Raw genomic sequence first — 55,902 nt, 5'->3', positions numbered from 1 at the left:
CCATCCCCGGGTGGAAGGTCGAGACCATCGGCGACGACATCGCCTGGATGCGGTTCGGTGAGGACGGCCGGCTCTACGCCATCAACCCCGAGTACGGGCTGTTCGGCGTCGCCCCGGGCACCGGCTGGGACACCAACCCCAACGCGATGCGCACCATCGACAACGGCAACTCGGTGTTCACCAACGTCGCCCTCACCGACGACGGCGACGTCTGGTGGGAGGGCATGACCGAGGAGCCGCCGGCGCACCTCACCAGCTGGAAGAAGCAGGACTGGACGCCGGACTCCGACGAGCCCTCGTCGCACCCGAACTCGCGGTTCTGCACCCCGATCACCCAGTGCCCGATCCTGGCGCCGGAGTACACCGACCCGAAGGGCGTGCCGATCTCGGCGATCCTCTTCGGCGGCCGCCGCAAGACGACGATCCCGCTGGTCACCGAGGCCCGCGACTGGAACCACGGCGTGTTCATGGGCGCCACGCTGTCCTCGGAGACGACGGCGGCGGCCACCGGCGCGGTCGGCGTCGTCCGCCGCGACCCCTTCGCGATGCTGCCGTTCATCGGCTACAACGCGGGCGACTACTTCGGCCACTGGGTCGAGACCGGCAAGATGCACGACTCGACCAAGCTGCCGCGGATCTTCTACGTGAACTGGTTCCGCCGCGACGAGGACGGCGGCTTCCTGTGGCCGGGCTTCGGCGAGAACAGCCGGGTGCTCAAGTGGGTCGTCGAGCGCCTCGAGGGCACCGCCGCGGCCGAGGAGACCGCGGTGGGCCACGTCCCGACGGCGGACTCGCTCGACGTCTCGGGCCTGGACATGACCGAGGACCAGGTCCGCAAGGCGCTCGCCGTCGACCGGGACGAGTGGCGCGAGGAGATCCCGCAGATCACCGAGTGGTTCGAGAAGTTCGGGGACAAGCTGCCCAGCACCATGTGGGACGAGCTGGAGATCCTCAAGAGCCGGCTGGCGTGAGAAGGACCCTCCTGCCCCCCACCCCTCGCTGACGCTCGGGGCGGGACCCTGCAGGAGGGCCGCCCGCGCGGGTCCAGGGCCCCGCACCGGACAGCGTCGTCCGGGGCGGGGCCCGCTGCCGTCCCGGCACGGAACGGAGCGGTTCAACTGCTGAGCGCGCGGACGTCGGTTAGCGTGGCGGACGAACCCGCGTCCCCCTGACGACAGGTCCCACCCCGGTGCCCAATCCGTACCTGCACGTGCTGCGCACGCCGCACGCGCTGCCCATGGTGCTCGCCGCCTTCATCGGCCGGCTGCCGCTGTCGATGGTCGGTCTGGGCTGCGTGCTGCTCGTGGCCTCCGAGACCGGGTCCTACGGCCTGGGCGGTGCCGTCGCGGCCGCCGGCGCGGTCACCACCGCGATCGCCGGGCCGCTGCTCGGCCGGTGGGCCGACACCCACGGCCAGCGCCGGACGCTGCTCCCGGTGGTCGTCGTGTTCGCCGCCGCCGGCGCGCTGTTCCTGGCCGCGGTCAAGGAGGACTGGCCGCGCTGGACCTTCTTCGTCACCGCCGGTCTCGCCGGGGCGTGCATCCCGCCGGTCGCCTCGATGATCCGGGTGCGCTGGACGCACCTGCTGCGCGGCACCACGCGGTTGCCGGCCGCGCTGGCGATGGAGTCCGTCGTCGACGAGTTCGTCTTCATCGTCGGGCCGGTGCTGGTCACCTTCCTCTCCACCACGGGACACGCCACCTCCGGTGTGGTGACCGCCTTCGTGCTGGCCGTCGTCGGCGCCCTGCTGTTCGCCGCGCAGGGCCGCACCGAGCCGCCGCCGCACGGGCACGAGGCCCGCCGGGGCCCCGCCGCGATCCGCACGCCGGGGCTCAAGGTGCTCTTCGTCGTGGGCGCCGCGGTCGGCTCGATCCTGGGCACGCTGGAGATCGCCCTGGTCGCCTTCGCTGACGAGGTCGACGCCATGGCGCTGTCCGGCGTGCTCATCGCCGGCCTGGCCGTCGGCTCGATGGCCAGCGGCATCGGCTGGGGCGCCGTGCACTGGCGGCACCCGCTGCGGCACCGGCTGCTCGTGGTGCTCGGGGCGCTGACCGTGCTCACCGTGCCGCTGTCGCTCGTCGGCAACGTGTGGGTGATGATCCCGCTGGTCGTCGTCGCCGGCGTGGCCGTGTCGCCGTCGCTGATCAGCTCGTTCACCCTCGCCGAGCTGATCGTGCCGCGGTCGGCGGTGACCGAGGCCTTCACCTGGATCGGCACCGCGCTGGGGCTCGGTGTCGCGGTCGGCACCTCGGTCGCGGGCAAGATCGTCGACACCTACGGCGCCAACGCGTCGTTCCTCGTCGCCACGGTGTCCGCGGGGCTGGCCGCCGTCGTCGTCCTGGTGTTCCAGCGGCTGCTGCACGTGCCGGCCGAGCACGCCGCCGAGCCCGCGATGGCCCGCTGACCCGGCCCCGCCCCGCGGCCGGCGGCGGCCGCGTCCTCGGCGTCGCCCCCGAGCGGCTGGACCGCTGGGTCGACGGCGTCGTCGCCCGCCACGGCGCGCTGGAGACCACCGTCGACGACGACGGCACGCTGCGGCTCACCTGCGCCGACGGCACCACCGTCGCGCTCCGGGCCCCCTTCGGCTGGACGCCGTCGGCCCCGCTGCTCACCACGTTCACCGCCGCCGCCCGGCAGCCCCGCCCCGTCGCCGTGCTGCTCGTGCGCCGCGGGCGCTGGGCGGTCGGCGTCTTCACCGGCAGCGACCTCGTCGTCTCCAAGGTCGACACCCGCCTCGTGCAGGGCCGCAGCGCCGCCGGCGGCTGGTCGCAGCAGCGCTTCGCCCGCCGCCGGGCGAACCAGGCCGACGCGGTCGTCTCGGCCGCCGCCGACACCGCCGCCCGGGTGCTGCTGCCGCACGCGGCGCAGGTGGTGGCCGTCGTCACCGGCGGCGACCGCGGGATGGTCGACGACGTGCTCGCCGACCCCCGGCTGGCCCCGCTCGCCGCGCTGCGCCGGGACCCGGCCCTGGAGGTCGGCGAGCCGACCAGGGAGGTCCTGCTGGGCACCCCGGCGCAGTTCCGGGCCGTGCAGGTGCACGTCGTCGAGCCCGGCGACCGCTCCTAGCGCGCGAGGGGGGTCGGGGGCGTAACGTCCACCGGCCGTGTCCGCGATCCCGACCGACACGACCGCCACCGCCGCGACCGACCCCGTCCTCGCCGCCGAGCGCGCCCACCTGGCCCGCGCCGGGGACTGCCTGACCGAGATGCGCACCGCCGCCTCCGCCGTCGTCGACGCCGGGGTCGACGCGTGGGCCTCCGAGCGCCTCGGCGCCGCCCGCGCCGAGCGGCTGCGCTCGCTGGCCGCCGATCCCGGCGTCCCGCCGTTCTTCGGCCGGACCGACACCGGGGAGGAGACCTTCCACATCGGCCGCCGGCACGTGCGCGACGCCGCGGGCCGGCCGGTGGTCATCGACTGGCGCGCGCCGATGAGCCGGCCCTTCTACCGCGCCAGCGCCGCCGACCCCCAGGGCCTGGTCCGCCGCCGACGGTTCGGCTTCTCCGGCGGCGAGCTGACCAGCTACGAGGACGAGCTGCTCGGCGCCGGCGAGGGGGGCGACGGGACGCTGCTGCGCGACGACACGGGGAGCCGGGTCCTGCTCCAGGAGATCGAGCGCCCGCGCAGCGGCCCGATGCGCGACATCGTGGCCACCATCCAGCCCGAGCAGGACGAGATCGTGCGCGCGCCGCTGGCCGAGTCGGTGTGCGTGCAGGGCGCCCCGGGCACCGGCAAGACCGCCGTCGGCCTGCACCGCGCGGCCTACCTGCTCTACACGCACGGCGGTCAGCTGGCCCGCACCGGCGTGCTCGTCGTCGGGCCCAACCGGGCCTTCCTGCGCTACATCGAGCAGGTGCTGCCCACCCTCGGCGAGGTCGACGTCGAGCAGACGACGGTCGCCGGGCTCACCGGCCGGGTGCCGGTGCGGGCGCAGGACCGCCCGGAGGTCGCCGTCCTCAAGGGCGACGCCCGCATGGCCGCGGTGCTCGAGCGGGCGCTGTGGGGGGCGATCGCCAAGCCCGCCGACGACGTGCTCGTCCCGCTGGCCGGCCGCCGCTACCGGGTGCCGGTGGAGCGGCTCAAGCGGTACGTCGACGACCTGCGCCGCCGCGGCCGGGTGCCCGACGACCAGCAGCGCCTGCACCACGCCGCCGGGCGGGAGCGCCTCGCGCTGCTGCTGGCCGAGGACGCGCGGCGGCAGCAGGAGGAGGCCGGCGGCAGCCCGACCGACGCCGAGACCCGCCGGGCCGCGCGCAGCCCCGAGGTGCGCGCGTTCTGCGACGCCGTCTGGCCGGCCCGGGACGCCGCCGGGCTGGTCGCGGCGCTGCTCACCGACCCCGCCGTCCTCGCCCGGGCCGCGCGCGGGCTGCTCACCGACGACGAGCAGGCGCTGCTGCTGCGCCCGGCCACCCGTTCGCCGCGCACCGCCCCGTGGACCGAGGCCGACGCCGTCCTCGTCGACGAGGCCGCCGGGCTCATCGAGCGCACCTCCGGCTACGGCCACGTCGTCGTCGACGAGGCGCAGGACCTCTCGCCCATGCAGTGCCGCGCGGTGGCCCGGCGGCTGGCCGCCGGGTCGCTCACCGTGCTGGGCGACCTGGCGCAGGCCACCAGCCCGTGGTCGCCGTCGGACTGGGCGCCCACCCTGGCCGGGCTGGGCCGCCCGGAGACGTCGGTCCGGCCGCTCACCCGCGGCTACCGGGTGCCCGCCGAGGTGCTCGACTACGCCAACCGGCTCCTGCCCGCCATCGCGCCCGGCCTCCCCGCGGCCACCGCCGTGCGCCGCGAGCCCGGGGCGCTGGAGGTGCGGCCGGTCGCCGACCTCGCCGGCCCGCTGGCCGACGTCGTCACCGCGCTGGCCGCCGGGCCCGGGTCGGTGGGCGTCGTCTGCGCCGACGCCGCGGTGCCCGGGGTGGCGCGGGCGCTGCGGGACGCCGGGCTGCCCGCCGCGGTGCTCGCCGACGACGGCACCGCCGCCGAGCGGGTCGCCGTCGTGCCCGCGACGCTGGCCAAGGGCCTGGAGTTCGACGCGGTCGTGGTCGCCGACCCCGCAGCGATCGCCGCCGCCGAGCCGCGCGGGCTCAACCGGCTCTACGTGGTGCTCACCCGGGCGGTGAGCACCCTCGTCGTCCTGCACCGCGACGACCTGCCGGCGCAGCTGGCGGGGTGACCGGCGTTCCCCGTACGGCGCGGGTGGTTGTGGTCGCCGACGATCTCCGTTTGCATGGGCGCGGCCGAGGAGGGGGGCGCATGGACCGGCAGGACAGCCGGGGGTACGCGCTGCTGCGCCTGGTCGCGACGATCGTGGTCGCCGGGGCGCTGGTGGCGGGGCTGCTCATCCCCTGGATCGGTGGACCCGCCGTCGCCGCCCAGCAGGGCACCGGCCTGCTCGGCGACCTGCCCACCGAGTTCACGTCCGACCCGCCCGCGGGCAACACCGTGCTGCTGGCCGCCAACGGTGAGCCCATCACCTACTTCTACGACGAGAACCGCGACCCGGTGGAGCCCGGCGAGATCGCCGAGGTCATGCAGCAGGCGATGGTCGCCATCGAGGACGCCCGCTTCTACGCCCACCGTGGGCTCGACGTGCAGGGCACGCTGCGGGCCCTGGCCACCAACCTCGCGGCCGGCGGCGTGCAGGAGGGCGGCTCGACGCTCACCCAGCAGCTGGTCAAGCAGACGCTGCTGCAGACCGCCGACACCCCGGAGGAGCGGCAGGCCGCGACCGAGCAGACCCTGGGCCGCAAGCTGCGCGAGGCCCGCCTGGCGCTGGCCCTCGAGGACGTCTACGGCAAGGACGAGATCCTCACCCGCTACCTGAACATCGTCTACTTCGGCTCCAACGCCTACGGCGTGCAGCCCGCCGCACGCACCTTCTTCGGCGTGGACGCCGCCGCGCTCACCCTCCCGCAGGCCGCGCTGCTCGCCGGCCTGGTGCAGAGCCCCACCTCCGACGACCCGTTCACCGACCCCGACGCGGCCCTCGCGCGGCGCAACGAGGTGCTGTCGCGGATGGCCGAGCAGGGGTACGTCACCGCCGACGAGGCCGCCGCCGCGTCCGCCGAGCCGCTGGGGCTGGCGCCGGCCCCCGCGCCGCCGCGCGGCTGCGCGCAGGCCACCGTCGGCCCCTACGTCTGCGACTTCGTGCAGCGCCACCTGACCCAGGAGCTCGGGCTCACCCAGGAGCAGCTCGACAACGGCGGCTACGTCGTCCGGACGACGCTGGACGCCGAGCTGCAGCGCTCCGGCGACGCCGCGGTGCTGGAGACGCTGGCCGTCGACGACTCGCTGGCCGGCATGTTCACCGCCGTGGAGCCGGGCACCGGCCACCTGCTGGCGATGAGCGTCAACCGGGTCTTCGGCTACGACCGGTCCGACCCCCGGCAGGAGTCGTTCAACCTCAACACCTGGCCCAGCCAGGGATCGGGCTCGACGTACAAGGTGTTCGTCGCCGCGGCGGCGCTGGCCCGCGGCTACTCCTCCTACTACACGCTCACCGCGCCCGAGCCCTACGTGTCGCGCGTGTACTCCGGCCCCTGCCAGGGCCGCGACACCGACGGCCGGTACTGCGTGCGCAACGCCGGGTCGGGCTACCGGTCGACGCTGGACCTGACGACGGCGCTCTACCAGTCGTCCAACACCTACTTCCTCGCGCTGGAGGACGCCCTCGGCAGCGTGGAGGAGCCGGTGCGGATGGCCGAGGCGGCGGGGCTGTTCCAGTTCAGCCCGCCCGGGCTGGCGGAGGAGATCATCGAGGAGAACCGCGGCTCGTTCACCTTCGGCGCGGAGGCCACCAGCCCGCTGGCGCTGGCCAGCGCCTACTCGACCTTCGCCGCCGGCGGCACCCGGTGCGACGTCGTCCCGGTGACCGCCGTGCTCGACCAGCACGGCGAGCCCGCGGTGGGGGCCGACGGCGAGCCGCTGCCGGTGGGTGACCGGTGCACGCCCGAGGCGATCCCGCCCGGTGTCGCGCACACGATGAACCAGATGCTCCGCAAGGACGTCGAACCGGGGAACCCGGGCCAGACAGGGGCGCGCGCCTACGTCCGCGGCCACCAGATCGCCGGCAAGACCGGCACCTCGCAGGACAACTACTCGGTGGCCTTCGTCGGCTACACCCCCGAGATCACCGCCAGCGTCATGGTGCTCAACCCCAAGGAGAACGAGGACGTCGGCGGGTTCGGCGGCGGCAAGGGCGCCACCATCTGGCGCGACGCGATGGCGCCCGTCCTCGAGGCCCGGGGGAGCGGGGAGTTCCCGCCGGCCGACGAGACGGTGCAGAACGGCAACACCCGCCCGGTGCCCGGCTGCTCCGGCGTCCGCGGCTGCACCGCGGCGCTCACCGACGCCGGGTTCGTCCCGCAGGTGGTGCGCGTCGACGGCGACGAGCCCGAGGGCACGCTGCTGGGCACCAGCCCGCCGCGCGGCAGCCGCGCGGTCCCCGGCCAGGAGGTCCGCATCCTGGTCAGCAACGGCAGCGACTACGTGGAGCCCGCGCCGGAGCCCGAGCCGGAGCCCGCGCCCGCCCCCGAACCGGACCCGCCCGCCCCGGCACCGGCGCCCGGGCCCCCGACGGGTCCCCCGGCACCGGAGGCGCCCCCGGAGCCCGAGCCGGGCCCCCCGCCGGCGCCCGAGCCGCCCCCGGCGCCCGCGGAGCCCGCCCCCGACCCGGGAGGGCCGCCGACGTTCCCGCCCGAGGGGTTCGGCGGGCCCGGCGGCCCCGGCTGAGGGCGGCCCAGCCGTTCGTCGAGGGCCTGGGTGAGCAGCCACCCGCCGAGCAGCACCAGGTGCAGCAGGAACATCCACAGGGCGACGGCGACCACCGCGCCGACGGCCACCAGGCCGCCGAAGGGCGCCCCCAGGTCCAGCGGCAGGGACAGGAACAGCACGAACCCCTGCAGGAAGCCCGACAGGCAGGCCGCGGTGAACAGCGCCCCGGTGACCAGGGCGCCACGGCGGTGCCGGCCCGCCGCCACCACGCCGAACCCCCAGAGCAGCGGCACGGTGAGCACGAACAGCACCGAGTAGTACCCGACGGCGAACCGGCCGAGCCCCGCGGCGATGCCGTCCTCCCGCAGGAGGTCGGCCATCACCGAGGCGGCCAGCAGCAGCGGGTAGAGCAGCGCGGGGGTGAACAGGACGAGCGGCAGCGCGAGCAGCCGCCCGCGCCAGGCGGTGAGGGTCTCCTCCCGCTGGCTGAACCGCAGCAGCGCCCGGCGCAGGCCCTCGCCGTAGAGCGACATCGGCAGCAGGGCCAGCAGGAACCCCAGCAGGTCCACCCGCACGCCCACGGCCACCAGCCGCTCCACCACCTCCGGCGCCCCGAGCTGGGCCGGCAGGAGCTCGGTGAGCCGCCCGGTCAGCGCGCGCACCTCCTCGGGTGAGGTGACCAGCGCGGTCAGCCGGACGGCGACCAGCAGCAGCGGGACCACCGCGATCCCGGCGTAGAAGGTCAGGCCCGCGGCGATCAGCGCCAGGTCGCGGCCACGGAGCTGGCGCCGGGTGCTGCCCAGCAGCACCCGCGCCTCGGCGCCGAGCCGCGCCGCCGTCCACGTCCGCCCAGGGCTCACCGGCTCACGCACCCCTCCGGGAGGTCCCGTGCCCGCCGCCGGTCCGGACGCGGTGCTCAGCCGCCGGGGTTCGCGTCGTCGGTCGTCGGCGCGTCGTTGCCCGGGTTCTCGCCGGTCTCCTGGCAGCTGGCGTCGTTCTCGTTGCTGGCGTTCTCCCCGGCCGAGTCGCAGTTCGTCGGCCCCCGGGAGAAGTCGGTGTTGTCGCCGCAGGCGACCACGGACCCGAGCAGGGCGAGCACGACGAGCGGCCGGGCGAGGCGCATCCGGGTGGAGGAGGACATGCCCCGACTCCTGCTCGGCCCGGACCCGTCCCAAACGGGGCCGCGGCGGCGGGCCTGTGCCGGCCGTCACCGGGTGTCGACAGATGGATCACGCGGAGGGGATTGTCACGCCCGGGTATCGATGCCTACTCTCTGTGTGTCCAACGGGGCGCTCCGTCACTGACCTGGGTGACACCCCGTGGACGCCGTCGAGCCGGTGCCCCCTCCGGGTCACCGGGCCGGGGACCCATCGCAGTCCTCGGGGTGTAGCGCGCGTGCGCGCCGGGCGACTCCACGCCCGAACCCGTCAGCTAACCCGGTAGGCGGCCTGGGAGAAGGAGAGTCGCCGACCGTGGCGTTCCCCCGCACGTGTGTCTCCGGCCTGCCCGCGACCGGCCGGTCGCGCCACCGCGCCGCCCTCGCCCTCGCCGGCGTCCTCGGCCTGGGCCTGGGACTGGCCGCCACGCCGGCCGCGGCCGAGGAGCCCACCAGTGCGGCCGCGGCCGCCGAGCTGGTCGCCGCCCGCGGGCACGACCTCGAGGTCGTCACCGAGCGCTTCAACGAGGCGCGCGAGGCGCTGGCCGCCCAGCAGGCCGCCGCCGAGGGGGCCGCCGCGACCCTCGCCCAGGCGCAGGCCGCCGTCGACACCGCGCGCCGGCAGGTCGTCGGCATCGCCCGCTCCGCCTACACCGGCGACAGCATGGGCTCGCTGCAGGCGCTGATGACCAGCGCCGACGCCGACGAGTTCGTCAACCGGGTCACCCTGCTGCAGGGTGTCGCCGGCTACCAGGGCGAGCTGCTCGGCCAGGCCGCCGCCGCCACCGAGACCGCCACTGCCGCGCAGACGCAGGCCGCCGAGGCCGCCGCCGAGGCGCAGCGCCTCTACGACGACGTCGCCGCCCAGCAGGCCGACCTCGAGGACCAGATCGCCGACTACCAGGCCGACTACGCCCGGCTGAGCGCCGAGGAGCGGCGGGCCGCGCTCGAGGCCGCCGCGGCCGCGCACGCCGCCGAGGACGCCCGCGCCAGCCGCGACGAGGAGCGCACCGACCCCGCCGAGAGCAGCGCGCCGTCGTCGTCCTCGTCCTCGGCGGCCGCCCCCGCCGAGCCCGCCACCGCCGTCCCGGCGGGCGACAGCGGCGCCGCCTCGACCGTCGTGGCCACCGCCATGGCCCAGCGCGGCAAGCCCTACGTCTGGGCCGCCGCCGGCCCCGGCTCCTACGACTGCTCCGGCCTCACCCAGTACGCCTACCGGGCGGCCGGCATCAGCCTCCCGCACTCCAGCAGCATGCAGTCGAAGATGGGCACCGCGGTCTCCCGCTCCCAGCTGCAGCCCGGTGACCTGGTCTTCTTCTACAGCCCGGTGAGCCACGTGGGCATCTACATCGGCAACGGCCAGATGGTGCACGCGCCGACGTCGGGGGACGTGGTCAAGGTCGCCACCGTCGACTCGATGGGCGGCTACGTCGGCGCCCGCCGCCTCGTCTAGCGGGCCGGGCTCCCGGCCCCCGGCGGCCGGACCGCCTGCAGCAGCCCCCAGACGAAGGCCGCGGTGGCGCCCGAGGGCAGCCGGACCTGCCACCGGGTCGGCACCCCCGGGTCGACGTCGACCGCGCCCGGCAGGCCGCTGACGTCGGCGACCACGTGCTCCCAGGCCCGCAGCCGGCCCGGCGCGGCCCGCGGCACCGGGGAGCCCGGCGCCCGCACCAGGTGCTCGTGCAGCACCGCGCCGCCGGCGGCGGTGACCACCTCGAAGCGCAGGTGCGGCCACAGCGGCAGCGGCCAGTGCCGCACCTCCAGCTCCAGGTCGCCGTGGCGGTGCGCCCGCACCGTCTCGGCGGGGCCGAGGACGGCGGTGCGCAGGGCCAGCTCCCGCGGCGCGCGGGGGGAGTGGTGCAGCGCCTGCCACCGGGTGTGCGCGGCGTGCGCCGCGGCCCGGTCGGCGCCCAGCCGGGGGAGCGCCGCGGCGACGAGGTCGGGCCGCAGGTCGGCCATGCGGCGGAGCAGCACCAGGCAGAACTCGCGCCGGGCCAGTCCTCGCACGGCTGCGACCCTGCCACGCAGGTCACACCGCGCGCCGGGACACCCGTGGCCGGCCCGGCGTTGCACCGGGGAGAGCCGCCCGACCCCGGAGGACCCGCTCCCGATGAACCCGCGCACCGTCGTCCTCGCCTTCCGCGCCGTCGCCGTCGCCGAGGCCCTGTCCTGGGTCGGCCTGCTGGCCGGCATGTACGTCAAGTACGTGCCGCAGACCTCGGAGGCGGGCGTGCAGTTCTTCGGGCCGGTGCACGGGGCGGTGTTCGTCGCCTACGTCCTGGTCGCGCTGGTGGCCGCCCGGGTGCTCGGCTGGTCCCGGTGGACGACGCTGCTCGCGCTGGCCGCCTCGATCCCGCCGCTGGCCACGGTGGTCCTCGAGCGCTGGGCCGGGCGCACCGGCCGGCTGCGGGTGCCGGCGCGCGCCTGACCTACCGTTCCCGGCATGGCCGAGCCCGTGCTGCCCGCGACCGCCCGCACCCTGCTCGCCCGCACCGCCCGCGCGCAGCGGGACGGCCGCGCGCCCGGCCTGGTGGCAGGGGTGGTCCGCGACGGCGGGCTGGCCTGGTCGGCCGGCCGCGGCGACGTGGCCGAGCCGCACACCGACGTCCAGCACCGGCTCGGGTCGATCAGCAAGACGGTCACCGCCGTCGCGGTGATGCGGCTGCGCGACGAGGGCCGGCTGGGGCTCGACGACCCGCTGGACCGGCACGTGCCCGGCACGCCGTTCGGCGACCGCAGCGTCGGGCAGCTGCTCTCGCACCTGGCCGGCGCGGCCGCCGAGAGCCCCGGCGGCTGGTGGGAGCGCGTCCCGGGCGGCTCGCTGGCCGACCTCGGGCTGACCGGCGAGCACGTCGTCCTCGGGGAGGCCCGGCGGTTCCACTACTCCAACCTCGGCTTCGGCCTGCTCGGCGAGCTGGTGGCCCGGCTGCGCGGCCGGTCGTGGGAGGACGCCGTCACCGCCGAGGTGCTCGCGCCGCTGGGCATGACGCGGACGACGCCGCGCCCCTCCGGCCGTGCCGCCCGGGGGTACGCGGTGCACCCGTGGGCCGACGTCGTGCTGCCCGAGCCCGAGCACGACGCCGGCGTGATGGCCGCCGCCGGGCAGCTGTGGGCGACGCTGGCCGACCTCGCCCGCTTCGCCGTGTTCCTGCTCGGCGACACCGGCGACGTGCTGTCCCCGGCGACGCTCGAGGAGATGGCGGTGCCCGCCGGCGTCGACCCGTCCTCGCCGGCGTGGTCGGCGTACGGCCTGGGCCTGCAGGTGCTGCGGGTCGACGGGCGCACGCTGACCGGCCACGGCGGCTCGATGCCCGGCTTCCTCGCCGGGGTGTTCGTCGACCGCGAGGAGGGCACCGGCGGCGTCTCGCTGGCCAACACCACCAGCGGCCTGGAGGTGCTCGTCCCGGGCCTGCTGGCCGACCTGCGCGCCGCCGAGCCGCGCGTGGTCGAGGCCTGGCGGCCCTCGCCGTCACCGGTGCCGCCGGCGCAGCTGGGGATCTGGTACTGGGGACCGGCGCCGGTGGCGCTGCGCGCGCTGCCCGACGGGCTGCTCCACCTGGGGCCGCTGCCCGGGCGGCCGGGGCGCGCGAGCCGGTTCTGCCGGCGCGGCGACGGCACCTGGGTGGGCCTGGACGGCTACTACGCGGGCGAGCCGCTGCGGATCGCCCCCGACCACCTCGACGTGGGCACCTTCGTCTTCACGCGCACCCCTTACGACCCCGCCGCCCCCGTCCCCGGCGGCGTCGACGAGGCCGGCTGGGGTCTCCCGCCCGCCTGATCGCGGTGGGCACCGATGAGTCCGACACCCGGCCCGGGTCTCCTCCGGACCGACGCACTCTTGGAGGACACGTGGCACAGCGCACCATGCAGCCGGAGCAGGTCCAGGCCGCCGTACGGGCCGAGCGGCTGGCCGTGGCGGAGTTCGCGGAGGGGCTGGACGACGCCGGCTGGTCGGCGCGGTCGCTCTGCGCGGCGTGGACCGTCCGCGACGTGGTCGCCCACCTGACGGTCACCACCCGCGCCACCCTGTCGTCCGTCGTCCGCGACGCGGTGCGGGCCCGGGGCAGCTTCGACCGGATGACGGTGGACGTGGCGCACCGCCGTTCCGCCGCGTTCTCCCCGGCCGAGCTCGTGCGGCAGCTGCGTGAGAGCGCGGAGTCCGCGCGCCGGATGCCGCTCAGCGGTCCGATGGACCCGCTCATGGACGTCGTCGTGCACGCCCAGGACATCGCGCGCCCGCTCGGGCGGCGTCACCGGACGCCGCCCGACGTCGCCCTGCCGGTCCTCCACTACCTCGCGGAGAACCGGCTCATGGGCGGACCCCGGCGGGTGGCGGGGCTGCAGCTCGTCGCCACCGACGCCGACTGGTCGACGGGAGAGGGGCCCCAGGTCCGGGGACCGCTGTCGGACCTGGTCCTGGCCGTCGCGGGCCGGCCTGCCGGACTGGCCGGGCTGACGGGACCGGGTGTCGCCCGCCTGGCCGGGCGGCTCGCCGCCGCCTGAGCGGGCACTTCCGCGGATGTGCACCGGGCACCTCCGCGGAAGTGCCCCGGGTCACAGCCGGTCGAAGGCGTCCATCGTGGTCTTGACGACGGCGCCGTAGGCCAGGTGCGGCACGACGTCGCTGGCCCAGTCGGTGGCCGACCAGGTGCGCGGGTCGGTGATCCCGAGCGCGGTCATCGGGCCGTTGGCGGCCACCAGCACCCCGAGCGTGGTGAGCAGCGTGCCCACCAGCGGCTGCGAGCGGAAGCCGGAGGCGCGGGCCAGCCCGATCAGCACCCCGACCCCCACGCCGGCGACCAGGCCGGTGATCGGCCCGAGGCCCTGCACCCGGTTCTGCCGGTGCTCCTCGTCGCCGGGGATGGGCACGTGCGCCTTCTGGGCCAGCGCCTCCACCGTCTGCTCCGGCGTCGAACTGGTGCCCCGGCCGCGGACGACCATGTCGAGGTAGGTGACGGCGTTGAGCGCCGTGGTCCCGGCCGCCCCGGCCGCGGCCCCGCGCAGTGCCCAGCCCGTCGTGCTGATGCCGCGACGGCCCTTGCCGAAGGTCCCCACGGGGGTGCGTCTCGCCATGCCGTCCGCGGTACCCGCCGCGCTCACCAGGACAAACGGGCGCATCCTGGGGGAGTGGACGACGCCGGCCCGGCCCTGGAGCGCGCGATCGCCGCGCTGCTCGACGCCCGTGCGGCGGGCGCGACGATCTGCCCGTCGGAGGCGGCCCGCGCGGTCGACCCGGACGGCTGGCGCGCGCTGATGCCGGAGGCGCGCGCCGCGGCCGGCCGGCTGGCCGCGGCGGGCGCGGTCGAGGTCACCCAGCGCGGCGCGGTCGTCGACGTCGCCGCCGCCCGCGGCCCGGTGCGGGTGCGCCGGGTCAGCCGCTGACCGGCGGGACCGGCCGGGCGAGGAAGGCGGCCAGCAGCCGGGCGGTGCGGTTGACGGTCCCGGTGTGCAGCACCTCGTAGCCGTGCGTGCTCAGCGTGGGCAGCGACAGCAGGGCCGCCCGCGCCGCCTGCCCCGAGGCCATCGCCTGGGAGGCGTCGGAGTCGAAGGACCGCCACACCGCCGTCTGCGGGTCCAGGCCGAGCTCGCCGCCGAGGTCGACCAGCGCGTCGGCCAGCGCCCGGTCGTAGACGACCGCGTCGTCGGCGTAGGCGACCACCGGCCCGCCGTCCACGGTGACCTGGTACTCGGCCTCGGCCGGGCCGACGTCGAGCGCGACGGTGAGGTCGCCGGGCAGCGTCCGGCTGGCGTAGGCCGCCCCGATGCCGCCCATCTCCTCGCTCGTCGTCGCCACGAGGTACACGTCGCCGGGCGGACGGCCGCCGTCCTCGCGCAGCAGCCGCGCCGCCAGCACCAGGGTGGTGAGCGCGGCCCGGTCGTCGAGGAAGTAGGAGCCGACGAAGTCGCCGAAGCGGGTCAGGCCCCGCTTGTCGGCGTGCACGCACACCCGCGTGCCGGGGTGCACCCCGGCCGCGGCCAGGTCGTCGGCCGTGCACCCGGTGAAGACGTAGACGTGCGTCCAGTCCATCGCCTGGTCGCCGGCGTCGGGCTTGGTCTGCCAGATGCGCGCGCTCTCCGGCGTGGTGTGCTCCGAGCCCAGGGTGAGCACGCCGGTGAGCGTCCGGTGCCGGCCGAGGACGGCGACCGGCCCGAGCCCGAAGTTGCCGGGGTACATCACGCCGAGGGAGTCGACCCGCAGCGTGCCGTCGGGCTCGACCCGCTTGACGATCATCGACAGCTCGTCGAGGTGGGCGGCCACCCGGACGGCCGGGGCGGACCGGTCCGTCCCGTGCACGAGGGCGACGAGGTTGCCGGCCGGGTCGACGTGCACCTCGTCGGCCAGCGGCTCGAGCTCGCGGCGGACGACGTCGCGCACGGCGCCCTCCTCGCCGCAGGGGCCGTAGGTGCGCAGCAGCTCGTCGAGCAGGTCGGGGGCGGGTGTGGGCACGGCGCCACCCCTACCCGGCGCAGGAGGCCCTAGTCGGCGGCCCGGTCCCCGCCCGCCGCGCGCTCGAGCAGCGGGCCCATCCGGTGGTCGACGTAGCGGCGCAGCGCCAGCGCGGTGTCGGTGCGCTGCACGCCGGGCAGCGCGAGCACCTGCTCGGTCAGCCGCCACAGGTCGTCGGCGTCGACGGCGACGACCCGCACCAGCAGGTCGGCCGCGCCCGACAGCGCGGTCACCTCGAGCACCTCGGGTAGCGCGGCCAGCGCGGCGGCGACCTCCTCCAGGCCGCGCTGCACCACCTGCACGGTGACGTACGCCGAGAGCCGGTAGCCCAGCGCCTCGGGGCGCACCCGGGAGTCGAAGGGCGCCAGCAGGCCGCCGGCCTCCAGCCGCGCCAGCCGGGCCTGCACGGTGTTGCGGGCCAGTCCCAGCTGCTGCGACAGCGCCATCACGGTGGCGCGCGGGTCGGCGCCGAGGGCCTGCAGGAGGCGCGCGTCGGTGGCGTCCAGGCGGTCCGGAGGCGCGGGCACGGCGTCAGTCTGACACCCCGGCGCAATCCCCCGACGACAATCTGCGCACGTCGGGCGACGGGGCTTGCGCACCCCGACCGGGTGGTGGTGTGCTCGCTCACACGCGGGCCGTGCCACGATGTGTGAGTGGCGCCACACCCCGGCGCCGCAGGACGTCCCACCCCGCGAGCCCCGACCGGTGACCCCGGCGGCCCGCGGACGACGGCGAGGAGGAGCACGTGAGCGTGTCCAGCGCGACCACCGAGGTGGTCGACCCCGTACCGGGGGCCGCAGCGCCCCACCTCCCGGAGCAGCCCGACCTCGTGCAGCTGCTGACGCCGGAGGGCGAGCGGGTCGAGCACCCCGACTACTCGATCGACGTCTCGGCCGAGGAACTGCGCGACCTCTACCGGGACCTGGTGCTGGTCCGCCGGTGGGACGTCGAGGCGACCGCGTTGCAGCGGCAGGGCGAGCTGGGCATCTGGGCCTCGCTGCTGGGCCAGGAGGCCGCCCAGATCGGCGCCGGCCGCGCGCTGCAGGACGGCGACGTCGCCTTCCCCACCTACCGCGAGCACGGCGTGGCCTGGACCCGCGGCGTCGACCCGCTGCACGTCATCAGCCTGTTCCGCGGCGTCGACAACGGCGGCTGGGACCCGGTCGCGACGGCCTTCAACCTCTACACCGTCGTCATCGGCGCCCAGTGCCTGCACGCCACCGGCTACGCCATGGGCCTGCAGCGCGACGGCGCGGAGCACGCCGCGCTGGCCTTCCTCGGCGACGGCGCCACCAGCCAGGGCGAGGTCAACGAGGCGATGATCTGGGCGGCCAGCTTCTCCGCCCCCGTCGTGTTCTTCTGCCAGAACAACCAGTACGCGATCAGCGTGCCGCTCGAGCGCCAGACCCGGGTGCCGCTCTACCAGCGGGCGGCCGGCTTCGGCTTCCCCGGCGTCCGCGTCGACGGCAACGACGTCCTCGCCGTCCTGGCCGTCACCCGCGCGGCGCTCGCCGCCGCCCGCGAGGGCCAGGGGCCGACGTTCATCGAGGCGTTCACCTACCGGATGGGCGCGCACACGACCTCCGACGACCCCACGCGCTACCGGCTGGCCAGCGAGCTGGAGGAGTGGAAGCTGCGCGACCCGATCGCCCGGGTCAAGGCCCACCTGTCGCGCAGCGGCGTCGCCGACGCCGCCTTCTTCGACTCGGTCGAGGCCGAGGCCGACGAGCTGGCCAAGCGGATCCGCACGGGCACCGTGGAGATGCCCGACCCGCCGGGCACGGCGATGTTCGACCAGGTCTACGCCGAGCAGACGCCGCCCCTGGCCGCGCAGCAGGCGCAGTTCGAGGCCTACCAGGCCTCCTTCGAGGGGAGCGAGCACTGATGGCCGAGACGCTCACCATCGGCAAGGCCCTCAACCTGGGCCTGCGCCGCGCCATGGAGGACGACGCGAAGGTCGTGCTCATGGGCGAGGACATCGGCCGGCTCGGCGGGGTCTTCCGGATCACCGACGGCCTGCAGAAGGACTTCGGCGAGGACCGCGTCGTCGACACCCCGCTGGCCGAGGCCGGCATCCTCGGCACCGCCGTCGGCCTGGCCATGCGCGGCTACCGGCCGGTGTGCGAGATCCAGTTCGACGGGTTCGTCTTCCCCGCCTACAACCAGATCGTCACCCAGGTGGCCAAGATCCACGCCCGCTCCCGGGGCCGGCTGGCGATGCCGATCGTCATCCGCATCCCCTTCGGCGGCGGCATCGGCGCGGTCGAGCACCACAGCGAGAGCCCCGAGGCCTACTTCGCGCACACGCCGGGCCTGAAGGTGGTCGCGGTCAGCAACCCGATCGACGCCTACTGGGGCATCCAGCAGGCCATCGCCTCCCCCGACCCGATCGTCTTCCTCGAGCCCAAGCGGCGGTACTGGGAGAAGGCCGAGGTCGACACCGGCGCCACGCCCGGTCCGCTGTTCGCCTCGCGGGTGGTCCGCGGCGGGGACGACGTCACGGTGCTCGCCTACGGCCCGATGGTGAAGACGGCGCTGCAGGCCGCCGAGGCCGCCGCCGAGGAGGGCCGCTCGCTGGAGGTGGTCGACCTGCGCACGATCAGCCCGCTCGACCTCGACCTGGTGTTCGACTCCGTCCGGCGCACCGGGCGCTGCGTCGTCGTCCACGAGGCGCCGGTGACCCTGGGCCTGGGCGCGGAGATCGCCGCCCGGGTGACCGAGACGTGCTTCCACTCCCTGGAGGCGCCGGTGCTGCGGGTGGGCGGCTACGACACGCCCTACCCGCCGTCGAAGCTCGAGGAGGAGTACCTCCCCGACCTCGACCGGGTGCTCGACGCCGTCGACCGCGCGATGGGGTTCTGAGGCGATGACGCTGCGCCAGTTCAAGCTGCCCGACGTGGGCGAGGGCCTCACCGACGGCGAGATCCTGCAGTGGCTCGTCGCGGTGGGCGACACGGTCACGGTCAACCAGCCGCTGTGCGAGGTGGAGACCGCCAAGGCCGCCGTCGAGCTGCCTTCGCCCTACGCAGGCACGGTGACCGAGCTGCTGTTCGAGGCGGGCACGACCGTCGACGTCGGCACGCCGATCATCACCATCGACGACGGCGCCGACGCACCGGCTCCCGCCCCGGTCCCGGCACCGGCGGCGGCCGGCGCCGGGACCGACGGGTCCGAGGAGCCCGCTGCCGGGCTGATCGGCGGCGCGGCGCCCGGGGGCCGGACGGCGGTGCTCGTCGGCTACGGGCCGCGCACCACCGAGGCCCGCCGCCGCCCGCGCCGCGGGGGCCCGCCGCCCGCGCGGCCGGCGGCGACGCCCGGTGCCGACTACGGCTCCGGGGGCCACGACCGGCCGCCGCTGCTGGCCACCGCCCCCGACATGACCGTCAAGCCGGTGCGCCACGGCGGCCTGGAGGTCGGGCGGCAGGCCGAGGCGCACGCCGCGGCCGAGGAGGCCGCCACCGCGCTCGGGGCCGCCCCGGGCCGCGGCCGGCTGCGCCCGCTGGCCAAGCCGCCGGTGCGCAAGCTGGCCAAGGACCTCGGCGTCGACCTCGCCGCGCTGACCGGCAGCGGCGCCGGCGGGGTCATCACCCGCGAGGACGTCACCGCCGCGGCGGCCGGGCCCGCGCCCGTCGCCGCCCCGGCTGCCGCTGCACCCGCGCCGGTCGCGGCGGCCGCCGCGGGCGAGCGCATCCCGGTCAAGGGCGTGCGCAAGGCGACGGCGGCGGCGATGGTGGCCAGCGCCTTCACCGCGCCGCACGTCACGGAGTTCCTGACCGTCGACGTCACCCGGATGATGAAGCTCCGGCAGCGGATCGCCGCCCGCCCGGAGTTCGCCGGGGTCAAGGTCAGCCCGCTGCTGTTCGTGGCCAAGGCGCTGCTGCTGGCCGCGCGCCGACACCCGATGGTCAACAGCTCGTGGGACGAGGCCGCGCAGGAGATCGTCGTCCACGGGCAGGTCAACCTGGGCATCGCCGCGGCCACCCCGCGCGGGCTGGTCGTCCCGAACGTGAAGGACGCCGGCCGGCTCTCGCTGCCCGAGCTCGCGACCGCGCTGGCCGAGCTGACCGAGACGGCGCGGGCCGGGCGGACGGCGCCGGGCGACATGGCCGGCGGCACCATCACCATCACCAACGTCGGGGTGTTCGGCGTCGACACCGGGACGCCGATCCTCAACCCCGGCGAGTCGGCGATCCTGGCCTTCGGCGCGGTGCGCGAGATGCCGTGGGTGCACAAGGGGAAGGTGCGGGTGCGGCAGGTCACCCAGCTGGCCCTGTCGTTCGACCACCGCATCGTCGACGGCGAGCTGGGCTCCCGGTTCCTCGCCGACGTCGGCGCGCTGCTGTCCGACCCCGGGACGGCGCTGGCCTTCTGAGTCCCCCGGCGACCACGGCGCCCGACTCCCGGTCCGCTCAGGACGGGGTCACGGCGCCGTGGTCGCCGGCGGGGTCCAGCGCAGCGCCGTCGTGCCGGCCTCGACCAGGAGCCCGGCCGGCACACGCCGCAGGACGGCGTCGCGCGCCGCCTGCCGCCAGCCGCCGCCCAGGTGCGCGCCGAGGCGCGCCGTCTGCAGCGACCGGCGGGCGATCCGCCGGCACCGCGGCCGGCGGGCCCGGTCGAAGGCGGCCAGCGCCCCGGCGAGGGGGGCGCCGGCGGCGACCGGCCCGGCGACCAGGCGCCCCACGCAGACGCCGTCCTCCAGCGAGGTGTTGGCACCCTGGCCCATCGTCGGCAGCATGGCGTGGGCGGCGTCCCCGATGACGACCGTCCGCCCGCGGACGTAGCCGGGCAGCCCGCCGGGCAGGTGGTGGACGTCGTGCCGCATGAGCCGGTCCGGTCGCGTGGCCGCCAGCACGGAGCGCACGTGGGGGGACCAACCGGAGAAGTGCTCGACGGCCGCGGCCAGCTCGTCGTCGAAGCGCACCCCGGCGGGGGAGTGGACGTAGCCGTACCAGTAGACCTCCGTGTCGCTGATCGGCACCGTGCCGAACTCCGCACCCGGCCCCCAGAGCGCCAGGAACCCCTCGCCGGTCCCCCCGGGCCGCTCGACGACGGCACGCCAGCTGGTCCCGCCGCCGTAGGCCACCCGGGCGCCGGGGAACAGCTGCGCCCGCACGGTGCTGCGGATGCCGTCGGCGGCGACCAGGAGGTCCGCCGTCCGGGTGTGCTCGCCCCCGTCGTCGCGCCAGGTGACGGCGGCCGGCTCCCCGCCGGGTTCTCCGGGGCGCACGCGCAGGACCGGGGCGCCGGTGACCAGGTCGGCGTCCGCCGCGGCGGCCAGGAGCGCGCCGTGCAGCCGCTGCCGGTGCACGCCCCAGGCGCGGTTGGCCGATCCCGGGTCGCCCCGCGGGTCGGGCAGCCGGAGCAGCCAGCGGCCGTGCCGGTCCTGGGTACCCGCGGCGAACGTCTCGTGCCCGAGGCCGCGGACCCGGTCGCCGATGCCGAGGGCGTCCAGCGCGGCCATGCCGTTGCGGGTGACGGCGAGGCCCGCACCGACCTCACCGAACTCCGGGGCCCGTTCCAGGACGGTCACCTGCCAGCCGGCCCGCACCAGCGAGGCCGCCGCGGCCAGGCCGGCGATCCCGCCGCCGACCACCGTCGCCGTGCGCTCCCCGGTCATCCGTCCTCCGCTCCCGACGCGCGGCCGCGAGGTCCTCCGACAGCCGGAGTCTGCTCCTCCGCCGCCGTCCGTGGCGGTGCCGACGGTGCGCCGGCCTGCACGGATCGGACGTGTCCCCGCGCGGGGGCGGGGGTAGGGCGACCGGGTCCGCACCGAGAACCCCGAGCCAGAGGAGCGTGTCCCGTGGCCAGCGTGCAGGAGTCCGTCGACGTCGACGTCCCGATCCGGGTCGCCTACGACCAGTGGACCCAGTTCGAGTCCTTCCCCCAGTTCATGGGTGGTGTCGAGCGGATCACCCAGCTCGACGACACGCGCACCCACTGGGTCACCAACATCGACGGCGTCAAGCGCGAGTTCGACGCCGAGATCACCGAGCAGCACCCCGAGGAGCGGGTGGCCTGGACCAGCACCAGCGGCGACGCCAAGCACGCCGGTGTGGTCACCTTCCACCGCCTCGACGACACCAAGACCCGCGTGATGATCCAGATCGACTGGGAGCCCACCGGGATCGTGGAGAAGGCCGGCGCCGCGCTCGGCTTCGACGACCGCCAGGTCAAGGCCGACGCCAAGCGGTTCAAGGAGTTCATCGAGAGCCGCGGCACCGAGACCGGCGCCTGGCGCGGCGACGTCTCCCGCCCCGACCAGCCCTGAGCCGGGTCCGCAGCAGCAGGACCGCACACGGACGACGGCGCCCGTCCCCTCGAGCGAGGGGACGGGCGCCGTCGTTGGTGGTGGCCCTCCTGCAGGGTCCCGCTGCGAGCCTGCGAGCGGCGGGGGGCAGGAGGGTCCTTCTCCTACTCGGCGTCCAGGTCCTGCGCGACCAGGCCGGCGATCTGGTCGACGACGGACTGGTCGTCGCTGGTGACGGTCACCTCGGTGCCCTTCTGGGCGCCGAGGGTCATGATCATCAGCGGCGACCCGGCGTCGACCGGCGCGCCGCCGGGGGTGGCCAGGGTGACCGGGACGCCGGCCTTGCCCACCGCCTCGGCGATGAGCGCGGCCGGGCGGGCGTGCAGGCCGACCCGGGAGCCGACGGTGACGGTCTGGCTGGGCATTCGTCGTCCTCGCTTCTGGTGGAGTGGGTTCCGGTGCCGGGTCCAGCCTGCCCGCTCAGGCGCGAGCGGGCGCGCTGACGCCGGACGCCGGGGTGGCGTTGTGGGCGTGGGCCAGGTCGACGGCGTCCTCCGGGACCCCGGCCTCGGCCTTGCTGCGGCCGATGCTCTTGGCGATGGTGACCGCCAGGCCGCCGACCACGGTGCCCGCGACGAGGGCCAGGACGAAGACCAGCACGTTGTTCATCGCGAAGAACACGAAGATGCCGCCGTGCGGGGCCCGCAGCTCGACGCCGCTGGCCGCGACGATCGCGCCGGTGGTGGCACCCCCGAGCATCATCGACGGGATGACCCGCAGCGGGTCGGCCGCGGCGAACGGGATGGCGCCCTCGGAGATGAAGGACAGGCCCAACAGCCACGCGGCCTTGCCGTTGTCCCGCTCGGCCGGGGTGTAGAGCTTCGGCCGGATCGCGGTGGACAGCGCCATCGCCAGCGGCGGGACCATGCCGGCCGCCATGACCGTGGCCATGATCACCAGCGAGCCGCTGGTCTGCGAGGCCAGGCCGGCGGTGGCGAACAGGTAGGCCGCCTTGTTGATCGGGCCGCCGAGGTCGAAGCACATCATCAGGCCGAGGATGATCCCGAGCAGGACCGCCGAGGTGCCGCTGAGGCCGTTGAGCCAGTTGCCCAGGCCCTCGAGGGCGGCGGCCAGCGGGCGGCCGAGCACCGCGACCATGATCCCGCTGGAGATGAACGTCGCCAGCAGCGGGATGATCACGACCGGCTGCAGGCCGCGGACGCCGGCGGGCAGCTTCCAGGAGGCGATCCAGCGGGCCACCAGGCCGGCGAGGATGCCGCCCACCAGGCCGCCGATGAAGCCGGCGCCGACGCTGACCGAGACCGCGCCGATGACGAAGCCGGGCGCGATGCCCGGGCGGTCGGCGATCGCGTAGGCGATGTAGCCGGCCAGCGCGGGCACCAGGAACCCGAAGGCGGCCTGGCCCAGCACGGTGCAGACCGCGCCGAGGTAGCCCCAGAAGCCGTCGTTGAGACCCTCCACGCCGGAGGCCGTCGGCAGGTCGAAGAACGAGTTGTTCAGCACCCAGCTCAGCGCGTAGTTCTGGCCCTCGACGTCGGGGTTGGCGTTGACGATCTGGTAGCCGCCGAAGAGGAAGCCCAGCGCGATGAGCAGACCACCGGCCGCGACGAACGGGATCATGTAGCTGACGCCGGTCAGCAGCCACCGGCGGATCTCCGCGGCGGTGGAGGGGCGGGCGCCGGAGGTGGCGGCGGCGGGCTCCCCGGCCGTGCCCGAGCCGGGCACCCGGCGGGCGTTCGGGTCGTCGGCGGCGGCCAGCGCCTCGCGGATCATCACGTCGGGCTCGTTGATGGCCCGCTTGGTGCCTGACTGGACCACCGGCTTGCCGGCGAACCGGTCACGGTCCCGGACGCCCACGTCGACGGCGAAGATCACCGCGTCGGCGTCGCGGATGACCGCCGGGTCCAGCGGCGTGGCGCCCGAGGAGCCCTGGGTCTCGACGACGAGGTCGACGCCGGCGTCCTGGGCGGCCGCGGTGAGCTTGTCGGCGGCCATGTAGGTGTGCGCGATGCCGGTCGGGCAGGCGCTGACCGCGACCAGCCGGCGGCGGGCCGGGGCCTGCCCGCCGGTGGACGCCGGGGCCGCAGCGGCCTGCGTGGCGGCCGGCGAGGTGGCCGGGGCCGGGACCGAGGTGGCCGCGCTGGCGCCGGTGGCCGGCTGCGGGGAGACGACCTCCTCGACGAGGGCGACGACGTCGGCCGGGGTGGCGGCGGCCCGCAGCGCGGCGACGAAGTCCGGCCGCACCAGGGCGCGGGCCAGCGCGGACAGCAGCGTGAGGTGGTCGGCGTCGCCGGCCGCCGGCGCGGCGATGAGGAAGACCAGGTCGGCCGGGCCGTCGGCGGCGCCGAAGTCGACGCCCGGGCTCAGCCGGCCGAACGCCAGCGAGGCCTGCGTCACGGCCGCCGAGCGGCAGTGCGGGATGGCGATGCCGCCGGGCAGTCCGGTGGCCGCCTGGGCCTCGCGGGCCAGCGCGTCACCGGCGAGCGCCTCGGCGCCCGTCGCCCGGCCGGCGTCGGCCACCAGGCCGGCCAGCCGGCGGACCACCGTGGCCTTGTCGGAGCCGAGGTCGGTGTCGAGGACGACCAGCTCGGGGGTGATGAGTGCGGACATGACGGACCTTCCGGGGCGTCAGGGGACGTCCCGGCCGGCGGCCGGGACGGGCTGCTGTGCGGGCGGTGCTGCGGGTGCTGCGGGTGGGACGGACCCGGGCAGACCGGGCTGTACGGACACGCCGGCCAGGTCCACCTGGTCGGGCGTGGGGAGCGCGGAGCCGGGCAGCGCGGCGGCGGCCGCGCCGGTGGCGACCGCGCGGCGCAGCCGCTCGGCGGCGGGGGCGCCGGCGAGGTCGGCGAGCACGTGCCCGGCCAGGCTGGAGTCGCCGGCGCCGACCGTGCTGCGGACGGTGATCCGCGGCGGCCGGGCCGACCAGACCTCGCCGCCGGAGGTCGACAGCGTGGCGCCGTCGCCCCCGAGGGTCAGCAGCACCTCGGCGATGCCGCCGTCGTGCAGGGCCCGTACCGCCGCCGACAGGGCGGCGGGGTCGGCGAGCAGTGCGGCCTCGGTGGTGCCGGCCACCTGCGCCAGCTCCTCGGCGTTGGGCTTGACCAGGTCGGGCGCGGCGTCGGGGCCGGCCGCGAGCAGGGCCAGCAGCGGCGCCTCGGAGGTGTCGACGGCGACCCGCGCGCCGGTGCCGCGGACGGCGCGCACCAGGTCGGCGTACCAGTCGGTCGGTGTGTCCGGTGGCAGCGAGCCGGAGAGGACCACCCACGCCGCACCCTCGGCGGCCGCCGCCAGGGCCGTGGTCAGCGCGGCCCGGGTGCCGGCGTCGAGGGGAGTGCCCGGCTCGTTGAGCTTGGTGGTCGTGCCGTCGGGCTCGGTGAGCGTGTAGTTGGTGCGCACCGGGGCGCCGGTGCCCACGGTGACCAGCGGCAGGCGGAGGACCCGCAGCGCGGTGACCAGCGGGTCGGCGTCCTCGGCGGGGACGACGGCGGTGACGTCGGCGCCGGCCGCGGCCAGCACGCGGGCCACGTTGACGCCCTTGCCGCCGGGCTCGGTGGAACTGGTGCCCAGCCGGACGACCCCGCCGCGGGCCAGCGGGCCGGGCAGGACGAGGGTGCGGTCGAGGCTGGGGTTGGCCGTCAGCGTGACGACGCGGCCGCCGCTCACGCGACCACGACCTCGACGCCGGCGTCCTCGAGCCGGCCGACGACCGCCGGGTCGGCGCCGCTGTCGGTCACCACGACGTCGACGTCGTCGAGGGCGGCGAAGCGGACGAGGTGCTCGCGGCCGAGCTTGCTGGCGTCGGCGAGGACCACCACCCGCTGCCCGGCGCGCACCATCGCCCGCTTGACCGAGGCCTCGGCCTCGTCGGGGGTGGTCAGCCCGTGCCCGGGGGTGATGCCGTTGGCGCCGAGGAAGGCGACGTCGACGCGCAGCTCGGCCAGCGCTCGCACCGGCGTCTCGCCGACGGCGGTCTGGGTGAGCCCGCGGACCCGGCCGCCGAGCACGTGCAGCGTCAGCCCCGGGGCGGTGGCCAGCCGGGCGGAGATCGGCACCGAGTTGGTGGCCACGAAGAGGTTGCGGTCGGCGGGCAGCACCTCGGCCAGCGCGGCCGTGGAGCTGCCGCCGTCGAGCAGCAGGCTGCCGCCCGGGCCGGGCAGCAGGTCCAGCGCCGCGGCGGCGATCTTGCGCTTGGCCTCGGCGTGGGTGGTGTGCCGCTCGCCCAGCGCCGTCTCCACCAGGGTCAGCGCCCCGGCCGGGACGGCGCCGCCGTGCACCCGGCGCAGCACCCCGGTCCGCTCGAGGACGGCGAGGTCGCGGCGCACCGTCTCGGTGGTCACCCCGAACTGCTCGGCCACGGCGGTCACCGCGATCCGGCCCTGCTCGGTGACCAGCGTGGCGATCGCCTGCTGGCGCTCCTCCGCGTACACCGGCCCACCTCCTCACCTCGTCGTCCGGCGGCCGTGGGGTCACGGAGGTTCCGGAACGGTGCCCGAACGTGTGGGTTCAGGTCTGTGTTGCTGTTGTTCTACGTTGCTTCCGTTGACAAGTCAACACCGATTCGTGAGTCTGGTCACCGACGGACGACGGCGTCCAGCCCTGCACGGCTCCTCCGACCTGAGAAGGTGCGCATGTCCTCCACCACCCAGAGCGCCCCGAGCACGAACCGCTCCGCATCCGGCGTCCTCACCGGCACCCCGGTCGTCCCCGGTGTCGTCCTCGGCCCGGTGGTGCGTCCCGCGGGCGCCGTCCAGCTCCCCGCCGAGACGTTCGAGGAGCTGCCGGAGTCCGCGCGTGCCGAGGAGAAGGCGCGCTTCACCGCCGCCGCCGAGACCGTGGCCGGCCGGCTCGCCGAGCGCGCCGCGGCCGCGACCGGGATGACCGCCGAGGTCCTCTCGGCCACCGCGGGGCTGGCGCGCGACCGCGGCCTGCTCGGCGCGGTCGAGCAGCGGATCGCCGCCGGCGTGCCCGCCACGGTGGCCACCGTCCAGGCCGCGCAGCAGTTCGTCGACGTGTTCACCTCCCTCGGCGGGGTCATGGCCGAGCGGGTCACCGACGTCCGCGACGTCCGGGACCGGGTCGTCGCCGAGCTGACCGGCCAGGGCGAGCCCGGGGTGCCCGCGCCCGAGGTGCCCTCGGTGCTGCTGGCCGACGACCTGGCCCCCGCCGACACCGCGGGCCTGGACCCGGCGCGGATCGTCGGCCTGGCCACCCGGCTGGGCGGCACGACCAGCCACACCGCGATCATCGCCCGCCAGCTGAACCTGCCCCTGGTCGTCGCCGTCGAGGGCCTGGACGCGGTGCCCGCCGGTGCCACCGTGCTGCTCGACGCCGACGAGGGCACCGTCACGGTCGACCCCGACCCGGAGGCGGCCGCCGGGCAGCTGGAGGCCGCGCGCCGGGCCGCCGCGGCACTGGCCGGCTACACCGGCCCGGCCACCACGCGCGACGGCGTCCCGGTGCCGGTGCTGGCCAACGTCCAGGACGGCGAGGGCACCCGCCTGGCCGTCGCCGCGCACGCCGAGGGCGTCGGCCTGTTCCGCACCGAGCTCGCCTTCCTCGGCCGCGCCGCCGAGCCGACGGTGGAGGAGCAGGCCCGCGGCTACGCCGCCGTGTTCGAGGCCGCCGCGGGCCGCCGCGTCGTCCTGCGCACCCTCGACGCCGGCTCGGACAAGCCGCTGGAGTTCGCCACGCCGCCCGAGGAGGCCAACCCCGCCCTGGGTGTCCGCGGCCTGCGGGTGGCCCGCCGCGACCCGGGCCTGCTCGACCGCCAGCTCGACGCGGTGGCCGAGGCCGCGCGGCGCACCGGCGCCTCGCCGTGGGTCATGGCGCCGATGGTCGCCACGGTGGGGGAGGCCGCCGACTTCGCCGCCCGGGTGCGCGCCCGCGGCCTGGTGCCCGGCGTCATGGTCGAGGTGCCCTCGGCGGCGCTGCTCGCCGACCGCGTGCTGCAGCACGTCGACTTCCTGTCGATCGGCACCAACGACCTCTCGCAGTACGCGCTGGCCGCCGACCGGCTCTCCGCCGACCTCGCCGACCTCACCGACCCGTGGCAGCCGGCGCTGCTGACGCTGGTCGAGGCCGCCGCGGCCGCCGGGCGCCGGGCCGGCAAGCCGGTGGGGGTCTGCGGCGAGGCGGCTGCCGACCCGCTGCTGGCCTGCGTCCTCGTCGGTCTCGGCGTGACCTCGCTGTCCTGCGCCGCCCCGGCCGTCGCCGGCGTCGGCGCCCGGCTGGCCACGGTGGACCTGGCCGCCTGCCAGGAGGCCGCCGCGGCCGCGCTGGCCGCCGACGACCCGCGCGTCGGCCGGGCCGCCGCGCGCGCCGTCCTCGTCCGGGGCTGAGGGGTCGGGGGTCGGCCGCGGTGGCCGACCTCACCCCTCAGGGTGAACGATCGTCGGGAGGTGACCGACGCGACCTCAGCATCGTCGGAATATCCGTCGCTCTGCCTGCTTTACTACTGGTGCACCCACCGGAAGTACCTGCAGAGGAGACGACGGACATGAACAGCGGGACCACCTGGCGGCAGCGTCGGCAGGCGGCTCGGACGCGGCGCGCCCTCGACCGGGCCCTCGCCCGCAGCAGCAGCCCGGCGATGCGCGACGAGCTGCTCACCATGGCCAACAGCGCCTGGACGCCGCGCGTCTGAACGAGGACCCCGCTGCCCCCACACCTCGCTGGCGCTCGGTGCGGGACCCTGCAGCGGGACCGTTCTCCGCTCCCCGGAGCGGCCGGCCTGACGGCCCGTCTCACGGCCCCGGCCCGCACCTGCGGTCCGGGGCCGAGCCCTGTCCGGGGCCCGCGCGGCCGCCGTCCTCCCGCACCGCAGCGCGTCCGACCTGACCGCAGCGCGTCCTCCCGCACCGCAGCGCGTCCGACCTGACCGCCCACGGTCGGGTAGGACACGCGATGACCAGGTCACCTGATCGTCGCGCGGCGTCCCCCCTTCGGGTCGGGCGGCTCAACCCGAAAACGGGCGGTGCCGATGCAGCTGGCATGAGTGGAGGACGTCCGGAGGTACGACCCGGACCCGGCCGACCGGAGCCCGCAGCAGCCACCGCCGAGGCGCGGGAGACGTCCGGGGCGACCACGGGACTGGTCCTCACCTTCGTCCGCCAGGAGCTCGGCGAGGACGCGGTGCAGGAGGTGCTGCGCCGGGCGCAGGTGCCCTTCACCGCCGAGGAGCTCACCCAGCCCTCGACCTGGACCAGCTACGACACCCGGATCCGGCTGTTCACCGCCGCCACCGAGGTCCTCGGCGACCCCACCGCGATGTTCCGCATGGGCGCCGAGTCGCTGCGCACCGGCATGGCCCCGGCCGTCGTGGTGCTCGTGCGCGCGATGGGCTCCCCGCGCCAGGTCTTCCAGCGGCTGCCCAAGGCGGTCGCCAACTTCAGCACCACCTCGACGATGACCGTGCTCGAGGTCGGTGCCACCTCGGCGACGCTGCGCTACGAGCTGCACGACGGCTACGTGCACTCGCGCCTCGACTGCGACTACGCCCGCGGCCTGATCGCGATGATCCCCACGATCTTCGGGCTGGCCCCCGCGCGGGTCGTGCACGAGGAGTGCGAGTCCTCCGGCTACGACGCGTGCGTCTACCACCTCTCCTGGGACCGGCGGTCCCGCCGGCCGTGGGGCCGGCGCTCGGTGTCGGCCGACCCCGAGCTGACGGCGCTGCGCGAGCAGGTCCGCAGCCTGCAGTCGGCGGCCACCGACCTGGTCGACGGCGGGGACCTCGAGTCGGTCCTGGCCCGCATCGTCGAGCGCGCCGCGGCCGCGGTCCTCGCGCCCGCCTACCTGCTCGCCGTGTCCGCACCCGGCGGCGGCGCCCCGCTGGTGCACAGCGCCGGCCTGCCCGCCGACGAGGTCCCCGGCCTCACCGCGCGGCTGCTCGCCGGGGAGGACCTCGGCCCCGGCGCGGTCACCGTCGACGTCGCCTCCGCCCGGCGCACCCACGGCCGGCTGGCCGCGCTGCACCGCCCCGGCGACGGCGGCCTCGGCGACGAGCGGGCCATGCTCGCCGCCTACGCCGGCCACGCCGCCGCCGCCCTCGACCTGGTCATGGCGCTGGAGGACAGCCGCTCGGAGGCCCGCCGGGCCGGCGCGCTGCTCGACCTCGCCCACCGGCTGGCCCTGGCCGCCGACGCCGACGAGGTGTGCGCCGTGGTCGCCGACGCGCTGCCCCGGGTCGTCGGCTGCGGCAGCTCCGGCGTCATGCTCTGGGACCCGGCGAGCGCGTCGCTGCGGACCACCGCCTGCGCCGGGCTGCCCCCCGAGGCGGAGATCGTGCTGCGCACCACCACGCTGCACGCCGGGGACGTGCCCGAGCTGTTCGGCATGCTCTCCGACCGTGAGCCGCGGGTCCTCGACACCACGCGCAGCAGCGGACTGCTCCGGACGCTGCTGGGCTCCCTGGACCTGCACAGCGCCGTCGCCGTGCCGCTGCTGGCCGGCTCCACCTTCCTCGGGGTCGTCACCGCCAGCTGGACCGCCGGTGAGCTCGGGGACGGTCCCGACCGCGACGTGCTGGCGCGCCTGCGCGGTGTTGGCGACCAGGCCTCGACCGCGCTGCAGAAGGCCCGGCTGCTCGAGACCGTCCGCCACCAGGCCACCCACGACGCGCTGACCGGGCTGCCCAACCGGGTGCTGTTCCGCGAGCGCCTGGCCGCCGCCCTCGCCGCGGCCCCGGACGGCGGCGCGGTGGGCGTCCTGTTCTGCGACCTCGACCGGTTCAAGGCGGTCAACGACACCCTCGGCCACGCCGCCGGCGACGAGCTGCTGCGCCAGGTCTCGGCCCGGCTGCGCGCCGCGGTGCGCCCCGGCGACACGGTCGGCCGGCTCAGCGGCGACGAGTTCGCCGTGCTGCTGCCGCGGCTGGGCAGCCCCACCGACGCCGGCAGCGTGGTGGCCCGGGTGGACGAGGCCTTCACCGAGCCCTTCCGGCTCGACGGCACCCCCGTCGAGGTCGGCACCAGCACCGGCGTGGCGGTGCACAGCGGCCGGGTCATCGAGGTGGCGGCCGTCGCCGAGCAGCTGCTGCGCGACGCCGACGCCGCGATGTACCGGCACAAGCACCGCGACCGCCCGCCGACGCCCACGCCACGTCAGGCCGGCTGACCCGGAGCGCGGGCCCGGCGCACCCGGGCAGGTCGGCGCACCCGGGCGGCTCAGCGCAGCCGGGCGCGCAGCACCGCCTGCTCGCGGGCGCCGAAGCCGTGCGCGTCCAGCCAGCCCACCGGGCCGCCGTGCCGCTCGTGCAGCAGCTCGAGCACCCGCCGCATCGTCTCCGCGCGGGGCGTGTGGCTGGCCACGTCGCGCCGGGACATGTCCTCGGCGTACGTCGGCGACGCGCGGAGCTTCGCCACCAGGTCGTCGATCACCTCGGCGGTCATCGCGTAGTCGGCCACGATCTCCTCGTCGGGCACGCCGGCGACCGCGAGCGCGAACATGACGACCACCCCGGTGCGGTCCTTGCCCGCCGCGCAGTGCACGACCGCGGCGCCGTCCCCGTCGCCGTCGGCCAGCGCGCGCAGGGCCGCGACCACGTTCTCCGGCCGGTGGTGCAGGTAGCCGAGGTAGGCGCGCACCGCGGGCGGCTCGACCTCGTCGGCCTCGGTGGTCTGCCGCGGCAGCACCGTCTCCACCCAGTCGGCCGGCAGGTCGGGCAGCTCGTCCTCCTCGACGGCGAACACGTCGGTGTGCCGGCCCCGCTCGGGCAGCAGCGTGAAGTGCCGGTGGGTGACGTCCTCGACCGACCGCAGCGGGCCGCGGCCCTCGAGCAGCACCTCGGCGGTGGTGCGCAGGTCGACCACGTCGCGCAGCCGCAGCTCGCCGACCAGCCGGCGGACGTCGTCGTCGCTGAGCGTCTGCAGGTTGTCGCTGCGCAGCACCCGGCCGAACGCCGTCGTCCCGCCGTCGGTGGTGGGCAGGCCGCCGAGGTCCCGGGTGTTCGTGGTGCCGTCGAGCCGCAGCCAGCGGTCGGAGCGTGCGGAGGTCACGTCCCGACCGTACGGCGTCGTCGCGGCCGGCCCCGGGGACGCCGGAGGGTCAGGAGCCGAGCAGCTCGTCGCAGAGGTCGACCAGGCGCTGCCGCAGCGGGGCGGCGCGGCCGGCGAAGGCGCGCTGGGCGGCCGCGTACTCGGCACGGCCCTCCGGCGTCTCGATCCGCACCGGTGCGTAGCCGCGGTCGGCGAGGTCGTAGGGCGAGGCGCGCATGTCCAGCTCGCGCACCTCGACGGCGAGCGCGAAGCAGTCGGCCAGCAGCTCGCCGGGGACGGCGGGGGAGAGCTTGTACGCCCACTTGTAGAGGTCCATCGTCGCGTGCAGGCAGCCGGGCTGCTCCGTCGCGACCTGCGTCTCCCGCGTCGGCCGCAGCCGGTTGAGCCCGACGGCCTCCGGGGTGAAGAAGCGGAACGCGTCGTGGTGGCTGCACCGGATGGTGGCGGAGTCCACGACGGCGTCGGTGCCGGCCCGCCCCAGGCGCAGCGGGACGGCGTGCCGGCGCTCGTCGGCGCGGTAGACCATCGCCCACTCGTGCAGCCCGAAGCAGCCGGTCTGCGGCGGCCGCGACGCGGTGGCGGCGAGCAGGTCCCGCACGAAGCGCACGGTCGGCCCGCGGTCGGCCAGGAAGGCGCCGGCGTCGAGCCGCACCGCGCCGTCGTCGCCGGTGGCGTACCAGCGCCAGGCCGCGTGCGGTGCCGGCCCGTCGGCGGACGGCGCCAGCGCGACGCCGGGCCCGGGGTGCCAGCGGCGGAGCCGGCTCGGCGTCTCGGAGTAGTAGGTGAACAGGAAGTCCAGCACCGGGTGGCTCTCGCCGCGGCGCCGGCGCTCGCGGTGCGGCGCCGTCCACCGCTCGACCCGCGCGTCGTGCGCCGCCGCCCGCGCCGTCCACTCCGCCGCGGACAGGTGGGGCAGCACGGCGGTCACCGGACCAGGGTAGGAGGGTCCTCCGCCCCTCCGGCCGCGGACGGGACGGTGCCAGCCTGGAGGTCTCCGACCAGGGAGGCGATCGCCATGGCCGGCGACGCGCGGACCACCCCGAAGCCCCTGCTGTGCCGCCTGGGCGCACACGCCTGGGTGCAGCGCCACCCCGAGGACGAACGGCTGAGGGGCCCCGACCAGCAGGTCTGCCGGCGCTGCGGGCGGCGCCGGCAGTCCTGGGACTCGATCGTGCCGCCGGGCTTCCTGGGCTGAGGTCAGTCGCCCGCGGCCGTCAGCCGGTGCAGCCGCAGCGCCAGCTGCACCTCCAGCGCGCGGTCGGGCGCCGACCAGTCGCGGCCGAGCAACCGGCCCACCCGGTCCAGCCGCTGGGTGACGGTGTTGACGTGCACGTTGAGCACCTCGGCGGCCCGCGCGGGGGAGCCGCCGGTGGCGAACCAGGCCCGCAGCGTCGTCACCAGGTCGGTACCGCGGCGCGCGTCGTAGTCGAGCACCGGCGCGAGGGTCGCGGTGACGAACCCCGGGACGTCGCGGCCCTCGCCCACCAGCAGCCCGACGAAGCCGAGCTCGTCGGCGCTGGCCGACTCACCGGCCCGCCCGAGCGCCTCCAGCGTCGACGCGCAGCGCCCCGCCTCCGCGCTGGCGCCGGCCACCGCGGCGGGGCCGTGCACCGGCCCCGCGCCGCCCGCGGTCACCGGCCGGCCCACCGCCGCGGCCACCTCCCGGCGCACCAGCGCGGCGGCGTCGGCGGCGGCGAGGTCGGGCAGGCACAGCACGACGCGGGCGTCCCGCGTCCCGGCCAGGCCCCCGCGGGTGGCGGCCAGGTGGGTGGCGGCGGCCAGCGCCCGCCCCCGGCAGCGCTCCTCCACCCGGACGACGACCACCGCCAGCGGCCGGTCGAGGTCGGCGCCCAGCCGGCGGGCGCGCTCGCGCAGCCCGTCGGGGTCGCGCAGCGGCACGGTCAGCAGCTCGTCGACCAGCTCGCCGCGCACCCGGCCCTCCGCCTCGCCGGCGGTGCGCCGGATGAGCAGCAGCAGCGCGGTCACCAGCGCGGCGCGCTCGAGGATCCGCTGGTCGGCGTCGGAGAGGTCGGCGGCCTGCTGCAGCACCAGCCCGCCGAGCAGCTCACTGCCCACGGTGACCGCGGCGGTCCACCACTCGCCGTCGCGGACGGTGCGGCCGGTGGCCCGGGCCAGCGCCAGCGCACCGGCGGGGTCGGGCGGCAGCGCGGCCGCCCCGTCGTCCCCGGCGGTCGGCCGGCCCTCCTCGTCGAGCACGGTGATCCGGCCGCCGAGGGCCTCGGTCACGGCGGCCGCGACGCCCTCCACCCCGCCCCCGCGCAGCACGACGCCGATGAACCGGTCGTGCGCACCCGCGGCCCGCTCCACCGACTCGGTGTGCGCGCGGAGCTCGCGGGTGGCCGCGGACAGCTCCTCGAGCGCGGTGCGGGTCTCCTCCAGCAGCCGGGCGTTGTCGATGGCGATCGCCGCGTGCGCGGCCAGCGAGCCCAGCAGGGCCACCTCGGAGCGGTCGAAGGCCCGCTCGGTGCGGTCGGCGGCGTAGAGCACCCCGATCACCTGCGACCCGCGGATCAGCGGGACGCCGAGGATGGCGACCAGGCCCTCCTCGCGGACGCCGTCGTCGATCTCGTCGGTGTGGTGGAACCGCGGGTCGGTGAAGTAGCTCGCGGTCGCGTACGGCGCCGCCGCCTGCGCCACCAGCCCGCCGAGGCCGGCGCCCATCGGCAGCCGCAGCGCCTGGAACCGCGCCGAGACCGAGCCGTCGGTGACCCGCATGTAGGTGTTGCCGCGGGCGTCGTCGTTGAGCGTCAGGTAGGAGACGTCGGTGCCCAGCAGCTGCCGGGCGCGCCGGACGATCGCGGTCAGCACCGAGTCGACGCCGCGCAGGGCGGCCAGGTCGCTGGCGGTGTCGAACAGCGCCGAGAGCTCGGACTCCCGGCGGCGGCGGGCGGCGAACGCGGCGCGCACCTGCAGCGCGAGCAGCCGCACGCCCTCCAGCTCGGCGAGCGTCGCGGCGTCGGCGCCCGACGCCCGGGCGCGCACCAGCGGCCCCTCGAACTCGATCGCCGCGGCGTCGTCGAGCACCAGCCGCAGGTACTCGGCGGCCGCCGAGGTCGCGCGGGGAGCCCGGGCGGCGCCGCCGGTGGGCGGTGCTGCGGTCCGGGCCACGGCCGGCACCCCGTCCGGCCGGGCCATCAGTGGGCGGTCCACCCACCGTCCATGCGCAGGGAGGTGCCGGTGACCGAGGTGGCGGCCGGCGAGCACAGCCAGGCGATGGCGTCGGCGACCTCGGCCGGCTCGATGAGCCGCTTGAGCGCCGCGGGGGCGAGCATGACCTGCTCGACCACCTCGTCCTCGGAGATCCCGTGCGTGCGCGCCTGGTCGGCGATCTGCCCCTCGACCAGCGGGGTCCGCACGTAGGCCGGCGCCACGCAGTTGGACGTGACGCCGTGGGGCGCCCCCTCGAGCGCGACCACCTTCGACAGCCCCTCGAGCGCGTGCTTGGCGGTCACGTAGGCCGACTTGTAGGGGGAGGCGCGGTGGCCGTGCACCGAGCTGACGTTGACCACCCGCCCCCAGCCGCGCCGGTACATGTGCGGCAGCGCCCCGCGGACCAACCGGAACGGCGCCTCGACCATGAGCCGCTGGATGGTGGAGAAGACCTCGACCGGGAACTCGTGCACCGGCGCGACGTGCTGGAAGCCGGCGTTGTTGACCAGGACGTCGACGTCGAGGTCCAGGGCGTCGACGGCGGCCAGGTCGGAGAGGTCCACCGTCACGGCCGTGCCCCCGACCGTGGCGGCCACCGCCTCGGCGGCCGCGGCGTCGCGGTCGACGACCACCACCGCGGCGCCGGCCTCCGCCAGCCGCGCGGCCACCGCCCGCCCGATCCCGGAACCGCCACCGGTCACCATCGCCCGCCGACCCTCGAGGTCCTCCGCGCCCATGACGGGCACCGTAGAGGGTGGCTCCGGTCACACCCACGGGTGCCACCCACACAGCTCCGGTCCGGACGGTGGCGGTTCCGCACACGGACCGGACGGCGGGCCCTCGTGCCGGGACGGGACCGGGGCGTGGTCCGTGCACACACGACCGGAGAGCCGGGACGTGCGCCGCCACGGCGGGACCGGGCCGCGACGTGCACGGGCTCCCCGTGACACCCGTCACGGGCTCCCCGTGTGCGTCCCGGCGCAGGTCGTGAGGGACGGCACCTGTGCCGGGCCGGGGACGGCGGGAGCGTGGGGACGTGCCCGGACGACAGCGGCCGACCCCCGGCCGGCGGGCACCCCGAGGAGGTCCCGCCGTGCACCCGACACCCACGCTCGCGCCGGTCCCGGCGCCCGTCGCCGCGCCCGCGGTCGAGGTCACCGACCTGCGCCGCCGGTACGGCTCGTTCGAGGCCGTCCGGGGCATCTCCTTCGAGGTCCGCCCGGGCGAGGTCCTCGCGCTGCTCGGCGTCAACGGGGCCGGCAAGACCTCGGCCCTGGAGGTCCTCGAGGGGCTGGCCCCGGCCTCCGGCGGCTCGGTGCGCGTCCTCGGCGCCGACCCGCGCCGCGAGCGGGCCGCCGTCCGCCCGCACCTGGGCGTGCTGCTGCAGGCGAGCGGCCTGCCCGGCGACCTGACCGTCGCCGAGACCGTCCGCACGTGGGCGGGCACCCTCACCGCACCCCGGCCGGTCGCCGAGGCGCTGGCGCAGGTGGACCTCACCGGCCGCGCCGACGTCCGGGTGCGCAGCCTCTCCGGCGGCGAGCGCCGCCGGCTCGACCTGGCGCTGGCGCTGCTCGGCCGCCCGCGGGTGCTGGTCCTCGACGAGCCGACCACCGGCCTGGACCCGGAGAGCCGCCGCACCGTGTGGCGGCTGGTCCGCGGCCTGGTGGACGACGGCGCCGCGGTCGTGCTCACCACGCACCACCTCGAGGAGGCCGAGCAACTGGCCGACCGGATCGCGATCATGCGCGCCGGCACGGTGGTGGCCGCCGGCACCCGCGAGGAGATCGCCGAGACCCAGCCGGCCACCGTCTCGTTCCGGCTCGACCCGGGCACCCCGCAGCCGCCGGTGCCCGCCGGTGTCGAGGTCGTCGCCTCCGGCCCCCGCGTCGAGTGGCACACCCGCGACCTGCAGCCGGTGCTCGCCGAGCTGCTCACCTGGGCCGCCCGCGCCGGGGTGCAGCTGCCCGGCCTGCAGGCCCGCGCCGCCTCGCTCGAGCAGGCCTTCCTCGCCGTCGCCGACGGTGCCGACCTCGCCTGACCCCGCCTCCCCGACAGGAGCCCCCGATGACCGCCACCGCCGTCCCCGTCCCCACCGCCGTCCCCGGCGGACCGTCCCGCCTCCGCCGCGTCGGTGCCCTCGCCGGCGCCGAGACCCGGCTGCTGCTGCGCAACCGCACCGCCGTGGTCAACTCGGTGCTCTCGCCGCTGCTGCTGGTGGCGCTCGTCCCGCTGTTCGGGGCCGGTGACGCCCCGCTGGGGCAGACCCTGCTGGTCTCCGCGACCGCGTTCACGCTGGTCTTCCTCACCTACTACAACCTGGTCGTCACCTACGTCGCCCGGCGCGAGGCCCTGGTGCTCCAGCGGATGCGCACCGGCGAGCTCACCGACGGCGAGGTGCTCGCCGCCACCGCCGTCCCGACGCTGCTGGTGACGGCCGTCCAGCTCGCCGTGGTGGCGGTCGGGGTGGTCGTCCTCGGCGAGTGGCGCGCCCCGGTCGACCCCGTGCTGCCGGTGCTGGCCGTGCTGCTCGGCGCCGTGCTCATGGCCGTGCTGGCCACGCTGAGCAGCGTCTGGACCCGGACGCCGGAGTCCGCGCAGGTGACCACCCTGCCGGTCGTACTCGGGGCGACGGCGCTGTCCGGGGTGTTCTTCCCGCTGGTCGCGCTGCCGGAGGCGCTGGCGACGGGAGCCCGGCTGCTGCCGCTGACGCCGGTCGTGGAGCTGGTGCAGCTGGGCCTGACCGGCCGCACGTGGGACGGGGAGGCCGTGGCCGGCGCGGAGCTGTGGTGGGCGGCGCTGGTCCCGCTGGCCGTCGCGGCGGCCTGGGTGGTCCTCGCCGGCGTGGCGAGCCTGCGGTGGTTCCGCTGGGCGCCCAAGCGCTGAGGACGGGCGCGCCGGAGGCCCCGGCGGGCGGCGGTCGGTACGGCAGCATGAGGGCCGTGCCGACCGTCGCGCGCTGGTGGAGCAGCCGCACCGACCCCCAGCGCCTGGACCTCTACACGCGGTCGTCCTTCTACGGCTGGCTGGCGCTGACGCCGGCGCTCGCCCTCATGGTCCTGGGCTCCGAGGGCGTCGCGACCACGCCGGCCGCCTGGCTGTACCTGGCCGGCTCGGTCGGGGTGGCCGTCACCGGCGTCGTCCTGGTCCGCGCGGGGCTGGCCACCCGCTGGACCCGGCGCTCCCCGCCGGCCGGTCCGCTGACCGCCGCGCTGGTCGCCGCCGCGGTCACCGCCGGCACCGGCGTGGTCGAGGGGCTGGCCCGGTCCGGCGAGCCCGGCACGGGCTGGCTGCTCGCCCTCCCGCTGGCGATGCTGCTGACCGCCGCCTCGCCGGTCTGGACCACGCGCGTGCTGACCCGCGCGTCGGCCGGCGTCGGCCTGCTCGTCGGCGGGGTGGTGCTGCTGGGCGGCGAGGAGTGGTCCGCGGCGCTGGTCCTCGGCGTCGTCTTCACGGTCGCCGTCACCGGGCTGGTGCTGGCCTTCCGGTTCTCCGTGTGGGTGCTCGACGTCGTCGTGGAGATGGAGCGCACCCGCGGGGTGCAGGCCCAGCTCGCCGTCGCCGAGGAGCGGCTGCGCTTCGCCCGCGACCTGCACGACGTCATGGGCCGCAACCTCTCGGTGATCGCCGTGAAGAGCCAGCTCGCCGCCGAGCTGGTGCGCCGCGGCCGGGAGGGTGCGGTGCAGGAGCTGACCGACATCAGCCGGGTCGCGGAGGAGTCGCTGCGCGAGGTGCGCGACGTCGTCCGCGGCTATCGCGGCAGCGACCTGCCCGGTGAGCTGGCCGGCGCCCGGTCGGTGCTGCGGGCCGCGGGCGTGGAGGTGACCGTCAGCGGGGAGGACGGCGCGGTCGCCCTGCCCGCGCCGGTGCAGACGGCGCTGGGCTGGGTGGTGCGGGAGGCGGTGACCAACGTGCTGCGGCACAGCCGCGCGACCACGTGCACTATCGCGCTGTCGACGTCGGGCGGGGTGGCCGAGCTGCGGGTGGTGAACGACGGCGTGACCGGCGACGGGGACCGCGGCGCCGGGCTGACCGGCCTGGCCGAGCGGCTGGCCGCGCCCGGCGGGCGGCTGTCGGCCGGCCGCGAGGGCGACCGCTTCGTGCTCACGGCGGCCGTCCCGGTGGGGGTGCCGGTGTGATCCGCGTGCTGCTCGCCGACGACGAGAACCTCATCCGCTCGGCGCTGGCCGCGCTGCTCGCCCTCGAGGACGACCTCGAGGTGGTCGCCCAGGCCGCCTCCGGGGACGAGGCGCTGGCCATGGCGCGGGCCTGCACACCCGACGTCGCCGTCCTCGACCTGCAGATGCCCGACCTCGACGGCATCACCGTCGCCGGGCGGCTGCGCACCCTGCTGCCGGGCTGCGCGGTGGTCATCGTGACCGGTCACGGCCGGGCCGGACACCTCAAGCGCGCGCTGGCGGCCGGGGTGCGCGGCTTCCTGCCGAAGACCGTGCCGGCGCCGGTGCTCACCGACGTCGTGCGCACCGTGTCCCGCGGCGGCCGCTACGTGGACCCCGAGCTCGCCGCCGAGGCGATCAGCGCCGGCGACAGCCCGCTGACCCCGCGGGAGGCCGACGTGCTGGAGCTGGCGGCCGGCGGCGCCCCGGTCGAGGAGATCGCCGCCCGCGCCCACCTGTCACCGGGGACGGTGCGCAACCACCTGTCCGCCGCCGCGGGCAAGCTCGGCGCGGCCAACCGGCACGCCGCCGTCGAGGTCGCCCGCCGCCACGGCTGGATCGGCTAGCCGGACTGGTTGCCGCCGCGGACGACGGAGTCGTCGCGCTGGGCGTCGTCGTCGGTGGTGAGGGTGGTGTCGCTCTCCCCCGCGTCGGCGCGGTCCTCGCCGGTGACGCCGTCGACCATGTTCGCGTCGGTCGGCCCGTCGGTGGTGTTCGGGGACTCGCGGTACCCGGTGTGGTCGGACTCGCTCATCAGTCGTTCCCTCCTCCGGACCGGGGCGTGGGGCCGGCCACCTCGCCCGACGGGCCGTCGGTGCGGGCCCGGGCGACGTCGGAGTCGGCGCGGGCCGGCAGGTCGTCGTCGCTGGCCGCGTCCCGCGCGATCGCCTCGTCGGCGGTGAGCGGCACGTCGTCGAAGCTGGAGCCGGTGCCGGTGCTGCTGTTGTCGCCGGTGCCCGACGCGGTCGGGACGCCCTGCTGGATCCGGTCGCTGCCCTGTGGGTCGCTCACGGGTTCCTCCTGTCCGACGGCGCTGGTCGACGGCGCTGTCCTCCGGTGCCATGCCCGCCGTCGTCCCCCCGAAACGACCGGCGGCCGCCGACGGTGACGAGCCGGACCGGCCCCGTCCCGGGTCCCGCCCCGAGCGGAGCCAGGGGTGGGGAGGACGGGGCCCTCCGTCAGAACGCCGCCTCGGGGACCTCCATCAGCGCGTCGTCGGTGGCCTCGGCGACGGCCCGCTCGGCCGACAGCCGGGGCAGCACCTGCGTGCAGAAGAACCGGGTGGCGGCCAGCTTGCCCTCGTAGAAGGACCGGTCCCGCTCCCCCACCTCCCCGGCCAGGGCGGCCAGGGCGACCTCCGACTGGCGGACCAGCAGCCAGCCGGTCACCAGGTCGCCGGCGGCCATGAGCAGCCGGGTGGTGTTCTGCGCGACCCGGTACAGGCTGCGCACGTCGTCCTGGGCGGCGGTCAGCTGGCCGAACATCGCGGTGAGGATGCCCTGCACGTCGGCGAGCGCGGTGGCCAGCAGCGCGCGCTCCTCCTTGAGCCGGCCGTTGCCCGCCTCGGCGTCGATGGTCGCCTGGACCTGCGAGGCCAGCCAGGTCAGCGCGACGCCGCCGTCCTTGACGATCTTGCGGAAGAAGAGGTCCTGGCCCTGGATCGCCGTCGTCCCCTCGTAGAGGGTGTCGATCTTGGAGTCGCGGACGTACTGCTCGATCGGGTGGTCCTGCAGGTAGCCCGACCCGCCGAGGCACTGCAGCGACTCGCTGGTGAGCAGCTGGGTGGCGCGCTCGGAGCCGTAGCCCTTGACCACCGGCAGCAGCAGGTCGTTGACGCGGGCCGCCAGCCGGGCCTCCTCGCTGTCGGCGGTGCCGGCGGCCTCGGCCTCGGTCACCCGGTCGCGGAAGCCCGCGGTGTAGAGGTACAGCGCCCGCATGCCCTCGGCGTGGGCCTTCTGCAGCATCAGCGAGCGGCGGACGTCGGGGTGGTGGGTGATGGTCACCCGCGGGGCGTCCTTCGACGTCGCGGTGAGGTCGGCGCCCTGCACGCGGTCCCTGGCGTAGGCCAGGGCGTGCTGGTAGCCGGCCGACAGGGTGGCGATCGCCTTGGTGCCCACGAACATCCGGGCGTGCTCGATGACCCGGAACATCTGCGCGATGCCGTCGTGCACCTCGCCGACCAGCCAGCCCCTCGCCGGCACCGGCCCGTCGCCGAAGGTGAGCTCGCAGGTCGTGGAGACCTTGAGGCCCATCTTCTGCTCGACGTTGGTGACGTGGACGCCGTTGCGCTCGCCGAGCGCGCCGGTCTCGAGGTCGACGTGGAACTTGGGGACGACGAACAGCGACAGTCCCTTGGTGCCCGGCCCCGCGCCCTCGGGGCGGGCCAGCACCAGGTGGACGATGTTGTCGCTCAGGTCGTGCTCGGCGGAGGTGATGAACCGCTTCACGCCGGTGAGGTGCCAGGAGCCGTCCTCCTGCCGCACGGCCCTCGTCCGGCCGGCGCCGACGTCGGACCCCGCGTCGGGTTCGGTGAGCACCATCGTGGCGCCCCACCTGCGCTCCAGCACGAGCTCGGCCAGGCGCTTCTGGTCGGGGGTGCCGAGGTCGTGGAGGATCGCGGCGAAGGCGGCCCAGGAGCCGTACATGAAGACGGCGGGGTTGGCGCCGAGCACCATCTCGAAGGCGCCCCAGGTGAGCGCGTGCGGGGCGCCGTAGCCGCCGAGGTGCTCGGGCAGGTCGAGGCGGTACCACTCGCCGTCCTCGATGGCGCGCACCGACCGCTTGAACGACTCGGGGAGGGTCACCGAGGAGGTCGCCGGGTCGAACACCGGCGGGTTGCGGTCGGCGTCGGCGAAGGAGGCCGCGATCGGGCCCTCGGCCAGCCGGCGGACCTCGGCCAGCACCCCGCGCGCGGTCTCGGCGTCCATCTGCTCGAACGGTCCCGTGCCGAACCGGTCCTTGGTGTCGAGGAACTCGAACAGGTTGAACTCGATGTCCCGCAGGTTCGCGGTGTAGTGGCCCATGCCGTGTCGCTCCTGATCTCGGTGCCGGTGCGGCGAGCGTCGCCGCCCGCCGGTGGCGGACGCTATTACCGGCGGGTAACCAGGAGCAAGATCGCGCGGGCAGGACCCGCCCGCAGGGGTGGGCCGGGTCGTCCGGGGGAGCTCAGCGGTTGCGGCGGCGGGCGGCGAGCACGGCGCCGAGGAACGTGGCCACGAGGAAACCGAGGGCGGCGGCGATGAGCAGCGCGACGACCAGCGGAGCGCGCACGTCGGTGAAGACGAGGCTGATCGGCACGGTCTCGCCGTTGAACACCGCGAACAGCACCAGGACCACGGTGACGGCGATGAGCAGGACCAGCGCGAGACCGCGGCCGGCGGTGCGCCCGGCACGGCCCACGCGGGAGGGGCCCGAGGGCCGCGCCGGGGCGGGCGAGGTGCCGCCGGTCGTCCCGGCGGGTGCGGACCCGGCGGGGGAGGTCCCGTAGCCGGTCGCGAACGGGTCGGTGCCCGGGGCGGAGGGCCGGGGCTCGGCGGGCGTTCCGGGAGTGGTCACGCCGGAGGTCTGTCCGCCCGGGCCCCGGGTCAAACGGGGATCAGTCGCGGTGGGCGGCCGGTTCGGTGCCCGCCGGCGGCCAGGAGGGGCCGGCGGTACCGTCGGCCGGGCCGGTGTCCTCGGGGCCGTCGGAGTCGGGCGCCGGCGGGCCGGACGTGGCGCTGCCGAGGGGGCCGACGGAGCGCGGGGTCTCCGGCTCGGGCATCTTCTGCTCGCGGGTGCTCACCCTGGCGAGTCTGCGTCCCGGGCGCCCGGGGGGCGACCGGGCGGGCTCACTCCGACAGCGAGGGGCCGGCCTCGTGCGCGGGGTGCCCGGCGCTGCGCTCGCGCTGCTTCATGCGGGCCTCGTAGACGTGCCGGTCGCCGTCGGAGAGCTCGGTGCGGGCCCGCTCGTCGAAGGCGCGGAACACCGACCAGTAGGAGGCGTCGTAGTCCTCGACGATCTGGAAGGTCCACCGGTCGGCGATCACGTTGCGCCCGACGAGGTCGCGGTCGAGGTCGTCGGCGAGCTCGGTGTGCCCGGCCTTCCGGAACAGCTCGACGGCGTCCTGCAGGAGGAGGTCGGCCTTGCCGGAGTGCTGGTGGAACCCGTAGAGCTGGCCCCGCGCCTGCTCGATCGTCTCGAGGGCCTCGGAGAGCTTGCCCAGCCCCTCGACCGTGGTGTCGTCGAGGTCGGGGCGGCTGCGGTCGACGGTCACCGGCCCATCCTGCGGGCTGGGACCCGGCCTCGCCCGGCGAGCGGTGTGCGGCCGGGCGGGGCCGGCGCTCAGGCGGAGGTGACCAGGACCGGGTGGGCCGCGGCCGGGCCGGTGCCGGCCGGGTTGCTGCCGGCCGAGTCGCCGGCGGCGATGTCGACCAGGCGCTCGGCGAGCCGGCGGCCGTGCGCGGCGGGGCCGTCGGGGCCGAGCAGGCCACCGGAGAGGTACATACCGTCGAGGATGAGGTGCACCTGCGCGGCGAGGTCCTCGCCCACGCCCGGCGCGACCTGCTCGGCGAGCCGCTCGAGGCGGCCGTGCAGCTCGAACTTGTAGTCGGCGGCCGCGACGCGGGCCGGGTGCTGCGGGTCGTCGTACTCGCTGCTGACGTTGGTGAACGGGCAGCCGCGGAAGCCGGCCCGGGTCACGTCGCGCTCGACCACGGCGACCACCGACAGCAGCGCGGCGCGCGGGTCGTGCGCCAGGCGCTGCAGCTCGGCGTCGATGCTGGCCAGCACCGTGGCGGCCTTGCGCGCGAGGTAGGCCCCGACCAGCTCGTCCTTGCTGCGGAACAGCCGGTAGACGGTCATCTTGCCCAGGCCGGTCTCGCGGACGAGCTCGTCCATGCCGACGCTGCGCGAGCTGCGGGCGGCGAAGAGCCGCTCGGCGGTGTCGAGGACGATGGCCTCCCGTTCCGCGCGGCTGCGGCGGACCGGGGCCGGGCTGTCGGCGTCGGCGAGGGGCAGGGCAGCGGCGGTCACACGGGGATGGTGCCGCCTCCCGTGACGGATCAGTCCACGGCGCGCCGGGTCCCCGGCACGGGTGATCGCTGTGGGTGACCGAGGGGCGAACGCGCTGGTCGGGGCGGTGGTGAGCCGTGGGACCCGTGGGACGACGCGGTGGTGCCGTGGGGGAGGCCGGACGGCGGCCGTCCTCCTCCCGTGCGCGGCCGCGGGAGCGCACGGGAGGGGTGGACGGGTCCGTCCGCGGTCAGCCCGGGGTGTCGGCGGGACCGTCGCCGAGCGGCTGGCCCTCGGCCGGGTCCTCCGCGCGGGGGGTGCGGCCGTCGTCGGTCTCCTGCTGGTCCGGGTCGCCCTCCGCCCGCTCGGGCGTGCGCGGGGGCCGTTCGGGCTCGGTCACGGCGTCCTCCTCGGGTCGCGGGTGGGTGCTCCGGGGCCTTGCCCCGCGACCGGCCGGGTGAACCTCCGGCGGTCGGCCGACCGGGACGGCAGGCCCCGGGGACGACGACCAGCACGTCCTCGTCCGGGCCCCGACGACGGGACGGACACGGACCACCTTCGGGGTGGGGACGCGGCGCCTCATCCTGCGGGCCGGCCGCCCTCGCCGTCGCCGCGGCCGTCGTCGGCGTCGCCCGGGCCGTCGTCGCCGCTCCCCGCCCGCCGGGCCCGGACCGGCAGCCCGTACCAGAGGCCGACCGCGACGAGGAGCACCAGCGCGCTGCCCACCAGGCCCGGGCCCCGCCCCAGGACGACGTCGAGCACGAGCAGCACGCCGCTGCTGATGGCCAGCACCAGCAGCGCCAGGCCGGTCACCAGCATCCGGTCGGCCACCGCGATCAGCGCCGCCTTCTGCCGCCGCCGGAACACCAGCCGGTGGAAGGACACCGGTGCGATGAGCACCACCGTGGCCAGCGCCGTGGCCATCAGCGTCACCGTGTAGACGGTCAGCGCGAAGGCGTCGAGCTCGGTGAAGCGCTGGGTGAAGGCCAGGCCGAGGAGGAAGGCGAAGAGCACCTGCACGCCGGTGATCGCCACCCGCAGCTCCTGCAGCAGCTCGGCGAGGTTGCGGTCGAGCAGCTGGTCGAGGGTCTCCCCGCGCGCCCGGGCGCTGCGCAGGGCGGCCGCCCGGGACCGCCCGCGCAAAGGTGCCCCGTCGTCGCTCGTCGGCCCCTTCCCGCCCACGCACGGCGCGGTACCCGCCGGCCTCGCCGCGCGACACCCGTTTCCCGAGGTCGGCGCCGCGGTACCGCCGGGGGGCCGACCGAGGAGGAGCCGTGGCCGACGACGACCGGGACACCATCAAGAGGGACTTCGACGAGGTGGTCAACATGAGCGCCGCGGAGCTGCAGCGGTGGCTGGACACCGACGAGTCGCAGTCCGTCGGGCAGAAGAGCGGCGGCTCGGGTGAGTCCACCGGGCACGAGTCCGGACGGCGGATCGTCGAGATCCTGCACAAGAAGAAGGGCGACCTCACCGACGACGACTACGCGCACATGAGGAAGGTCCACGGCTACGTCCAGCGGCACCTGGCGCAGGAGCCGGCCAAGGAGGACGTCGAGGACTCCCGGTGGCGGTACTCGCTGATGAACTGGGGCCACGACCCGCTGAAGAGGAAGTAGCCCCGCCCCGTGCGCCTCGACGACCCGCGCCGCAACGACCCGGCGCAGTACGACGCCCTCGCCGACCAGTGGTGGGAGGCATCCGGCGGGTTCGCGATGCTGCACTGGCTGGCGGCCTCTCGCGCCGAGCACCTCCCGCCGGCGCCGAGGCCCGGCGCGCTGCTGGTCGACCTGGCCTGCGGCGGCGGGCTGATGGCGCCGCACGCCTCCCGGCTGGGCTACCGGCACGTCGGCGTCGACCTCAACGGCCCCGGGCTCGCGGTGGCCGCCCGGCACGGGGTGCTCGCCGTCCGCGGGTCGGTGCTGGCCGTGCCGCTGCGCGACGCGTGTGCCGACGTGGTCGTCGCCGGGGAGGTGCTCGAGCACGTCGAGGACGACGTCGCGGTGCTCGCCGAGGCCGCCCGGGTGCTGCGGCCGGGCGGCACGCTCGTGGTCGACGCCCTCGCGGCCACCCGGCTGGCCGAGCTGGTCGCCGTCCGGATCGCCGAGCGCCTGCCCGGGGGGCCGCCGCCGGGCATCCACGACCCCGCCCTGTTCGTCGACCGCCGCCGACTGCTCGCCGCGGCCGACCGGCTGGGCCTGGACCTGCGGCTGGTCGGCCTGCGCCCCTCGCTGCGCGACGTCGTGGCCTGGCGGCGCGGCCGCCGGGACGTCGTCCGGATGCGGCCGCTGCCCACCACGGCGGTGCTGTTCGCCGGTTACGGACGCAAGCGGGACTCGCCGCCGCACCGGGACGGCGCGGGTGGCGTGACCGCGGCGGCGCTCCCGCACGTACGGTCGGGGACATGACCCCCCTGCCCACCAGCACCGCGACGCCGGGGCAGCGCGGGTGAGCGCCGCGGTGCTGACCGGCGCCGGCGCGGCCCTGCCGGCGACGCTCGACCAGGACGCGGCGTGGGAGGGCTTCTTCGCCCGGCACTACGCGGGCGTGCGCGCGGCCCGCCGGATCTGGGACGGCGCCGGCGTGCGCACCCGCCACGCGGTGGCCAACCCGGTCGACGAGGACCTCAGCCGGTGGAGCACCGGTGCCCGCATGGCCCGCTACGTCCAGGAGGCGCTGCCCCTGGGCAAGCAGGCGGTGGCCGGCGCGCTCGACGACGCGGGCCTGGCCCCTGGCGACGTCGGCCTGTTCGCGGTGGCCACCTGCACCGGGTACGCCACCCCCGGCCTGGACATCCGGCTGGCCAGCGACCTGGGCATGCCGCCGGGCCTGCAGCGGCTGCTGGTCGGGCACATGGGCTGCTACGCGGCCGTCCCCGGGCTGGCGGCCGTCGGCGACTTCGTGGCCGCCCGCTCCCGCCCCGCGGTGCTGCTGTGCTGCGAGCTGACCAGCCTGCACGTGCAGCCGGCCGAGCGGCAGCTCGACCAGGTGGTCGCGCACGCGCTGTTCTCCGACGCCGCGGCCGCCGTCGTCGTCGAGCCCGGCGCCGGCCGGGGACGGCGGCTGGCCGGGGTGGTCGCGCGCACCGACCCCTCCACCGCCGACCACATGACCTGGGACGTCACCGACCTCGGCTTCCGGATGGGCCTGTCGCCGCGGGTGCCCGACGTGCTCTCCCGGTACGTCGGCGACGTGGTGGCCGAGCTGCTCGACGGCGCGGGCCTGCGCGTGGAGGACGTGGCGGGCTGGGCGGTGCACCCCGGCGGCCCGCGGATCCTCGACGTCGTCCGTGACGAGCTGGGGCTGACCGACCAGCAGGTGGCCGCCTCCCGGCGGGTGCTCGCCGAGCACGGCAACTGCTCGTCGGCCACCGTGCTCCTCGTGCTGCAGGAGCTCGCCGACGTCGACGGCCCCGTCGTCGCGATGGCCTTCGGCCCGGGACTGACCCTCTACGCAGCGCTACTGCTGCCGGTATAGGGCGAGCCACCGGCCCGAGCGGGCACTACCCTGTGTCACCACAGCCGCAGTGCGCAGGGGAGGCCGCCGTGTCCGCCACCTCGTCCCCGGTCCGGGTGTTCCTGATCGACGACCACGAGGTCGTCCGTCGCGGTGTCGCCGAGCTCCTCGAGGACGACCCGGGGCTCGAGGTGGTGGGGGAGGCGGGCAGCGTCGCGGAGGCGCTCGCCCGCGGTCCCGCCGTCCGGCCCGACGTCGCGGTGGTGGACATGCGGCTGCCCGACGGCGACGGCGCCGACCTCGTCCGCCGGCTGCGCGAGCGGCTGCCGGCCGTCCGCTGCCTGGTGCTGTCGAGCTACGCCGACGAGGACGCGATCGCCGCCGCCCTCGCCGCGGGCGCCGCCGGTTACGTGGTCAAGCAGGTGCGCGGGGCGGACCTGGTGTCGGCGGTGCACACGGTCGCGGCCGGCGGCACGCTGACCAACGGTCCCGGGCGGCGGCCGCGGACGAACGGCGAGGTGTCGCGGCGGCTGGCGGTGCTGACCGAGCAGGAGCGCAGCGTGCTCGCGCTCATCGGGGAGGGCCTGACCAACCGGCAGATCGGCGAGCGGATGGGCCTGGCGGAGAAGACGGTCAAGAACTACACCAGCCACCTGCTGGCCAAGCTGGGCCTGGAGCGGCGCACCCAGGCGGCCATCCTGGCCACCGAGCTGCGCGGGCACCGGCCCGGCTGAGGCGTCAGGGCGCCGGGCGGGGGACCGTCCAGGTCACCTGGGTCCCGGTCGGACCGCCGGCGGTCGCCAGCCGGCCGTGGTGCCACGCGGCCCGCTCGGCGAGGTTGGCCAGGCCGCTGCGCACGGACACCGCCGGCAGGCCCCGGCCGTCGTCGGTGACCACCACGGTGACCTCGCCGTGCGGGCCCTCGTCGCCGGCGTCCACGGTGACCGCCACCCGGGTGGCCCCCGCGTGCCGGACGACGTTGCTCAGCAGCTCGCGCACGACGGCGAGCACGTCGGTGGCCAACCCCGTGGGCAGCGCGTCGAGGTCGCCGCGCAACCGCAGGTCCGGCTGCAGCTCCGAGCCCTCCGTGGCCTGCCGGACGGCGTCGGTGAGCAGCCGGCCCAGCCCGGCCGGAGCGGTGGCGCCGTCGTGCAGGCCGAAGATCGTCGAGCGGATCTGCGCGATGGTGGCGTCGAGCTCGTCGACACTGCGGCCCACCCGGTGCGCGGCGTAGGGGTCGGCGTCCTCCAGCGACCGGCTGACCCGGTCCAGCGAGAGGGCGGTGGCGTAGAGCCGCTGGACGACGTGGTCGTGCAGGTCGCGGGCGATGCGGTCGCGGTCGGCCTGTACCTGCAGGCGGCGCTCCCGCCGCTGGCTGCGGGCCAGCTCCAGGGCGACGGCGGTCTGCGCGGCGAACGCCGACAGCGCGTCGAGGTCCTCGGTGTCGAAGGGTTCGCGCCCGTCCCGGCGCAGGCAGATCAGCGTGCCGAGGGACCGGCCCAGGGGGGCGATGACCGACGACCGGTACTCGCGGATCAGCTCGACGGCCACCGGCGCGTGCCGGCCGCGCACCGGGTCGGCGCGGATGTCGTCGACCAGCTCCCCGACCCCGGTGCGGTGCACCCGCCCGACGTGGGTGTCCTCCAGCGGGACGCGCACGCCCTCGACCTCGTCGGCGGCGGTCCCCGCGGCCGCGACGATGGTCAGCGCGCTGGCGTCCTCCTCCTCCGCGACCAGCACGCCGGCGAGGTCGGCCCCGCTGAGCAGGTGCGCGCGCTCGACCACCGTCTGCAGCACCCCGAACGGGTCGGCGCCCGACAGCAGCGCCGTCGACACCTCGGTGGCCGCCTGCACCCACGCCCGGCCGCGCTCGGCCGCCTCGGCCAGCCGGGCGTTCTCGATGGCCAGTCCGGCGGCGGCGGCGAGGGCGAGCACCGCCTCCTCGTCGGCCTCGGTGAACGGCCCGCCGTCGCGCTTCTCGGTGAGGTAGAGGTGGCCGAAGACGGCGTTGCGCACGCAGACGGGTACCCCGAGGAAGGAGTGCATCGGCGGGTGCCCGTCCGGGAAGCCGACGGAGGCGGGGTGTGCACCGAGGTCGTCGAGCCGCAGCGGCACCGGGTGGTCGACGAGCAGGCCGAGGATGCCCTCACCGGCCGGTAGCCGGCCGATGCGCTCGCCGTCCGTGTCGTCCATCCCGACGATGACGAACCGGTCCAGCCGGCTGCCGTCGCGGGTGAGCACGCCCAGCGCGCCGAAGGTCGCGTCGACGTGGGCGACCGCGGCCTCGACCAGGCCTCGCAGCGTCGCCTCGAGGTGCCCGCCGGCGGCCGCCGCCCGCACGGCGGCGGCCAGTGCCGGCTCGCCCCCCGTCGGCGGGCCCTCCGGACCGGGCGGGGTCAGGGCCCGTCCCGAGGGTTCCTCCCGCCTCCGCCGGTCGACGGCGAAGGAGTCGCTCACGCTCCGCGGACCAGGCGGCGCCCGTGGGCACGGGGGACCACCGGCCGCAGCAGCGTGCGCCCGGAGCCGGCGACGAGCACGAGGTCGCCGCCGCGGCCGGCCGCCTCCAGCGCGTCGAACACCGGCTGCTCCACGGTGGCCGTGCGCACGCGGCCGGTGACACCGGTCTCGGCGATGGCCCGCACCACCTGTGCCTCGACCTGGGCCAGCACCGCGGCGCGCTGCCGCTCGTCGACCCCGCGGGGCACCGGCACGAGGCTCTCGGCCGGGCTGTCGACCACGCCGGCGGCCAGCACCGTGCCGTCCCGGCGCGCCGCCTCCCGCAGCGCCCACACCAGGGCGCCGTACGAGGAGGCCGAGCCGTCGACGTGCACCACGAGACGGGGGCGGGGGCGGCGCGGCAGCAGGGGAGCCAGCCGGAGCGGTTCCACGGGCGTGTCGGCCATGTGGCGATCCTGTCGCCCACCTGCCCGTTCGGACAGGGACCAAGGACCCGGATACCGGAACTCAGACGGCCGTTGCTCGGGTCCGGGTGGCCGTGACCACCGTCGTCCCGTCGTCGGGGTCGGTGTCGGCCCGGACGGACAGCCCGGCGTCCGCGGCGGCCGCCGCCAGCCCCGGCCCCTGCGCCGCGCCGATCTCGACCAGCAGGCCGCCGTCCGGGGAGAGCCAGTCGGGTGCGCCGGCGAGCACCTTGCGGTGCACGTCCAGCCCGTCGGGGCCGCCGTCGAGCGCGGTGCGCGGCTCGTGCAGCCGGGCCTCGGGGGGCAGGAGGGCCAGCGCGGCGGTGGGCACGTAGGGCGCGTTGACGACGAGGACGTCGACCCGGCCGCGCAGCCGCGCCGGCAGGGCGTCGTAGAGGTCGCCGCCGTGCACCCGCCCGCCGACCGGGTCGAGGTTGCGCCGCGCGTAGGGCAGCGCCGCGGGGTCGACGTCGGCGGCGTGCAGCTCGGCCAGGCCGACCGCGGTGGCCAGGGCCAGCCCGACGGCGCCGCAGCCGCAGCACAGGTCCACCGCGACCGGCCGACGTCCGGTCCGGCCGGCGACGGCGCGCGCCTCCGCTGCGGCACGGGCGACCAGGGCCGCGGTGCGCTGCCGGGGGACGAAGACGCCCGGGCCGACCGCGACCCGCAGCCCGCAGAACTCGACCGCGCCCACCAGGTGCTCCAGCGGTGCACCGGCCTCCCGGCGTCCGGCCAGCGCCTCCAGCTCCGCGGCGGTGGCCGCGGCGCCGGCGAGCAGCCGGGCCTCGTCCTCGGCGAAGACGCAGCCGGCCGCGCGCAGCCGGGCCACCAGGCGGGCCTCCTCGGCGGGGGAGAGCAGCACGCGGACAGGCTCGCAGACGGCGCCCGTAGGGTCGCCGGCGTGCTGCCTCCCGTCGTCGACGTCGCCTGGTGGCGGGCCGCCGGTGGCGACGTCCGGCTCGCCGACGTCCGCTGGTACCTCGACGGCCGGTCCGGCCGCGCCGCCTACGACGCCGGGCACCTGCCCGGCGCGGTGTTCGTCGACCTCGACCGCTGGCTGGCCGCCCCCGGCAGCCCCGCGGAGGGCCGGCACCCGCTGCCCGACCCGGCGGTGTTCGCCGTCGGCATGGCCGCCCTCGGGATCGGCGACGACACCACCGTGGTCGCCTACGACGACGCCGGGGGCTCCGTCGCCGCCCGGCTGGTCTGGCTGCTGCGGGTCACCGGCCACGAGGCCGCCCTGCTCGACGGCGGGCTCGCCGCCTGGGACGGGCCGCTGGAGCAGGCCGCCCCCGACGTCGCGCCGGCGGTGTTCACCCCCCGGCCGTGGCCGGCCGAGCGGCTGGCCGGCGTGCCGGACGTCCTCGACCCGGCGACCGTGGTCGTCGACGCCCGCGACCCCGCCCGGTTCCGCGGCGAGCACGAGCCGGTGGACCCGCGGGCCGGGCACGTCCCCGGCGCGGTCAACGTGCCGCACCGGGGCAACCTCGACGCGGACGGCCGCTTCCTGCCCGCCGGCGCGCTGCGCGAGCGGTTCGCCGCCGCGGGCGTGACCGGCGAGGACCCGGTGGTCGTGTACTGCGGCTCCGGCGTGACGGCCTGCCACGACCTGCTGGCGCTGGAGCTCGCGGGGCTGCCCGCCGGGCGGCTGCACGCCGGCTCCTGGTCGCAGTACAGCAGCGACCCCGACCGTCCGGTGGCCACCGGCGACTGAGCCGTCGACGACCTGTCGGTGAGTCGTCATGCACGGTCGTGCATACTGATGCCATGTCCAAGGTGCTCAGCCAGCTGCCCGTCGGCGAACGCGTCGGGATCGCCTTCTCCGGTGGTCTGGACACCTCCGTGGCGGTGGCCTGGATGCGCGACAAGGGGGCCGTCCCCTGCACCTACACCGCCGACCTCGGCCAGTACGACGAGCCCGACATCGGCTCGGTGCCCGGCCGGGCCGGCGCCTACGGCGCGGAGATCGCTCGGCTCGTCGACTGCCGGGAGGCGCTGGTCGAGGAGGGGCTGGCGGCGCTGACCTGCGGGGCCTTCCACATCCGCTCGGGCGGGCGCAGCTACTTCAACACCACCCCGCTCGGCCGCGCGGTCACCGGGACGCTGCTGGTGCGCGCCATGCTGGAGGACGACGTCCAGATCTGGGGCGACGGCTCGACGTTCAAGGGCAACGACATCGAGCGCTTCTACCGGTACGGCCTGCTGGCCAACCCCTCGCTGCGGATCTACAAGCCGTGGCTGGACGCGCAGTTCGTCGACGAGCTCGGCGGGCGCAAGGAGATGTCGGAGTGGCTGACCGCGCACGGCCTGCCCTACCGGGACAGCGCGGAGAAGGCGTACTCCACCGACGCCAACATCTGGGGCGCCACCCACGAGGCCAAGCGGCTGGAGCACCTCGACACCAGCATCGAGATCGTCGAGCCGATCATGGGCGTGCGGTTCTGGGACCCGGCCGTGGAGATCCCGACCGAGGACGTCACGATCGGCTTCGCCCACGGCCGGCCGGTGTCGATCGACGGCAAGGAGTTCGACTCCGCCGTCGACCTGGTGCTCGAGGCCAACGCCATCGGCGGCCGGCACGGGCTGGGCATGAGCGACCAGATCGAGAACCGGGTCATCGAGGCCAAGAGCCGCGGCATCTACGAGGCGCCCGGCATGGCGCTGCTGCACGCGGCCTACGAGCGGCTGGTCAACGCCATCCACAACGAGGACACCCTCGAGACCTACCACCTGCAGGGCCGGCGGCTGGGCCGGCTGATGTACGAGGGCCGCTGGCTGGACCCGCAGGCGCTGATGCTGCGGGAGTCGCTGCAGCGCTGGGTGGGCATGGCGGTCACCGGCGAGGTGACCCTGCGGCTGCGCCGCGGCGAGGACTGGTCGGTGCTGGACACCACCGGTCCGGCGTTCAGCTACCACCCGGACAAGCTGTCGATGGAGCGCACCGAGGAGCCCGCGTTCGGCCCCGGCGACCGGATCGGCCAGCTGACCATGCGCAACCTCGACATCGCCGACTCGCGAGCCAAGCTCGAGCAGTACGCCCGGCTGGGCATGGTCGGCACCGAGCAGCCGGCGCTGGTCGGCGCCGCGCAGGCCGCCGCCACCGGGCTGATCGGCGACATGGTCGAGGGCGGCGCCGAGGCGATCGCCTCGCTCGGCGCGCGCGGCGGCGACGAGGAGCTCCTGGACCGGGCGGCGATGGAGTCCGGCACCGACTGAGCGCCTTCACAGGCCGAGGGCTTCGCGCAGGCCGAGCAGGCAGGCGACCCGCCGCAGCCCCGGGTGCGGCGGGTCGACGACGAGGCGCCCGCCGGAGCGGCGGGCGGCCAGGACCAGCCGCGCCAGCAGGTCGACGGTGCCCAGGTCGACGGCTGCCTCCGGGTGCACGGTGACGACGACGGCGTGCCCGCGGGTCACCAGCAGCGCCACCTGGGCCCAGGCCGGGCCGTCGTCGACCGCGGGCACGGTCACGACCTCCGCCGCCCTCATGCCCTGTCGACCGGGGCCCGTCGGCGGACTCATCGGTCGCCTCGCAGCGATGAGTCCGGGCGCTCCGGGCGGTCGACCCGGTGTCCCCGTTGAGAGGAGCTCCGCGTGCGCAGGCTGGTGGTCACCGCCTTCCTCACCCTCGACGGCGTCGTGCAGGCGCCCGGCCAGCCCGAGGAGGACCCCTCGGGCGGCTTCGCCCACGGCGGCTGGCAGCCGCCGTACTTCGACGACGAGACCGGTGAGCGGATCGTCGAGTGGTTCGCGGGTGCGGAGGACTTCCTCCTCGGCCGCAGGACCTACGAGATCTTCGCGGCCTGGTGGCCGCACGCGCCGCAGGACGGCGACCCGATCGCGACCGCGCTCAACCGCAGGACCAAGCACGTCGCCTCGCGCACGCTGACCTCGGTGGACTGGAACGGCACCGCGCGGCTGCTCGAGGGCGACGTCCCGTCCGCCGTCCGCGCGCTCAAGGACCGCGACGGCGGGGAGCTGCAGGTGCACGGCTCGGCCGGGCTGGTGCAGACGCTGCTGCGCGAGGACCTCGTCGACGAGCTGCGGCTGCTCACCTACCCGGTGGTCGTCGGCCCGGGGAAGCGGCTGTTCGGCGACGGCGCCTTGCCCGGGGCCTGGCGGCTGACCTGGTCGTCGGCCATGCCGCGGGGCGCGGTCGCGGCCGTCTACGAGCGCGCGGGGGAGCTGCCCAGCGGTGAGTTCACCCTGGAGAGCGTGCCGGTGGTGCACTGAGCCGGGTGGCGGCGAGCAGGCGCTCCAGCGGCGCCGGCGTCGACGTGGGGTCGAGCCGCTGGGCGAGGGCCCGCGCGTAGCGGGCCTTGCGGCCGGCGGTGGTGCCCAGGAACCGGTGCAGCTGCTGCTCGGGGGAGCGTCCCCGGTGGGCGGGCTGGTGCCGGAGTGTGGCCAGCCCGCGCGACTCGCCGAGCTCCTGGACCACCGCCTCGACACCGGCGGTGCCCACGGCCCGGATGAGCTCCTCCTCGAGGTCGGCGACGCACGCGAAGAAGCCGGACCGGGCGAGGTCCGGTCCGGGCGCTGCGACGCCTCGCCGGTGCCCGTGCTCTCGGGTGGCCAGTGCCTGGCGGAAGACCGGCTCCTCCGCGGCGTCGTAGAGGCCGGCGACGCGGACGTCCAGCCCGCGGGGCCCCAGGAGCGCGAGGTACCGGCGGACGTTGGTGGCCCCGCCCATGGGCACGACGCACACGCCCTCCGCGGCCAGGTCCCGGCCCCGCGCCGCCGCGACCGCCCGCACGGCCTCGTGGTCGCTGAGGCCCTCGACGAGCACCACGGTGTGGGTGCCCGTCGCGGGCCTGAGCTGCCGGGCCGCCGCGGCGGCCCCCGCGTCCCCGATGCCGCGCGCGGCCCAGGTACGGAGCGCCGACGCCAGCGGTCCGGGCTCGGGCACGCGGCGACCCTCGCAGCCGAGCCGGACGCCGACAACCGGGTCGTCGGGTGACCGCAGTGGTCCGGTCGGCGGCTCGGGACCTGCCGTACGCGACGTCCGGTCGACTGCTGACCGCTTGCGTCCGGATCAGCCGGACGTGGGCGAGCGGGTCAGAACGGCGGTGGGTCGTCGCCGGGGTCGGCCGGCGGCGCCGTAGGTGAGGCGTCGGTGTCGTCCGGTGGTGCGTCCGGTGGTGGGGGCTCGGGCGGTGGAGGTGGTCGCATGCCCGGTGGCCGGGTGGTCCTGGTGATGCCCGACGGGGTGGTCACGGTGAGCACGCCGTCGGCGGTCATGGTGAACCGCCAGCCGGGGACGAAGGTCTTCAGCCGGTGGTGGCTGCGGCACAGGCAGCACAGGTTGGCGCAGTCGGTCGGCCCGCCGCAGGCGCGTGGGAGGACGTGGTCGGCGTCGGCCCAGCCCACTCGTTGGCCGCAGCCGGGGAAGCGGCAGGTGCGGTCGCGGGTGTGGATGAACGCCTGCTGTGCCGCCGACGGCTCGTAGGCGGCGACCGGAGCCGGCCCATCGAGCAGCGCGCACCCGCACTCGTCCTGCTCGTGGACGGTGCAGCCCCGCCCGGCGAGGCGGCGCAGCTGCTCGAGCGTGGTGGTGGCGCGCAGGGCGCCGTCGTCGTCGGCCAGCGCCAACGCGACCGACCCGCCCTCCGGCGTAC

The 55,902-nt window shown here is 76.5% G+C and carries 58 protein-coding genes, 1 pseudogene and 1 riboswitch (1 of these 60 only partly in view); of the genes and pseudogenes, 29 read left to right on the top strand and 30 right to left on the bottom strand.

Features of this window, described 5'->3' with window-relative positions:
• From LY71_RS20265 to LY71_RS20245, 5 genes are all read left to right on the top strand, one after another.
• Window positions 1-971, top strand: partial view of a phosphoenolpyruvate carboxykinase (GTP) gene (locus LY71_RS20265; protein WP_106281122.1) — the 3' portion only. Its footprint begins 844 nt before the window's first position; the window shows 971 of its 1,815 coding nt (coding positions 845-1,815); its start codon lies off the left edge, out of view; it ends in the stop codon at window positions 969-971.
• Between the two features lie 218 nt (window positions 972-1,189).
• Window positions 1,190-2,404 (top strand): MFS transporter, encoded by a 1,215-nt coding sequence (locus LY71_RS20260; RefSeq protein WP_106281120.1) that lies wholly within the window; start codon window positions 1,190-1,192, stop codon window positions 2,402-2,404.
• On the top strand, window positions 2,401-3,066 hold the full coding sequence (locus LY71_RS24570) for an acVLRF1 family peptidyl-tRNA hydrolase (RefSeq protein ID WP_106281262.1): 666 nt from the start codon (window positions 2,401-2,403) through the stop codon (window positions 3,064-3,066). Before LY71_RS20260 ends, LY71_RS24570 begins: the two co-directional genes overlap by 4 nt.
• Before the next feature lie 37 nt (window positions 3,067-3,103).
• The gene (locus LY71_RS20250) at window positions 3,104-5,167 is read left to right on the top strand and encodes a HelD family protein (RefSeq protein ID WP_245888135.1); all 2,064 of its coding nucleotides are present in this window, start codon (window positions 3,104-3,106) and stop codon (window positions 5,165-5,167) included.
• An 80-nt stretch (window positions 5,168-5,247) separates the two neighbouring features.
• On the top strand, window positions 5,248-7,725 hold the full coding sequence (locus tag LY71_RS20245) for a transglycosylase domain-containing protein (protein WP_106281117.1): 2,478 nt from the start codon (window positions 5,248-5,250) through the stop codon (window positions 7,723-7,725).
• Window positions 7,726-7,748: 23 nt separating this feature from the next.
• Here LY71_RS20245 and LY71_RS24305 read toward each other — a convergent pair.
• Window positions 7,749-8,516: pseudogene (locus tag LY71_RS24305) on the bottom strand (YhjD/YihY/BrkB family envelope integrity protein); the annotation flags it as partial.
• Window positions 8,517-8,623: 107 nt separating this feature from the next.
• A complete protein-coding gene (locus LY71_RS20235) occupies window positions 8,624-8,848 on the bottom strand; it encodes a hypothetical protein (RefSeq protein WP_091363445.1) in 225 nt (74 codons plus the stop codon).
• Between the two features lie 187 nt (window positions 8,849-9,035).
• Window positions 9,036-9,169, top strand: a riboswitch (cyclic di-AMP (ydaO/yuaA leader).
• Between the two features lie 10 nt (window positions 9,170-9,179).
• Here LY71_RS20235 and LY71_RS20230 point away from each other — a divergent pair.
• Window positions 9,180-10,316, top strand: coding sequence for a C40 family peptidase (locus LY71_RS20230; protein ID WP_245888134.1), 1,137 nt, complete (start codon window positions 9,180-9,182; stop codon window positions 10,314-10,316).
• Here LY71_RS20230 and LY71_RS20225 read toward each other — a convergent pair.
• On the bottom strand, window positions 10,313-10,870 hold the full coding sequence (locus LY71_RS20225; protein ID WP_146146196.1) for a hypothetical protein: 558 nt from the start codon (window positions 10,868-10,870) through the stop codon (window positions 10,313-10,315). The genes LY71_RS20230 and LY71_RS20225 overlap by 4 nt on opposite strands.
• Before the next feature lie 103 nt (window positions 10,871-10,973).
• On the opposite strand from LY71_RS20225, the gene LY71_RS20220 reads away from it, so the two are divergent.
• From LY71_RS20220 to LY71_RS20210, 3 genes are all read left to right on the top strand, one after another.
• Window positions 10,974-11,291 (top strand): DUF3817 domain-containing protein, encoded by a 318-nt coding sequence (locus LY71_RS20220; protein WP_106281113.1) that lies wholly within the window; start codon window positions 10,974-10,976, stop codon window positions 11,289-11,291.
• A gap of 15 nt (window positions 11,292-11,306) precedes the next feature.
• Window positions 11,307-12,641 carry a serine hydrolase domain-containing protein gene (locus LY71_RS20215; RefSeq protein WP_106281111.1) on the top strand — a complete coding sequence of 445 codons (1,335 nt, stop codon included), beginning with the start codon at window positions 11,307-11,309 and terminating at the stop codon, window positions 12,639-12,641.
• Between the two features lie 71 nt (window positions 12,642-12,712).
• Window positions 12,713-13,366 (top strand): maleylpyruvate isomerase family mycothiol-dependent enzyme, encoded by a 654-nt coding sequence (locus tag LY71_RS20210; protein ID WP_245888131.1) that lies wholly within the window; start codon window positions 12,713-12,715, stop codon window positions 13,364-13,366.
• Between the two features lie 51 nt (window positions 13,367-13,417).
• Here the strand turns inward: LY71_RS20210 and LY71_RS20205 are convergent, their stop codons facing one another.
• A complete protein-coding gene (locus tag LY71_RS20205) occupies window positions 13,418-13,936 on the bottom strand; it encodes a hypothetical protein (RefSeq protein ID WP_106281254.1) in 519 nt (172 codons plus the stop codon).
• A gap of 54 nt (window positions 13,937-13,990) precedes the next feature.
• Between LY71_RS20205 and LY71_RS20200 the strand changes: the two genes are divergently transcribed.
• On the top strand, window positions 13,991-14,245 hold the full coding sequence (locus LY71_RS20200; RefSeq protein ID WP_106281109.1) for a DUF3253 domain-containing protein: 255 nt from the start codon (window positions 13,991-13,993) through the stop codon (window positions 14,243-14,245).
• On the opposite strand, the gene LY71_RS20195 is transcribed toward LY71_RS20200, so the two are convergent.
• Together LY71_RS20195 and LY71_RS20190 are read right to left on the bottom strand one after the other, a co-directional pair.
• Window positions 14,235-15,311: a M42 family metallopeptidase gene (locus LY71_RS20195; RefSeq protein WP_106281107.1), complete on the bottom strand. Its 1,077-nt coding sequence runs from the start codon at window positions 15,309-15,311 to the stop codon at window positions 14,235-14,237. The two genes, LY71_RS20200 and LY71_RS20195, sit on opposite strands and share 11 nt — an antisense overlap.
• Before the next feature lie 29 nt (window positions 15,312-15,340).
• On the bottom strand, window positions 15,341-15,838 hold the full coding sequence (locus LY71_RS20190) for an Lrp/AsnC family transcriptional regulator (protein WP_106281104.1): 498 nt from the start codon (window positions 15,836-15,838) through the stop codon (window positions 15,341-15,343).
• A gap of 218 nt (window positions 15,839-16,056) precedes the next feature.
• Between LY71_RS20190 and pdhA the strand changes: the two genes are divergently transcribed.
• From pdhA to LY71_RS20175, 3 genes are read left to right on the top strand one after another with little or no spacing between them, the layout of a single operon-like run.
• Complete coding sequence (gene pdhA / locus LY71_RS20185; RefSeq protein WP_106281102.1) at window positions 16,057-17,196, top strand: pyruvate dehydrogenase (acetyl-transferring) E1 component subunit alpha; 1,140 nt, start codon at window positions 16,057-16,059, stop codon at window positions 17,194-17,196.
• Window positions 17,196-18,173 (top strand): alpha-ketoacid dehydrogenase subunit beta, encoded by a 978-nt coding sequence (locus LY71_RS20180; RefSeq protein ID WP_211297451.1) that lies wholly within the window; start codon window positions 17,196-17,198, stop codon window positions 18,171-18,173. Before pdhA ends, LY71_RS20180 begins: the two co-directional genes overlap by 1 nt.
• Before the next feature lie 4 nt (window positions 18,174-18,177).
• Complete coding sequence (locus LY71_RS20175) at window positions 18,178-19,683, top strand: dihydrolipoamide acetyltransferase family protein (protein WP_106281100.1); 1,506 nt, start codon at window positions 18,178-18,180, stop codon at window positions 19,681-19,683.
• Window positions 19,684-19,731: 48 nt separating this feature from the next.
• Here LY71_RS20175 and LY71_RS20170 read toward each other — a convergent pair whose 3' ends face one another.
• Window positions 19,732-20,928, bottom strand: a complete 1,197-nt coding sequence (locus tag LY71_RS20170) for an FAD-dependent oxidoreductase (protein ID WP_106281098.1) — start codon at window positions 20,926-20,928, stop codon at window positions 19,732-19,734.
• Between the two features lie 183 nt (window positions 20,929-21,111).
• Here LY71_RS20170 and LY71_RS20165 point away from each other — a divergent pair, with 183 nt between their 5' ends.
• Complete coding sequence (locus LY71_RS20165) at window positions 21,112-21,579, top strand: SRPBCC family protein (RefSeq protein WP_106281096.1); 468 nt, start codon at window positions 21,112-21,114, stop codon at window positions 21,577-21,579.
• 143 nt (window positions 21,580-21,722) lie between these two features.
• Here LY71_RS20165 and LY71_RS20160 read toward each other — a convergent pair whose 3' ends face one another.
• The 4 genes from LY71_RS20160 to LY71_RS20145 are packed head-to-tail and all read right to left on the bottom strand — an operon-like array spanning window position 21,723 to window position 26,009.
• Window positions 21,723-21,983: an HPr family phosphocarrier protein gene (locus tag LY71_RS20160; RefSeq protein ID WP_091116973.1), complete on the bottom strand. Its 261-nt coding sequence runs from the start codon at window positions 21,981-21,983 to the stop codon at window positions 21,723-21,725.
• Window positions 21,984-22,038: 55 nt separating this feature from the next.
• Window positions 22,039-24,189 (bottom strand): PTS fructose transporter subunit IIABC, encoded by a 2,151-nt coding sequence (locus LY71_RS20155; RefSeq protein ID WP_106281094.1) that lies wholly within the window; start codon window positions 24,187-24,189, stop codon window positions 22,039-22,041.
• 18 nt (window positions 24,190-24,207) lie between these two features.
• Window positions 24,208-25,245 (bottom strand): 1-phosphofructokinase family hexose kinase, encoded by a 1,038-nt coding sequence (locus tag LY71_RS20150; RefSeq protein WP_106281092.1) that lies wholly within the window; start codon window positions 25,243-25,245, stop codon window positions 24,208-24,210.
• Window positions 25,242-26,009, bottom strand: coding sequence for a DeoR/GlpR family DNA-binding transcription regulator (locus LY71_RS20145; protein WP_106281090.1), 768 nt, complete (start codon window positions 26,007-26,009; stop codon window positions 25,242-25,244). Before LY71_RS20145 ends, LY71_RS20150 begins: the two co-directional genes overlap by 4 nt.
• A 201-nt stretch (window positions 26,010-26,210) precedes the next feature.
• Here LY71_RS20145 and LY71_RS20140 point away from each other — a divergent pair, with 201 nt between their 5' ends.
• The 3 genes from LY71_RS20140 (at window position 26,211) to LY71_RS20135 (ending at window position 30,696) form a co-directional block, all read left to right on the top strand.
• Entirely contained in the window at window positions 26,211-27,920 is a 1,710-nt protein-coding gene (locus tag LY71_RS20140; protein WP_106281088.1) for a putative PEP-binding protein, read from the top strand.
• Between the two features lie 158 nt (window positions 27,921-28,078).
• Complete coding sequence (locus LY71_RS23610; protein ID WP_169064729.1) at window positions 28,079-28,225, top strand: hypothetical protein; 147 nt, start codon at window positions 28,079-28,081, stop codon at window positions 28,223-28,225.
• Between the two features lie 347 nt (window positions 28,226-28,572).
• Window positions 28,573-30,696, top strand: coding sequence for a diguanylate cyclase domain-containing protein (locus tag LY71_RS20135; RefSeq protein WP_106281086.1), 2,124 nt, complete (start codon window positions 28,573-28,575; stop codon window positions 30,694-30,696).
• Between the two features lie 50 nt (window positions 30,697-30,746).
• Here LY71_RS20135 and LY71_RS20130 read toward each other — a convergent pair whose 3' ends face one another.
• Window positions 30,747-31,577 carry a tyrosine-protein phosphatase gene (locus tag LY71_RS20130; protein WP_106281084.1) on the bottom strand — a complete coding sequence of 277 codons (831 nt, stop codon included), beginning with the start codon at window positions 31,575-31,577 and terminating at the stop codon, window positions 30,747-30,749.
• A gap of 49 nt (window positions 31,578-31,626) precedes the next feature.
• Window positions 31,627-32,505 carry a 3-methyladenine DNA glycosylase gene (locus tag LY71_RS20125; protein ID WP_106281082.1) on the bottom strand — a complete coding sequence of 293 codons (879 nt, stop codon included), beginning with the start codon at window positions 32,503-32,505 and terminating at the stop codon, window positions 31,627-31,629.
• 87 nt (window positions 32,506-32,592) lie between these two features.
• On the opposite strand from LY71_RS20125, the gene LY71_RS20120 reads away from it, so the two are divergent.
• On the top strand, window positions 32,593-32,772 hold the full coding sequence (locus tag LY71_RS20120) for a hypothetical protein (protein WP_106281080.1): 180 nt from the start codon (window positions 32,593-32,595) through the stop codon (window positions 32,770-32,772).
• Between the two features lie 2 nt (window positions 32,773-32,774).
• On the opposite strand, the gene LY71_RS20115 is transcribed toward LY71_RS20120, so the two are convergent.
• Together LY71_RS20115 and LY71_RS20110 are read right to left on the bottom strand one after the other, a co-directional pair.
• Window positions 32,775-34,748 (bottom strand): helix-turn-helix domain-containing protein, encoded by a 1,974-nt coding sequence (locus LY71_RS20115; RefSeq protein WP_245888130.1) that lies wholly within the window; start codon window positions 34,746-34,748, stop codon window positions 32,775-32,777.
• On the bottom strand, window positions 34,733-35,485 hold the full coding sequence (locus tag LY71_RS20110; protein ID WP_106281078.1) for a 3-hydroxybutyrate dehydrogenase: 753 nt from the start codon (window positions 35,483-35,485) through the stop codon (window positions 34,733-34,735). Before LY71_RS20110 ends, LY71_RS20115 begins: the two co-directional genes overlap by 16 nt.
• Window positions 35,486-35,841: 356 nt before the next feature.
• On the opposite strand from LY71_RS20110, the gene LY71_RS20105 reads away from it, so the two are divergent.
• Genes LY71_RS20105 through LY71_RS20090 form a run of 4 tightly spaced genes read left to right on the top strand, consistent with a single transcriptional unit; the run spans window position 35,842 to window position 39,489 of the window.
• A complete protein-coding gene (locus LY71_RS20105; protein WP_106281076.1) occupies window positions 35,842-36,786 on the top strand; it encodes an ABC transporter ATP-binding protein in 945 nt (314 codons plus the stop codon).
• A gap of 26 nt (window positions 36,787-36,812) precedes the next feature.
• Entirely contained in the window at window positions 36,813-37,631 is an 819-nt protein-coding gene (locus tag LY71_RS20100; protein ID WP_106281074.1) for an ABC transporter permease, read from the top strand.
• Between the two features lie 56 nt (window positions 37,632-37,687).
• Window positions 37,688-38,884 carry a sensor histidine kinase gene (locus LY71_RS20095; RefSeq protein ID WP_211297449.1) on the top strand — a complete coding sequence of 399 codons (1,197 nt, stop codon included), beginning with the start codon at window positions 37,688-37,690 and terminating at the stop codon, window positions 38,882-38,884.
• The gene (locus LY71_RS20090) at window positions 38,881-39,489 is read left to right on the top strand and encodes a response regulator transcription factor (protein ID WP_106281072.1); all 609 of its coding nucleotides are present in this window, start codon (window positions 38,881-38,883) and stop codon (window positions 39,487-39,489) included. The genes LY71_RS20095 and LY71_RS20090 overlap by 4 nt, the downstream gene beginning before the upstream one ends.
• Here the strand turns inward: LY71_RS20090 and LY71_RS20085 are convergent.
• The 9 genes from LY71_RS20085 to LY71_RS20050 form a co-directional block, all read right to left on the bottom strand.
• Window positions 39,486-39,677, bottom strand: a complete 192-nt coding sequence (locus LY71_RS20085) for a hypothetical protein (protein ID WP_106281070.1) — start codon at window positions 39,675-39,677, stop codon at window positions 39,486-39,488. The two genes, LY71_RS20090 and LY71_RS20085, sit on opposite strands and share 4 nt — an antisense overlap.
• Window positions 39,677-39,934: a hypothetical protein gene (locus LY71_RS20080; RefSeq protein WP_106281068.1), complete on the bottom strand. Its 258-nt coding sequence runs from the start codon at window positions 39,932-39,934 to the stop codon at window positions 39,677-39,679. Before LY71_RS20080 ends, LY71_RS20085 begins: the two co-directional genes overlap by 1 nt.
• A 167-nt stretch (window positions 39,935-40,101) precedes the next feature.
• A complete protein-coding gene (locus tag LY71_RS20075) occupies window positions 40,102-41,946 on the bottom strand; it encodes an acyl-CoA dehydrogenase (protein WP_106281066.1) in 1,845 nt (614 codons plus the stop codon).
• A 142-nt stretch (window positions 41,947-42,088) separates the two neighbouring features.
• On the bottom strand, window positions 42,089-42,478 hold the full coding sequence (locus LY71_RS24565) for a LapA family protein (protein WP_106281064.1): 390 nt from the start codon (window positions 42,476-42,478) through the stop codon (window positions 42,089-42,091).
• A gap of 40 nt (window positions 42,479-42,518) precedes the next feature.
• Window positions 42,519-42,704 carry a hypothetical protein gene (locus LY71_RS20065; RefSeq protein WP_106281062.1) on the bottom strand — a complete coding sequence of 62 codons (186 nt, stop codon included), beginning with the start codon at window positions 42,702-42,704 and terminating at the stop codon, window positions 42,519-42,521.
• Between the two features lie 46 nt (window positions 42,705-42,750).
• Window positions 42,751-43,176: a hypothetical protein gene (locus LY71_RS20060; protein ID WP_106281060.1), complete on the bottom strand. Its 426-nt coding sequence runs from the start codon at window positions 43,174-43,176 to the stop codon at window positions 42,751-42,753.
• Window positions 43,177-43,244: 68 nt separating this feature from the next.
• A complete protein-coding gene (locus LY71_RS20055) occupies window positions 43,245-43,934 on the bottom strand; it encodes a TetR/AcrR family transcriptional regulator (RefSeq protein WP_106281058.1) in 690 nt (229 codons plus the stop codon).
• Window positions 43,935-44,163: 229 nt separating this feature from the next.
• Complete coding sequence (locus tag LY71_RS23605) at window positions 44,164-44,313, bottom strand: hypothetical protein (protein WP_170121424.1); 150 nt, start codon at window positions 44,311-44,313, stop codon at window positions 44,164-44,166.
• Between the two features lie 179 nt (window positions 44,314-44,492).
• Window positions 44,493-45,056 carry a DUF6328 family protein gene (locus tag LY71_RS20050; RefSeq protein WP_211297448.1) on the bottom strand — a complete coding sequence of 188 codons (564 nt, stop codon included), beginning with the start codon at window positions 45,054-45,056 and terminating at the stop codon, window positions 44,493-44,495.
• Window positions 45,057-45,187: 131 nt separating this feature from the next.
• Between LY71_RS20050 and LY71_RS20045 the strand changes: the two genes are divergently transcribed.
• The 4 genes from LY71_RS20045 (at window position 45,188) to LY71_RS20030 (ending at window position 48,103) form a co-directional block, all read left to right on the top strand.
• Window positions 45,188-45,532 carry a DUF3140 domain-containing protein gene (locus LY71_RS20045; protein ID WP_106281056.1) on the top strand — a complete coding sequence of 115 codons (345 nt, stop codon included), beginning with the start codon at window positions 45,188-45,190 and terminating at the stop codon, window positions 45,530-45,532.
• Between the two features lie 9 nt (window positions 45,533-45,541).
• Window positions 45,542-46,321 carry a methyltransferase domain-containing protein gene (locus tag LY71_RS24560; RefSeq protein WP_106281054.1) on the top strand — a complete coding sequence of 260 codons (780 nt, stop codon included), beginning with the start codon at window positions 45,542-45,544 and terminating at the stop codon, window positions 46,319-46,321.
• Window positions 46,322-46,361: 40 nt separating this feature from the next.
• Window positions 46,362-47,390, top strand: coding sequence for a type III polyketide synthase (locus LY71_RS20035; RefSeq protein ID WP_106281052.1), 1,029 nt, complete (start codon window positions 46,362-46,364; stop codon window positions 47,388-47,390).
• Between the two features lie 68 nt (window positions 47,391-47,458).
• Window positions 47,459-48,103 carry a response regulator transcription factor gene (locus LY71_RS20030; RefSeq protein WP_106281050.1) on the top strand — a complete coding sequence of 215 codons (645 nt, stop codon included), beginning with the start codon at window positions 47,459-47,461 and terminating at the stop codon, window positions 48,101-48,103.
• Between the two features lie 4 nt (window positions 48,104-48,107).
• Here LY71_RS20030 and LY71_RS20025 read toward each other — a convergent pair whose 3' ends face one another.
• The 3 genes from LY71_RS20025 to LY71_RS24290 form a co-directional block, all read right to left on the bottom strand.
• A complete protein-coding gene (locus LY71_RS20025) occupies window positions 48,108-49,826 on the bottom strand; it encodes a GAF domain-containing sensor histidine kinase (protein ID WP_106281048.1) in 1,719 nt (572 codons plus the stop codon).
• Window positions 49,823-50,272, bottom strand: coding sequence for a universal stress protein (locus LY71_RS20020; RefSeq protein ID WP_106281046.1), 450 nt, complete (start codon window positions 50,270-50,272; stop codon window positions 49,823-49,825). Before LY71_RS20020 ends, LY71_RS20025 begins: the two co-directional genes overlap by 4 nt.
• Before the next feature lie 61 nt (window positions 50,273-50,333).
• Complete coding sequence (locus LY71_RS24290) at window positions 50,334-51,152, bottom strand: putative protein N(5)-glutamine methyltransferase (RefSeq protein WP_245888127.1); 819 nt, start codon at window positions 51,150-51,152, stop codon at window positions 50,334-50,336.
• Window positions 51,153-51,191: 39 nt separating this feature from the next.
• Here LY71_RS24290 and LY71_RS24285 point away from each other — a divergent pair, with 39 nt between their 5' ends.
• A complete protein-coding gene (locus LY71_RS24285) occupies window positions 51,192-52,004 on the top strand; it encodes a sulfurtransferase (RefSeq protein WP_106281044.1) in 813 nt (270 codons plus the stop codon).
• A gap of 53 nt (window positions 52,005-52,057) precedes the next feature.
• Complete coding sequence (argG, locus tag LY71_RS20005; protein WP_106281042.1) at window positions 52,058-53,506, top strand: argininosuccinate synthase; 1,449 nt, start codon at window positions 52,058-52,060, stop codon at window positions 53,504-53,506.
• A gap of 6 nt (window positions 53,507-53,512) precedes the next feature.
• Here the strand turns inward: argG and LY71_RS20000 are convergent, their stop codons facing one another.
• Window positions 53,513-53,758, bottom strand: a complete 246-nt coding sequence (locus LY71_RS20000) for an STAS domain-containing protein (protein ID WP_146146195.1) — start codon at window positions 53,756-53,758, stop codon at window positions 53,513-53,515.
• A 123-nt stretch (window positions 53,759-53,881) separates the two neighbouring features.
• Here LY71_RS20000 and LY71_RS19995 point away from each other — a divergent pair, with 123 nt between their 5' ends.
• A complete protein-coding gene (locus LY71_RS19995; protein WP_106281038.1) occupies window positions 53,882-54,520 on the top strand; it encodes a dihydrofolate reductase family protein in 639 nt (212 codons plus the stop codon).
• Here the strand turns inward: LY71_RS19995 and LY71_RS19990 are convergent.
• A complete protein-coding gene (locus LY71_RS19990) occupies window positions 54,489-55,193 on the bottom strand; it encodes a TOPRIM nucleotidyl transferase/hydrolase domain-containing protein (RefSeq protein ID WP_211297446.1) in 705 nt (234 codons plus the stop codon). The two genes, LY71_RS19995 and LY71_RS19990, sit on opposite strands and share 32 nt — an antisense overlap.
• Before the next feature lie 149 nt (window positions 55,194-55,342).
• The coding region (locus tag LY71_RS19985) for an HNH endonuclease signature motif containing protein (protein WP_211297445.1) at window positions 55,343-55,902 on the bottom strand (560 nt) is incomplete at its 5' end.

Source organism: Geodermatophilus tzadiensis (assembly GCF_003002915.1).
In the GTDB taxonomy this organism is placed as follows: domain Bacteria; phylum Actinomycetota; class Actinomycetes; order Mycobacteriales; family Geodermatophilaceae; genus Geodermatophilus; species Geodermatophilus tzadiensis.
This window is presented reverse-complemented; position numbering and strand designations above follow the sequence as displayed.

Excerpts from the sequence above, each read along its gene's own strand:
- LY71_RS20075 (WP_106281066.1), bottom strand. The coding sequence starts at position 41,946 with ATGGGCCACTACACCGCGAACCTGCGGGACATCGAGTTCAACCTGTTC.
- LY71_RS20120 (WP_106281080.1), top strand. The coding sequence starts at position 32,593 with ATGGCCGGCGACGCGCGGACCACCCCGAAGCCCCTGCTGTGCCGCCTG.
- LY71_RS20135 (WP_106281086.1), top strand. The coding sequence starts at position 28,573 with ATGAGTGGAGGACGTCCGGAGGTACGACCCGGACCCGGCCGACCGGAG.
- LY71_RS20140 (WP_106281088.1), top strand. The coding sequence starts at position 26,211 with ATGTCCTCCACCACCCAGAGCGCCCCGAGCACGAACCGCTCCGCATCC.
- LY71_RS20100 (WP_106281074.1), top strand. The coding sequence starts at position 36,813 with ATGACCGCCACCGCCGTCCCCGTCCCCACCGCCGTCCCCGGCGGACCG.
- LY71_RS20220 (WP_106281113.1), top strand. The coding sequence starts at position 10,974 with ATGAACCCGCGCACCGTCGTCCTCGCCTTCCGCGCCGTCGCCGTCGCC.
- LY71_RS20180 (WP_211297451.1), top strand. The coding sequence starts at position 17,196 with ATGGCCGAGACGCTCACCATCGGCAAGGCCCTCAACCTGGGCCTGCGC.
- LY71_RS20205 (WP_106281254.1), bottom strand. The coding sequence starts at position 13,936 with ATGGCGAGACGCACCCCCGTGGGGACCTTCGGCAAGGGCCGTCGCGGC.
- LY71_RS20085 (WP_106281070.1), bottom strand. The coding sequence starts at position 39,677 with ATGAGCGAGTCCGACCACACCGGGTACCGCGAGTCCCCGAACACCACC.
- LY71_RS20155 (WP_106281094.1), bottom strand. The coding sequence starts at position 24,189 with ATGTCCGCACTCATCACCCCCGAGCTGGTCGTCCTCGACACCGACCTC.
- LY71_RS20235 (WP_091363445.1), bottom strand. The coding sequence starts at position 8,848 with ATGTCCTCCTCCACCCGGATGCGCCTCGCCCGGCCGCTCGTCGTGCTC.
- LY71_RS20020 (WP_106281046.1), bottom strand. The coding sequence starts at position 50,272 with ATGGCCGACACGCCCGTGGAACCGCTCCGGCTGGCTCCCCTGCTGCCG.
- LY71_RS20175 (WP_106281100.1), top strand. The coding sequence starts at position 18,178 with ATGACGCTGCGCCAGTTCAAGCTGCCCGACGTGGGCGAGGGCCTCACC.
- LY71_RS20160 (WP_091116973.1), bottom strand. The coding sequence starts at position 21,983 with ATGCCCAGCCAGACCGTCACCGTCGGCTCCCGGGTCGGCCTGCACGCC.
- LY71_RS20215 (WP_106281111.1), top strand. The coding sequence starts at position 11,307 with ATGGCCGAGCCCGTGCTGCCCGCGACCGCCCGCACCCTGCTCGCCCGC.
- argG (WP_106281042.1), top strand. The coding sequence starts at position 52,058 with ATGTCCAAGGTGCTCAGCCAGCTGCCCGTCGGCGAACGCGTCGGGATC.
- LY71_RS20170 (WP_106281098.1), bottom strand. The coding sequence starts at position 20,928 with ATGACCGGGGAGCGCACGGCGACGGTGGTCGGCGGCGGGATCGCCGGC.
- LY71_RS20245 (WP_106281117.1), top strand. The coding sequence starts at position 5,248 with ATGGACCGGCAGGACAGCCGGGGGTACGCGCTGCTGCGCCTGGTCGCG.
- LY71_RS23610 (WP_169064729.1), top strand. The coding sequence starts at position 28,079 with ATGAACAGCGGGACCACCTGGCGGCAGCGTCGGCAGGCGGCTCGGACG.
- LY71_RS20110 (WP_106281078.1), bottom strand. The coding sequence starts at position 35,485 with ATGGGCGCGGAGGACCTCGAGGGTCGGCGGGCGATGGTGACCGGTGGC.